At 59.3% G+C, this 41,126-nt stretch carries 44 protein-coding genes and 1 other annotated feature (1 of these 45 only partly in view); of the genes, 31 read left to right on the top strand and 13 right to left on the bottom strand.

Annotation, left to right across the window (positions count from 1 at the left end; all coding sequences use genetic code 11):
• From K5R89_RS19355 to K5R89_RS19390, 8 genes are all read left to right on the top strand, one after another.
• Nucleotides 1–444, top strand: partial view of a hypothetical protein gene (locus K5R89_RS19355; RefSeq protein ID WP_023291454.1) — the 3' end only. Its footprint begins 639 nt before the window's first position; 444 of the gene's 1,083 nt are visible here — the last part of the coding sequence; its start codon lies beyond the left edge, outside the window; it ends in the stop codon at nt 442–444.
• 20 nt (nt 445–464) lie between these two features.
• The gene (locus tag K5R89_RS19360; protein ID WP_162543142.1) at nt 465–1,580 is read left to right on the top strand and encodes a BamA/TamA family outer membrane protein; all 1,116 of its coding nucleotides are present in this window, start codon (nt 465–467) and stop codon (nt 1,578–1,580) included.
• Nucleotides 1,581–1,809: 229 nt separating this feature from the next.
• Nucleotides 1,810–2,499: a D-galactonate utilization transcriptional regulator DgoR gene (dgoR, locus tag K5R89_RS19365; RefSeq protein ID WP_032454431.1), complete on the top strand. Its 690-nt coding sequence runs from the start codon at nt 1,810–1,812 to the stop codon at nt 2,497–2,499.
• Nucleotides 2,496–3,374, top strand: a complete 879-nt coding sequence (locus tag K5R89_RS19370) for a 2-dehydro-3-deoxygalactonokinase (RefSeq protein ID WP_032454430.1) — start codon at nt 2,496–2,498, stop codon at nt 3,372–3,374. Before dgoR ends, K5R89_RS19370 begins: the two co-directional genes overlap by 4 nt.
• The gene (locus tag K5R89_RS19375; RefSeq protein WP_044525097.1) at nt 3,358–3,975 is read left to right on the top strand and encodes a 2-dehydro-3-deoxy-6-phosphogalactonate aldolase; all 618 of its coding nucleotides are present in this window, start codon (nt 3,358–3,360) and stop codon (nt 3,973–3,975) included. The genes K5R89_RS19370 and K5R89_RS19375 overlap by 17 nt, the downstream gene beginning before the upstream one ends.
• On the top strand, nt 3,972–5,120 hold the full coding sequence (gene dgoD / locus K5R89_RS19380; protein ID WP_032454428.1) for a galactonate dehydratase: 1,149 nt from the start codon (nt 3,972–3,974) through the stop codon (nt 5,118–5,120). The genes K5R89_RS19375 and dgoD overlap by 4 nt, the downstream gene beginning before the upstream one ends.
• A 177-nt stretch (nt 5,121–5,297) precedes the next feature.
• The gene (locus K5R89_RS19385) at nt 5,298–6,635 is read left to right on the top strand and encodes an MFS transporter (protein WP_217259541.1); all 1,338 of its coding nucleotides are present in this window, start codon (nt 5,298–5,300) and stop codon (nt 6,633–6,635) included.
• Between the two features lie 51 nt (nt 6,636–6,686).
• On the top strand, nt 6,687–7,913 hold the full coding sequence (locus tag K5R89_RS19390; protein ID WP_130941747.1) for a DUF3748 domain-containing protein: 1,227 nt from the start codon (nt 6,687–6,689) through the stop codon (nt 7,911–7,913).
• 1 nt (nt 7,914) lies between these two features.
• Here the strand turns inward: K5R89_RS19390 and K5R89_RS19395 are convergent, their stop codons facing one another.
• A complete protein-coding gene (locus K5R89_RS19395) occupies nt 7,915–8,247 on the bottom strand; it encodes a YceK/YidQ family lipoprotein (RefSeq protein ID WP_023291451.1) in 333 nt (110 codons plus the stop codon).
• A gap of 245 nt (nt 8,248–8,492) precedes the next feature.
• Nucleotides 8,493–8,568, top strand: a sequence feature (ROSE (Repression Of Heat Shock gene Expression) occurs in the 5'-region of heat shock genes and acts as an RNA thermometer to modulate expression.).
• Here K5R89_RS19395 and ibpA point away from each other — a divergent pair.
• The 3 genes from ibpA (at nt 8,562) to K5R89_RS19410 (ending at nt 11,327) form a co-directional block, all read left to right on the top strand.
• Nucleotides 8,562–8,975, top strand: coding sequence for a small heat shock chaperone IbpA (ibpA, locus tag K5R89_RS19400; RefSeq protein ID WP_004151523.1), 414 nt, complete (start codon nt 8,562–8,564; stop codon nt 8,973–8,975). It overlaps the preceding feature by 7 nt.
• A gap of 116 nt (nt 8,976–9,091) precedes the next feature.
• Nucleotides 9,092–9,520 (top strand): small heat shock chaperone IbpB, encoded by a 429-nt coding sequence (ibpB, locus tag K5R89_RS19405; protein WP_023291450.1) that lies wholly within the window; start codon nt 9,092–9,094, stop codon nt 9,518–9,520.
• 145 nt (nt 9,521–9,665) lie between these two features.
• Nucleotides 9,666–11,327: a putative transporter gene (locus K5R89_RS19410; RefSeq protein WP_072414106.1), complete on the top strand. Its 1,662-nt coding sequence runs from the start codon at nt 9,666–9,668 to the stop codon at nt 11,325–11,327.
• Here the strand turns inward: K5R89_RS19410 and K5R89_RS19415 are convergent.
• On the bottom strand, nt 11,295–12,041 hold the full coding sequence (locus K5R89_RS19415) for a GntR family transcriptional regulator (RefSeq protein WP_032454424.1): 747 nt from the start codon (nt 12,039–12,041) through the stop codon (nt 11,295–11,297). The two genes, K5R89_RS19410 and K5R89_RS19415, sit on opposite strands and share 33 nt — an antisense overlap.
• A gap of 298 nt (nt 12,042–12,339) precedes the next feature.
• On the opposite strand from K5R89_RS19415, the gene K5R89_RS19420 reads away from it, so the two are divergent.
• From K5R89_RS19420 to K5R89_RS19440, 5 genes are all read left to right on the top strand, one after another.
• Nucleotides 12,340–13,962 carry an alpha-glucoside-specific PTS transporter subunit IIBC gene (locus K5R89_RS19420; protein WP_130941746.1) on the top strand — a complete coding sequence of 541 codons (1,623 nt, stop codon included), beginning with the start codon at nt 12,340–12,342 and terminating at the stop codon, nt 13,960–13,962.
• Nucleotides 13,959–15,281 carry a 6-phospho-alpha-glucosidase gene (locus tag K5R89_RS19425; protein WP_017899668.1) on the top strand — a complete coding sequence of 441 codons (1,323 nt, stop codon included), beginning with the start codon at nt 13,959–13,961 and terminating at the stop codon, nt 15,279–15,281. Before K5R89_RS19420 ends, K5R89_RS19425 begins: the two co-directional genes overlap by 4 nt.
• A 100-nt stretch (nt 15,282–15,381) precedes the next feature.
• Nucleotides 15,382–15,729, top strand: coding sequence for a YidH family protein (locus tag K5R89_RS19430; protein WP_004202264.1), 348 nt, complete (start codon nt 15,382–15,384; stop codon nt 15,727–15,729).
• Nucleotides 15,719–16,081 (top strand): DUF202 domain-containing protein, encoded by a 363-nt coding sequence (locus tag K5R89_RS19435; protein WP_023291446.1) that lies wholly within the window; start codon nt 15,719–15,721, stop codon nt 16,079–16,081. Before K5R89_RS19430 ends, K5R89_RS19435 begins: the two co-directional genes overlap by 11 nt.
• Complete coding sequence (locus K5R89_RS19440; RefSeq protein ID WP_023291445.1) at nt 16,078–16,578, top strand: hypothetical protein; 501 nt, start codon at nt 16,078–16,080, stop codon at nt 16,576–16,578. The genes K5R89_RS19435 and K5R89_RS19440 overlap by 4 nt, the downstream gene beginning before the upstream one ends.
• Nucleotides 16,579–16,581: 3 nt before the next feature.
• Here K5R89_RS19440 and dsdA read toward each other — a convergent pair whose 3' ends face one another.
• Nucleotides 16,582–17,910 carry a D-serine ammonia-lyase gene (gene dsdA / locus K5R89_RS19445; protein WP_023291444.1) on the bottom strand — a complete coding sequence of 443 codons (1,329 nt, stop codon included), beginning with the start codon at nt 17,908–17,910 and terminating at the stop codon, nt 16,582–16,584.
• Nucleotides 17,911–17,927: 17 nt separating this feature from the next.
• Complete coding sequence (dsdX, locus tag K5R89_RS19450; protein WP_048335644.1) at nt 17,928–19,265, bottom strand: D-serine transporter DsdX; 1,338 nt, start codon at nt 19,263–19,265, stop codon at nt 17,928–17,930.
• A gap of 226 nt (nt 19,266–19,491) precedes the next feature.
• Between dsdX and dsdC the strand changes: the two genes are divergently transcribed.
• On the top strand, nt 19,492–20,415 hold the full coding sequence (gene dsdC, locus K5R89_RS19455) for a DNA-binding transcriptional regulator DsdC (protein ID WP_044525088.1): 924 nt from the start codon (nt 19,492–19,494) through the stop codon (nt 20,413–20,415).
• A 184-nt stretch (nt 20,416–20,599) separates the two neighbouring features.
• Here the strand turns inward: dsdC and emrD are convergent, their stop codons facing one another.
• The 5 genes from emrD to K5R89_RS19480 all read right to left on the bottom strand — a co-directional run bounded on the left by emrD (nt 20,600) and on the right by K5R89_RS19480 (nt 24,134).
• Entirely contained in the window at nt 20,600–21,784 is a 1,185-nt protein-coding gene (gene emrD, locus K5R89_RS19460) for a multidrug efflux MFS transporter EmrD (RefSeq protein WP_032454418.1), read from the bottom strand.
• A 175-nt stretch (nt 21,785–21,959) separates the two neighbouring features.
• Nucleotides 21,960–22,793, bottom strand: coding sequence for a DMT family transporter (locus K5R89_RS19465; protein ID WP_086076002.1), 834 nt, complete (start codon nt 22,791–22,793; stop codon nt 21,960–21,962).
• A gap of 66 nt (nt 22,794–22,859) precedes the next feature.
• Nucleotides 22,860–23,306, bottom strand: a complete 447-nt coding sequence (locus tag K5R89_RS19470; protein ID WP_049013463.1) for a GNAT family N-acetyltransferase — start codon at nt 23,304–23,306, stop codon at nt 22,860–22,862.
• 90 nt (nt 23,307–23,396) lie between these two features.
• On the bottom strand, nt 23,397–23,516 hold the full coding sequence (gene tisB, locus K5R89_RS19475) for a type I toxin-antitoxin system toxin TisB (RefSeq protein WP_004145059.1): 120 nt from the start codon (nt 23,514–23,516) through the stop codon (nt 23,397–23,399).
• 450 nt (nt 23,517–23,966) lie between these two features.
• Nucleotides 23,967–24,134, bottom strand: a complete 168-nt coding sequence (locus K5R89_RS19480) for a hypothetical protein (RefSeq protein ID WP_014343455.1) — start codon at nt 24,132–24,134, stop codon at nt 23,967–23,969.
• Between the two features lie 12 nt (nt 24,135–24,146).
• Here K5R89_RS19480 and ivbL point away from each other — a divergent pair, with 12 nt between their 5' ends.
• The 8 genes from ivbL (at nt 24,147) to K5R89_RS19520 (ending at nt 32,035) form a co-directional block, all read left to right on the top strand.
• Entirely contained in the window at nt 24,147–24,242 is a 96-nt protein-coding gene (gene ivbL, locus K5R89_RS19485) for an ilvB operon leader peptide IvbL (RefSeq protein ID WP_002923286.1), read from the top strand.
• A gap of 104 nt (nt 24,243–24,346) precedes the next feature.
• A complete protein-coding gene (gene ilvB / locus K5R89_RS19490) occupies nt 24,347–26,035 on the top strand; it encodes an acetolactate synthase large subunit (RefSeq protein ID WP_087826927.1) in 1,689 nt (562 codons plus the stop codon).
• Nucleotides 26,036–26,038: 3 nt separating this feature from the next.
• Nucleotides 26,039–26,326 carry an acetolactate synthase small subunit gene (ilvN, locus tag K5R89_RS19495; RefSeq protein ID WP_017899675.1) on the top strand — a complete coding sequence of 96 codons (288 nt, stop codon included), beginning with the start codon at nt 26,039–26,041 and terminating at the stop codon, nt 26,324–26,326.
• Between the two features lie 150 nt (nt 26,327–26,476).
• Nucleotides 26,477–27,070, top strand: coding sequence for a transcriptional regulator UhpA (uhpA, locus tag K5R89_RS19500; RefSeq protein WP_049013464.1), 594 nt, complete (start codon nt 26,477–26,479; stop codon nt 27,068–27,070).
• 17 nt (nt 27,071–27,087) lie between these two features.
• Complete coding sequence (uhpB, locus tag K5R89_RS19505) at nt 27,088–28,569, top strand: signal transduction histidine-protein kinase/phosphatase UhpB (protein WP_179207792.1); 1,482 nt, start codon at nt 27,088–27,090, stop codon at nt 28,567–28,569.
• 11 nt (nt 28,570–28,580) lie between these two features.
• On the top strand, nt 28,581–29,909 hold the full coding sequence (locus K5R89_RS19510) for an MFS transporter (protein ID WP_087826925.1): 1,329 nt from the start codon (nt 28,581–28,583) through the stop codon (nt 29,907–29,909).
• A gap of 145 nt (nt 29,910–30,054) precedes the next feature.
• Nucleotides 30,055–31,446 carry a hexose-6-phosphate:phosphate antiporter gene (uhpT, locus tag K5R89_RS19515; RefSeq protein ID WP_004202242.1) on the top strand — a complete coding sequence of 464 codons (1,392 nt, stop codon included), beginning with the start codon at nt 30,055–30,057 and terminating at the stop codon, nt 31,444–31,446.
• Between the two features lie 136 nt (nt 31,447–31,582).
• Complete coding sequence (locus K5R89_RS19520) at nt 31,583–32,035, top strand: DUF1198 family protein (RefSeq protein ID WP_004901545.1); 453 nt, start codon at nt 31,583–31,585, stop codon at nt 32,033–32,035.
• Between the two features lie 90 nt (nt 32,036–32,125).
• Here K5R89_RS19520 and K5R89_RS19525 read toward each other — a convergent pair whose 3' ends face one another.
• Together K5R89_RS19525 and K5R89_RS19530 are read right to left on the bottom strand one after the other, a co-directional pair.
• Nucleotides 32,126–32,449, bottom strand: a complete 324-nt coding sequence (locus K5R89_RS19525; RefSeq protein ID WP_044525085.1) for a DNA-binding transcriptional regulator — start codon at nt 32,447–32,449, stop codon at nt 32,126–32,128.
• A complete protein-coding gene (locus K5R89_RS19530; protein ID WP_032454415.1) occupies nt 32,433–32,792 on the bottom strand; it encodes a type II toxin-antitoxin system RelE/ParE family toxin in 360 nt (119 codons plus the stop codon). Before K5R89_RS19530 ends, K5R89_RS19525 begins: the two co-directional genes overlap by 17 nt.
• 211 nt (nt 32,793–33,003) lie before the next feature.
• Here K5R89_RS19530 and nepI point away from each other — a divergent pair, with 211 nt between their 5' ends.
• A complete protein-coding gene (gene nepI / locus K5R89_RS19535; protein WP_217259542.1) occupies nt 33,004–34,197 on the top strand; it encodes a purine ribonucleoside efflux pump NepI in 1,194 nt (397 codons plus the stop codon).
• On the opposite strand, the gene phnX is transcribed toward nepI, so the two are convergent.
• Together phnX and phnW are read right to left on the bottom strand one after the other, a co-directional pair.
• The gene (phnX, locus tag K5R89_RS19540; RefSeq protein WP_044525083.1) at nt 34,194–35,003 is read right to left on the bottom strand and encodes a phosphonoacetaldehyde hydrolase; all 810 of its coding nucleotides are present in this window, start codon (nt 35,001–35,003) and stop codon (nt 34,194–34,196) included. The two genes, nepI and phnX, sit on opposite strands and share 4 nt — an antisense overlap.
• An 8-nt stretch (nt 35,004–35,011) precedes the next feature.
• Nucleotides 35,012–36,115 (bottom strand): 2-aminoethylphosphonate--pyruvate transaminase, encoded by a 1,104-nt coding sequence (phnW, locus tag K5R89_RS19545; RefSeq protein ID WP_217259543.1) that lies wholly within the window; start codon nt 36,113–36,115, stop codon nt 35,012–35,014.
• Between the two features lie 141 nt (nt 36,116–36,256).
• Between phnW and phnR the strand changes: the two genes are divergently transcribed.
• The 5 genes from phnR (at nt 36,257) to phnV (ending at nt 40,944) form a co-directional block, all read left to right on the top strand.
• Entirely contained in the window at nt 36,257–36,976 is a 720-nt protein-coding gene (gene phnR / locus K5R89_RS19550; RefSeq protein WP_023291430.1) for a phosphonate utilization transcriptional regulator PhnR, read from the top strand.
• 176 nt (nt 36,977–37,152) lie between these two features.
• On the top strand, nt 37,153–38,166 hold the full coding sequence (gene phnS, locus K5R89_RS19555; protein ID WP_023291429.1) for a 2-aminoethylphosphonate ABC transporter substrate-binding protein: 1,014 nt from the start codon (nt 37,153–37,155) through the stop codon (nt 38,164–38,166).
• Nucleotides 38,167–38,171: 5 nt separating this feature from the next.
• Nucleotides 38,172–39,284 carry a 2-aminoethylphosphonate ABC transport system ATP-binding subunit PhnT gene (phnT, locus tag K5R89_RS19560; RefSeq protein WP_032454410.1) on the top strand — a complete coding sequence of 371 codons (1,113 nt, stop codon included), beginning with the start codon at nt 38,172–38,174 and terminating at the stop codon, nt 39,282–39,284.
• A complete protein-coding gene (phnU, locus tag K5R89_RS19565; protein WP_044525080.1) occupies nt 39,284–40,144 on the top strand; it encodes a 2-aminoethylphosphonate ABC transporter permease subunit in 861 nt (286 codons plus the stop codon). The genes phnT and phnU overlap by 1 nt, the downstream gene beginning before the upstream one ends.
• A gap of 2 nt (nt 40,145–40,146) precedes the next feature.
• Complete coding sequence (gene phnV / locus K5R89_RS19570) at nt 40,147–40,944, top strand: 2-aminoethylphosphonate ABC transport system, membrane component PhnV (RefSeq protein ID WP_044525079.1); 798 nt, start codon at nt 40,147–40,149, stop codon at nt 40,942–40,944.
• The last annotated feature ends 182 nt before the right edge of the window (nt 40,945–41,126 follow it).

Below are 41,126 nucleotides of genomic sequence, written 5' to 3' on the forward strand. Positions count from 1 at the left end.
ACGCTGGTGGGCGGCATCGGCAACTGGTTTACCGTACTGGACGCTAACTACACCCAGACGCGCTTTGATATCCTCGACGGCAGCATCGATGCGTTTACCTTTTCGCCTCGCGTAGGCTATCGTTTCAATACGCCATCGGTCGATGCGCTACATCTCCCGGCCGGAAAGCTGAATCTATGGGTCGGCAGCATGTATCAGGACGTGCAGCAAGAGTTTAAGGGTAGCCTTAACGATCTCTCGATGCCGTCGCCGATGCTGCAAAACATGGTCAACCTGGCCAACCAGGACAATCATGGCCGCTTTGATGTGAAACAGCATCTGCAGTCGCCGTGGAACGTGCTGGTGGGAGCGCAGTATGAGCTGACGCAGAATTTTAATATCACCACGGAGTTTGGTTTTGCCGAGCGTAACAGCTTCTTTATCTCAGGCGAGTATCGCTTTTGAGCCGACCGCTTAACCCTGTTCTGTTGCTTCTGACATGGGCGCTATGCGCGCCGGTCCAGGCGCAGGCCATCAGCCGCGAGCAAATCGACGGCTGGCTGCAGCATCTCGGCGCCAGCGATGAATTCGACGCCAGCAAAGGCATTGACTGGGGCGTGATGCCCGGTCCGTTCTATACGCCGGAGCTGGGGCTGGGCATCGGCACTGCCGTCGTCGGTCTCTACCGTCCCGATCCGCAGGATACCACCAGCCAGAATTCCACGCTGACGCTCAGCGGCTACGCCAGCTCCACCGGCGCCTTCGGCCTTAGCGTGAAAAACTACGCTTTTTTTGACCACGACCGATGGCGAATTTTTGTTGATGGATCGATGGCCAACACCCCGACGTATTTCTGGGGACAAGGCTTTCATGCCGGTGATAAAGACAACGAAAAAGAGAAATATACCGCCCAGGTGCTGACCCTGCGCCCGACGGTCTACCGGCAGCTTATCGACAATGTTTATCTCGGCGCCGGATGGTCGCTGGCGGCGCAGAATGCCGATGAGATGGACCATAACGATCTGCCGAAAATTGAAAATACCCCGCAGGGGCCGTCGGTATTCAGCTCGGGCGCCAGCGTCGCGCTCAACTGGGACGATCGCGACTTCGTCCCCAATCCGCGCCGGGGTCAGTATGCCAACTTCCGTTACACCCACTATGCGCCCGGCTTAGGCAGCGATACCCGCTTTGACGAATTTCAGCTGCACTATAGCCATTATCATGCCCTCAGCGAGAAGAGCGTCCTCGCCTGGGAGGCCGATGGCGCTTTCACCCAGGGCGATGTGCCGTGGAGCATGATGCCCCTGCTGGGCAGCGATGAGCGGATGCGCGGCTACTATCAGGGGCGTTATCGCGATAAAAACGTCGTTAGCAGCCAACTGGAATACCGCCGGCAGCTCACCTGGCGACACGGGATTGTGGCCTGGGCCGGGGCGGGAACCATGGGGCCATCCATGGATTCCCTGAATGACGGACGCTGGCTGCCTTCGGCGGGCGTCGGCTACCGCTTTGAATTCAAACCTCGCGTTAACGTTCGCCTCGACTACGGTATCGGCAAAGGCAGCAGCGGCTTTTACTTCCAGGTCGGCGAAGCGTTTTAACGCGTCCTCCCCTTCTTTTTCTCTCTTATCGCCTCTTGCCAGAGCTGCTGCGTTTTAATTTTCATGGATTGTTCTTTTTGTGATCCAAATTGTAGTACAACACAATAATATTGTACTACAGTACACTCATGTTGATAACGTACAGCATCACGTTAGTAGTACAAACATGAGGCGAAATTCAGCAGCGACGGTAAAGTAGAGCAGTACACATAGAGCACAAGGACTCTCCATGACTCTCAATAAGACCGATCGCATTGTGATCTCGCTGGGCAGACAAATCGTCAGCGGTAAATACGTTCCCGGTTCGGCGCTTCCGGCCGAAGCGGAACTCTGTGAGGAGTTTGAAACCTCGCGCAACATCATCCGCGAAGTGTTTCGTTCCCTGATGGCGAAGCGGCTGATTGAAATGAAGCGCTATCGCGGCGCGTTTGTCGCCTCCAGAAACCAGTGGAACTACCTCGATACCGAGGTGCTGCAGTGGGTACTGGAAAATGACTATGACCCGCGTCTTATCAGCGCCATGAGTGAAGTGCGCAACCTGGTTGAACCCGCCATCGCACGTTGGGCGGCGGAACGCGCCACCTCAAGCGATCTGGCGGAAATCGAGTCGGCGCTGAATGACATGATTGCTAATAACCAAAACCGGGATGCCTTTAACGAAGCGGATATTCGCTACCACGAGGCGGTGCTGCAGTCAGTACATAATCCGGTTTTGCAGCAGCTTAGCGTGGCGATCAGTTCGCTGCAGCGGGCGGTATTTGAACGGACCTGGATGGGCGATGAAGGCAACATGCCGAAAACGCTCCAGGAACATAAAGCGCTATTTGACGCCATTCGGCATCAGGATAGCGACGCGGCAGAGCAGGCGGCGTTGACGATGATCGCCAGCTCGACACGAAGGCTCAAGGAAATCACATGACGGCTCGCTACATCGCAATAGATTGGGGATCGACGAATTTACGCGCCTGGCTGTACCAGGGCGAAGAATGCCTGGAAAGCAGGCAATCTGAAGCAGGCGTAACGCGCCTGAATGGTCGATCTCCCGCTGCGGTGTTAGCGGAAATCACACAATACTGGCGCGATGGCGCCACACCGGTGGTGATGGCAGGTATGGTCGGTAGCAACGTGGGCTGGAAAATTGCCCCTTATTTGCCGCTTCCTGCCGCTTTCTCGGATATTGGCCAGCAGTTAACTGCCGTTGGCGACAATATCTGGATAATTCCCGGCCTTTGCGTTTCCCGTGACGATAACCATAACGTCATGCGCGGGGAAGAAACGCAACTGCTGGGCGCACGCGCCTTAGCCCCTTCGTCTGTCTATGTGATGCCAGGAACCCACTGCAAATGGGTACTGGCCGATCGCCTGCAAATTCACGATTTTCGTACCGTTTTGACCGGTGAGTTGCATCATCTGTTGCTTCAGCACTCGCTGGTGGGCGCCGGCTTGCCGCCGCAGGAAACGTCCGCCGACGCATTCGCGGCCGGTCTGCAGCGCGGTATCAACAACCCCGCCGTCCTGCCGCAGCTGTTTGAAGTGCGCGCTTCGCACGTGCTGGGCGCGTTGCCTCGCGAGCAGGTTAGCGAATTTCTTTCCGGCCTGCTGATTGGCGCTGAAGTTGCCACCCTCAGCGCCACGTTCGCCGGAGAGCAGGCGATTACCCTCGTCGCCGGGTCATCGTTAACGTCCCGCTATCAGCAGGCATTCCGCGCCATTGGCCGCGAAGTCACTGCGGTTGCGGGCGATACGGCATTTCAGACAGGAATAAGGAGCATCGCTTATGCAGTGGCAAACTAACCTTCCGCTTATCGCTATTCTGCGCGGTATTACGCCAGACGAGGCGCTGGCTCACGTTGGCGCCGTTATCGACGCCGGTTTCGACGCGGTCGAAATCCCGCTGAACTCGCCGCAGTGGGAGAAAAGTATTCCGCAGGTCGTCGACGCTTACGGCGAGCAGGCGCTTATCGGCGCGGGCACCGTGCTACAACCGGAGCAGGTCGATCGGCTGGCGGCCATGGGCTGTCGGCTGATTGTGACGCCAAACATTCAACCGGAAGTGATCCGGCGAGCGGTGGGTTACGGCATGACCGTATGTCCAGGCTGCGCCACCGCCAGCGAAGCTTTCAGCGCGCTCGATGCCGGCGCGCAGGCGCTGAAAATTTTCCCGTCATCGGCTTTTGGCCCGGATTACATCAAAGCGTTGAAAGCCGTGCTGCCGCCCGAGGTTCCGGTCTTTGCCGTCGGCGGCGTGACGCCGGAAAACCTGGCGCAGTGGATTAAAGCCGGCTGTGTGGGGGCTGGGCTGGGGAGCGATCTCTATCGTGCCGGCCAGTCGGTTGAACGTACCGCGCAGCAGGCAGCCGCATTCGTAAAAGCGTATCGAGAGGCAGTGAAATGAAAATAACCAATATCACCACGTACCGTTTACCTCCGCGTTGGATGTTCCTGAAGATTGAAACCGATGAAGGCATCGTCGGCTGGGGCGAACCGGTGATTGAAGGGCGCGCCCGAACGGTGGAAGCCGCCGTTCATGAATTTGGCGATTATCTGATTGGTCAGGATCCGGCGCGGATTAATGACCTGTGGCAGGTGATGTACCGCGGCGGCTTTTATCGCGGCGGTCCGATTATGATGAGCGCCATCGCCGGTATTGACCAGGCGTTATGGGATATTAAAGGTAAGGTCCTGAATGCCCCGGTCTGGCAACTGATGGGCGGGCTGGTGCGCGACAAAATTAAAGCCTACAGCTGGGTGGGCGGCGACCGCCCCGCCGAAGTGATTGACGGGATTAAGAAGCTGCGCGGCATTGGTTTCGATACCTTTAAATTAAACGGCTGCGAAGAGATGGGCATCATTGATAATTCCCGCGCGGTTGATGCGGCGGTGAATACCGTGGCGCAAATCCGCGAAGCGTTTGGCAATGAAATTGAGTTTGGCCTCGATTTTCATGGTCGGGTAAGCGCGCCGATGGCCAAAGTATTAATTAAAGAGCTGGAACCGTATCGCCCATTATTTATTGAGGAGCCGGTATTAGCCGAGCAGGCGGAATATTATCCGCGGCTGGCGGCGCAAACCCATATTCCTATTGCCGCCGGCGAACGTATGTTTTCGCGTTTTGAATTTAAACGGGTCCTTGAAGCGGGCGGGGTGGCTATTTTACAACCCGATCTGTCGCACGCAGGCGGTATTACCGAATGCTATAAAATTGCCGGCATGGCGGAAGCCTATGACGTTGGGCTGGCGCCACACTGTCCGCTGGGGCCGATCGCACTGGCAGCCTGTCTGCACGTTGATTTCGTTTCGCATAACGCGGTCTTCCAGGAGCAGAGCATGGGGATCCACTACAACAAAGGCGCCGAACTGCTTGATTTTGTGAAAAACAAAGAAGATTTCAATATGGAAGGCGGCTTCTTTAAACCATTGACGAAGCCGGGGCTGGGCGTGGAAATTGATGAGGCCCGCGTGATTGAGTTAAGTAAAAACGCGCCGGACTGGCGAAACCCGTTGTGGCGGTATGAGGATGGCTCTGTCGCCGAATGGTAAATGCGCGTCATACTGCGCGCTGGTGATGCGTTGGCTGCATTTTCTTACCCTGGTCACATACGATTGTATGCTCCCAGGGATGCGAAAATTTGCCGCCTTTCCCTAGCACAAATTATTTAGCGCATCGCAACATAGTTATTAATACAAAACAAAAACACCCTCTGTAAATTACCGGGCATGGTGAGCGGCTTCGCTATGCCCAAAATCTGGAGACAGATTGCGATGGATATTTCAGTTACCGCTGTAAAAACCGGGCGTCGCCGTTATCTGACGCTCATCATGATCTTTATTACCGTGGTTATTTGTTATGTTGACCGCGCCAACCTCGCCGTCGCCTCGGCGCATATTCAGGAGGAGTTTGGTATTAGCAAAGCGGAAATGGGCTACGTATTTTCCGCCTTTGCCTGGCTGTATACCCTCTGCCAGATCCCGGGCGGTTGGTTCCTTGACCGCGTGGGGTCCCGGCTTACCTACTTTATCGCCATCTTTGGCTGGTCTGTAGCCACGTTGCTACAAGGCTTCGCCACCGGCTTAATGTCGCTCATAGGCCTGCGCGCTATCACCGGGATCTTCGAAGCACCAGCCTTTCCAACCAATAACCGCATGGTGACCAGCTGGTTCCCGGAGCATGAACGCGCCTCCGCCGTCGGGTTTTATACCTCGGGGCAATTTGTTGGCCTGGCTTTCTTAACGCCGCTGCTGATTTGGATCCAGGAGCTATTGAGCTGGCACTGGGTGTTTATTGTTACCGGCGGTATCGGCATTATCTGGTCGCTGATCTGGTTCAAGGTTTATCAACCGCCGCGGCTGACCAAAAGCATCAGCAAAGCCGAACTCGACTATATTCGCGACGGCGGCGGCCTGGTGGATGGCGATGCGCCGGTGAAGAAAGAGGCGCGTCAACCGTTATCGAAAGCGGACTGGAAGCTGGTCTTTCATCGCAAGCTGGTCGGTGTTTACCTTGGGCAGTTTGCGGTAACCTCGACGCTGTGGTTCTTCCTGACCTGGTTCCCGAACTACTTAACCCAGGAAAAAGGCATTACCGCGCTGAAGGCCGGTTTTATGACCACGGTGCCCTTCCTCGCTGCGTTTTTTGGCGTCCTGCTCTCTGGTTGGCTGGCGGATATACTGGTGAAAAAAGGCTATTCGCTGGGCGTGGCGCGTAAAACGCCGATCATCTGCGGACTGCTGATCTCCACTTGCATCATGGGGGCGAACTACACCAACGACCCGGTATGGATTATGGCGCTGATGGCGCTGGCATTCTTCGGTAACGGTTTTGCCTCCATTACCTGGTCGCTGGTCTCATCCCTGGCGCCGATGCGCCTGATCGGTCTAACCGGAGGCGTGTTTAACTTTGTTGGCGGCCTGGGGGGCATCACCGTACCGCTAGTGATTGGCTATCTGGCGCAGGATTACGGCTTTGGCCCGGCGTTGGTCTATATCTCCGTGGTGGCGCTGATAGGCGCGCTGTCTTATATCCTGCTGGTCGGCGATGTGAAACGTGTAGGCTAAATTTTTGCGATACGCTACCCTGATGCGTAAGTCTCGCATCAGGGTATCGTTATGAAACAAGTCACTTTTGCTCCCCGTCATCATCAGCTTACCAATGTTAATACCTGGACCCCCGACAGTCAGTGGCTGGTGTTCGACGTCCGCCCGTCCGGTGCGTCGTTCACCGGCGAGACCATTGAGCGAGTGAACGTAAACAGCGGCGCGGTGGAGACCATTTATCGTGCCACGCAAGGCGCGCACGTGGGCGTGGTGACCGTGCATCCAACCCAGGAGCGCTACGTGTTCATTCACGGCCCCGAGCGGCCGGATGCGCAATGGCAGTATGATTTTCATCACCGCCGCGGGGTGGTGGCCTTTCAGGATACCGTCGAGAATCTGGACGCCATGGACATCACTGCCCCTTACACCCCCGGGGCGCTGCGCGGCGGCAGCCACGTCCATGTCTATAGCCCCAACGGCCAGCTGGTCAGTTTTACCTACAACGATCATGTGCTGCACGAGCGCGACCCGGCGCTGGATCTGCGCAACGTCGGCGTGGCCGCGCCGTATGGACCCGTGACGCCGCCGGGCCACCATCCGCGCGAATACGGCGGCAGCCACTGGTGCGTGCTGGTGAGCCGCACGACGCCGACTCCCGCGCCGGGCAGCGATGAGATTAATCGCGCCTATGAAGAGGGCTGGGTGGGGAACCATGCGCTGGCGTTTATTGGCGATACGCTGGCGGAAAACGGCGACAAAGTCCCGGAGCTGTTTATTGTCGATCTGCCGCAGGATGAAGCCAGCTGGAAGCAGCCCGGCGGGGAGCCGCTGGCCGGTACCGCAACCACGATGCCCGCGCCGCCGGCGGGCGTCAGTCAGCGTCGTTTGACCTTCACCCACCATCGCCGTTATCCGGGGCTGGTGAACATTCCACGTCACTGGGTGCGCGCCAATCCACAGGCTACGAGCATCGCCTTCCTGATGCGCGACGACGCCGGTGTGGTGCAGCTGTGGCTGATTTCCCCACAGGGGGGCGAGCCGTGGCAGTTGACGCATCACACGTCGGGTATCCAGTCGGCGTTTAACTGGCATCCGTCGGGAGAGTGGCTGGGCTTTGTACTGGAGGGGCGGATTGCCTGCTGTCATGCCGGCACAGGCGATATCACCTTTTTAACCGAGGCGCATGCTCATGCGCCCTCGGCGGACGCGATCGTCTTTTCGCCAGACGGTAAACAGATTGCCTGGATGGAGGAGGTGGACGGTTATCGCCAGCTGTGGGTCACGCAGACCGGGCGATAACTTACTGGGCAGGCATCGGCGCTGGCGGGATCACCGAGTTGGTCGCCAGCGTGGCCTTCTCGCTCTTTTCGACCCGAGATTTGATTGAGCTGTCGGTGCGGAACATATCCCACGGCAGCAGCAGGGTATCCATGACGGCGGTGAACGGCATGTCCAGCGCCACCAGCGATTTCACACCCCAGTTGGTATTGTTGTCCCCCAGCGTTTGCGCACTGGATCGCGTGCCCGGATAGGTTCCCTCTTTGCCACCGGTATGTGACATTACGCTGGAGCAACCGCTCAGGCTTATTATCCCGCTGAACAGGACCAGCTTTAACAGTCGTCTGCTTTTCATTGTTCTTCCATCGTCGTTTCGGGCGTTGAGATAACCTTTTAGCGGTTATATCGGGCCATCCCGTGAATGCATAGCGTTATTGCGCCGCACTGTGGCGGGCATCGCACTTTGCTTTTTGTGCTCCTCCCCCCAGTCTAAGCAATCATCGGCAAACTGCAAAAAAAAACGCCCTCAATCCCTTGAAAAGCACGGGGAGAAACCCATTTTATAGGTGTAACCCACTGAGAATACGCCTGAGGGGTATTCCGGATTACCGCGGCCTGTCCACGATGGAAGGTCATTTGATTCTCGCTGATTTTCAGGAGCTATTTATTATGCGTAACTTCGATCTCTCCCCGCTTTATCGTTCAGCCATTGGTTTCGACCGCCTGTTTAACCTGCTGGAAAACAATCAAAGCCAGAGCAATGGCGGCTACCCTCCGTATAACGTCGAGCTGGTAGACGAAAACCACTATCGCATCGCTATCGCGGTGGCTGGCTTTGCTGAAAGCGAGCTGGAGATCACCGCCCAGGACAATCTGCTGATCGTCAAAGGCGCCCACGCTGCCGAGCAGAAAGAGCGGACCTACCTGTATCAGGGGATCGCCGAGCGTAACTTCGAGCGCAAATTCCAGCTGGCGGAAAACATTCATGTCCGCGGCGCCAACCTGGTAAACGGTCTGCTGTATATCGATCTGGAACGGGTGATCCCGGAAGCGAACAAGCCGCGCCGTATCGAAATCAACTAATTGTCCCTCTCAGGCCGCATGGCGGCCTGATGTAACAACCTGCTCGCCGTCAGGGAGCATATGCGAATTCGCGCAATTCGCAGATATTCACTCGCTTCACAGAAGGAGAAAACAGTATGCGTAACTACGATTTATCCCCCCTGCTGCGTCAATGGATCGGTTTTGACAAACTGGCCAGCGCCCTGCAAACCGCCGGTGAAAGCCAGAGCTTCCCGCCCTATAACATCGAAAAAAGCGACGATAACCACTACCGCATCACCCTTGCGCTGGCCGGTTTCCGTCAGGAAGATCTGGATATTCAGCTGGAAGGCACCCGCCTGGTGGTAAAAGGCACGCCGCAGCAGCCGGAAAAAGAGACCACCTGGCTGCACCAGGGGCTGGTGAGCCAGGCCTTCAGCCTGAGCTTCACCCTCGCCGACAACATGGAGGTCTCTGGCGCGACCTTCACCAACGGTCTGCTGCATATCGATCTGACCCGCCATGAGCCTGAGCAGATCGCCCCGCAGCGCATCGCCATCAGCGAACGACCGGCGTTAAATAGCTAATAAAGCAACCTATTGATAAAGCCCCGATTTTCGGGGCTTTTTTGTGCCGGTCTGTTTGCTGGTATTGTGCGCCAGGCTGCATACAACCCGTCTGGCAGCGGTCATAATCCCTGTTAATAATAATGTTATTCACAGGGACGATACCATGAGTGAGATAGCATTGACGGTCAGCGTACTGGCGCTGGTGGCGGTGATTGGGCTGTGGATCGGCAATGTCAAAATCCGCGGCGTCGGCTTTGGTATTGGCGGCGTGTTGTTTGGCGGCATTATCGTCGGCCACTTTGTCGATCAGGCGGGAGTCGCCCTCAGCAGCCCGATGCTGCATTTTATTCAGGAATTCGGCTTGATCCTGTTTGTCTACACCATCGGTATCCAGGTGGGGCCGGGCTTTTTCGCCTCGCTGCGGGTCTCAGGCCTGCGGCTCAATCTTTTCGCTATCCTGATCGTGATTCTTGGCGGCCTGGTCACGGCGGTGCTGCATAAACTGTTCAATATTCCTCTCCCGGTGGTGCTTGGCATCTTCTCCGGCGCGGTGACCAACACGCCGGCGCTGGGGGCCGGGCAGCAAATCCTGCGCGATCTCGGGGTGCCGTTCGAGGTGGTCGATCAGATGGGGATGAGCTATGCGATGGCGTATCCGTTCGGCATCTGCGGCATTCTGCTGACCATGTGGCTGGTGCGCCTGTTCTTTCGCATCAATGTCGAGAAAGAGGCCCAGCAATTTGAGGAGAGTAGCGGCAACGGCCATGCCCATTTGCACACCATCAATGTGCGGGTGGAGAACCCTAACCTCAACCAGATGGCGATTCAGGATGTGCCGATGCTCAACAGCGACAATATCGTCTGTTCGCGACTGAAGCGCGGTGAGCTGCTAATGGTGCCTGCGCCGGGCACCCTTATCCAGGCCGGCGATCTGCTGCACCTGGTGGGGCGGCCGGAGGATCTGCATAATGCGCAACTGGTGATCGGCCAGGAGGTGGCCACCTCGCTGTCGACGCGCGGCACCGACCTGAAGGTAGAGCGTGTGGTGGTGACTAACGAGAAAGTGCTGGGGAAGAAAATACGCGATCTGCACGTCAAACAGCGCTATGACGTCGTGATCTCCCGGCTTAATCGCGCTGGCGTCGAGCTGGTGGCCAGCAGCAGCGCCAGCCTGCAGTTTGGCGATATTCTCAACCTGGTCGGCCGTCCGGAGGCGATTGACGCCGTGGCCGCCGAGCTGGGTAACGCCCAGCAGAAGCTGCAGCAGGTTCAGATGCTGCCGGTATTTATCGGCATCGGCCTCGGGGTACTGCTGGGATCTATCCCGTTGTTTATTCCCGGCTTCCCCGCCGCCCTGAAGCTCGGGCTGGCCGGGGGGCCGCTGATTATGGCGCTGATTCTCGGGCGCATCGGGAGCATCGGCAAGCTGTACTGGTTTATGCCGCCGAGCGCCAACCTGGCGCTGCGCGAGCTGGGGATCGTGCTGTTTCTGGCGGTGGTCGGGCTGAAATCGGGGGGCGACTTTGTGGCGACCCTGACCCAGGGCGATGGCCTGAGCTGGATCGGTTACGGCATTTTCATCACCGCCATCCCGCTGCTGACGGTAGGCATTCTCGCGCGCATGCTGGCGAAAATGAACTATCTGACGCTGTGCGGCATGCTGGCCGGCTCGATGACCGACCCGCCGGCGCTGGCCTTCGCCAACAATCTGCACGCCACCAGCGGCGCGGCGGCGCTCTCTTACGCTACCGTCTATCCGCTGGTGATGTTCCTGCGGATTATCACCCCGCAGCTACTCGCCGTGCTGTTCTGGGGGCTGAGCTAGCGGGCTGTGCGCCTGGACGCGGCGCAGATGGTAGTCCACCTGATACTCGCTGGCGTTGCGGAACATGACCGAATAGTTAAGAAACTCGCCGCTGTCGCTGTAGGAAAGGGAGGTAATCCGCAGCAGCGGCGTCTGCTCCGGAACGTTCATTGAGCGCGCCAGCTGCCTGTCCGCCAGCACCGGCGTCAGGGTCTCATAGTTCCCGCTGATGATGATCCCGCACTCCTTCTCAATATAATCAAATTTCGATCCCTCCAGATGGCTCAGCGACAGGTTACGGAACAGCTTCACCGGCATATAGCTATCCTCCAGCATCAGCGGCTTGCCGTCGACGAAGCGCACCCGCCGCGAGAAGTAGATCCGTTCATCAATTTTAATTCGCAGCAGGCTGGCGATGGCCGGCGGGGCAGGCATCACTTCGAAGGCCAGCACCTGGCTTACCACCTCTTTACCCTGCTTGCGCAGCACTTCCGCCAGGCCGGTGAGATTGCTGGTTTCATGATGGACGTCTTTACGCGCCACGTAGGTCCCCGAGCCGTGGCGACGGACCACCAACCCCCAGTCCACCAGCAGGTCGATGGCTTTGCGGATGGTCATGCGCGCCACCCCGAACTCCTCGGCCAGTTTTTTCTCTCCCGGCAGCGGGCTGCCGATGGAGAAGTCGGCAGAATTCAGCCGCAGCCGCAGGCGGTCAGCAATGGATTTGTAGATCACCAGTAGTCCTCTTGTACAGGAAAGAGCGAGGTTATTTTCTTCACCTGTTATTAAAAAATAAGTTTTAAGACAGCAGGTTATTATCCATTCATTAGATCGATTTCATCCTTTGGCTTATCGATATCTAACTTTTGTTAACGAAGTAGACAACTTTGGCCAAATTAAAACCATGAAAGCGATCACGAATCGCAACGGCGCGGCATGTTGTTGGACGGGCAAATTCCTATTCTCGAGTGAGGCCGGTAATCAAGAAAAAGAAGGCCATTCACCCTACGAGTTGTTACATGAGGATTTCCCAATGCTCAGTCAAATACAACGCTTTGGCGGCGCCATGTTTACCCCGGTTTTATTGTTTCCTTTCGCCGGGATCGTGGTCGGTATCGCCATTATGTTGCGCAACCCGATGTTCGTCGGCGAAGCGCTGACCGCACCCGACAGCCTGTTTGCACAGATCGTTCGCATCATCGAAGAGGGCGGCTGGACCGTCTTTCGTAATATGCCGCTGATTTTCGCCGTCGGCTTGCCGATTGGCCTGGCGAAGCAGGCCCAGGGCCGGGCCTGTCTGGCGGTACTGGTGAGCTTTCTCACCTGGAACTACTTTATTAACGCCATGGGGATGACCTGGGGCCACTTCTTCGGCGTCGACTTTTCCGTTGAACCCACGGCCGGCAGCGGCCTGACGATGATTGCCGGGATTAAAACCCTCGACACCAGCATTATCGGGGCGATCGTCATCTCCGGCCTGGTGACGGCCCTGCATAATCGCTATTTCGATAAACCCCTGCCGGTGTTCCTCGGCATCTTCCAGGGCTCATCGTTTGTGGTCATTGTCGCCTTCCTCGCGATGATCCCCTGCGCCTGGCTGACGCTGCTCGGCTGGCCAAAAGTCCAGCTGGGTATTGAATCGCTACAGGCCTTCCTGCGCTCTGCCGGCGCGCTCGGGGTGTGGGTCTACATCTTCCTTGAGCGCATTCTGATCCCCACCGGTCTGCATCACTTCGTCTATGGCCCGTTCATCTTTGGCCCGGCGGTAGTGGAGGGCGGACTGCAGGTCTACTGGGCAGAGCATCTGCAGGCGTTCAGCCAGAGTACGGAACCGCTGAAGACGCTGTTCCCGGAGGGCGGCTTTGCCCTGCACGGTAACTCGAAAGTGTTTGGTTCGGTGGGCATTGCGCTGGCGCTTTACTTCACCGCCGCGCCGGAAAATCGCGTCAAGGTCGCCGGCCTGCTGATCCCCGCCACGTTGACCGCGATGCTGGTCGGGATCACCGAGCCGCTGGAGTTCACCTTCCTGTTCATCTCGCCGCTGCTGTTCGCCGTCCACGCGGTGCTGGCGGCGTCCATGGCGACGGTGATGTACATCTGCGGGGTGGTGGGCAATTTCGGCGGCGGCCTGCTCGACCAGTTCTTGCCGCAAAACTGGATCCCGATGTTCCATCACCACGCCTCGATGATGTTCATTCAGATAGGTATTGGTCTCTGTTTCACCGCCCTCTACTTCGTGGTCTTCCGCACCCTGATCCTGCGTCTGAACCTGAAGACGCCGGGCCGGGAAGAGAGCGAAATCAAGCTCTACAGCAAGGCTGATTATCAGGCGGCGCGGGGTAAAACCACGGCGGCAGCCGCGCCAGAGACCCGGCTGGGCCAGGCCGCTGGCTTTCTGCAGGCCCTCGGCGGCGCCAGCAACATTGAAAGTATCAATAACTGCGCCACCCGACTGCGCATCGCGCTGGTCGATATGGCGAAAACGCAAAGTGACGACGTCTTTAAAGCGCTGGGAGCCCACGGGGTAGTACGCCGCGGCAACGGGATTCAGGTCATCGTCGGCCTGCACGTTCCCCAGGTACGCGACCAGCTGGAAAACCTGATGAAAGATTCTCTTTCGACCGAACATACCACCATGACGGAGGCAGTATCATGAAAAAATTCTCAGTTGTTATCGCAGGCGGCGGCAGCACCTTCACCCCGGGCATTGTCCTGATGCTGCTGGCAAACCAGGATCGTTTTCCGCTGCGGTCGCTGAAATTTTACGACAACGACGGGGCGCGGCAGGAGACCATCGCCGAGGCGTGCAAAGTGATCCTCAAAGAGCAGGCGCCGGAGATTGAATTCAGCTATACCACCGATCCGCAGGCGGCGTTTACCGATGTTGATTTCGTCATGGCGCATATCCGCGTCGGGAAATATCCGATGCGTGAACAGGATGAGAAAATCCCGCTGCGCCACGGCGTGCTGGGCCAGGAGACCTGCGGACCGGGCGGGATCGCCTACGGTATGCGCTCTATCGGCGGCGTGCTGGAGCTGGTGGATTATATGGAAAAATATTCGCCGAACGCCTGGATGCTTAACTACTCCAACCCGGCGGCGATTGTGGCGGAAGCCACCCGTCGTCTGCGGCCGAACGCCAAAATTCTCAACATCTGCGATATGCCGATCGGCATTGAAGGGCGGATGGCGCAGATTGTCGGCCTCAAAGACCGTAAACAGATGCGCGTGCGCTACTACGGCCTCAACCACTTCGGCTGGTGGACTTCGATTGAGGATCTCGACGGCAACGATTTGATGCCGAAACTGCGCGAATATGTGGCGAAATACGGCTATGTGCCGCCTTCTAACGACCCGCACACCGAGGCAAGCTGGAACGACACCTTTGCCAAAGCGAAAGATGTGCAGGCGCTGGATCCGCAGACCATGCCGAATACCTACCTGAAATATTACCTGTTCCCGGACTACGTGGTGGCCCACTCCAACCCGGAACGCACCCGCGCCAATGAGGTGATGGATCATCGTGAGAAAAACGTCTTCAGCGCCTGCCGGGCGATTATTGCCGCCGGGAAATCCTCCGCAGGCGATCTGGAGATTGACGAGCACGCGTCGTATATCGTCGATCTGGCGACGGCCATCGCCTTTAACACGCAGGAAAGGATGCTGCTGATTGTGCCGAACAATGGCGCGATCCATAACTTTGACGCCGACGCGATGGTGGAAATTCCTTGCCTGGTGGGCCACAACGGGCCGGAGCCGCTGACGGTCGGCGACATCCCGCACTTCCAGAAAGGGATGATGAGCCAGCAGGTGGCGGTGGAAAAACTGGTGGTCGATGCCTGGGAACAACGCTCTTACCACAAGCTGTGGCAGGCGATTACCCTGTCGAAAACCGTGCCGAGCGCCTCGGTGGCGAAAGCGATCCTCGACGACCTGATTGCCGCCAATAAGGATTACTGGCCGGAGCTGCATTAATCCCCGCCGTTGACCGGCGCCCTGCGGGGCGCCGATGCTTCTCCCCGGTTCCTGATTTACGCTATGCTGAAGCCTGCTGCGCGATGAACAAGGAACCGTCATGAAAATCTCCCGCCTCGGCGAAGCGCCTGATTACCGCTTTTCGCTGGCTAACGAACGCACCTTTCTGGCGTGGATCCGCACGGCGCTCGGTTTTCTTGCCGCTGGCGTCGGTCTTGACCAGCTGGCGCCAGACTTTGCCACGCCGCTGATCCGTGAAATTCTCGCCCTGCTGCTATGCCTGTTTGCCGGCGGCATGGCCATCTATGGCTATCTGCGCTGGCTGAACAACGAGAAGGCGATGCGCCTGAAGCAGGATCTCCCCTATACCCGGACGCTGCTGGTGATTAGCATCCTGCTGCTGGCGGTGGTGGTCGCGGTGATGTTGCTGGTGCTGTATGGCGGATAAACGCCGGGCGCGGCGGGAAAGCGACCCGGGGCTACAGCCAGAGCGCACCTCCCTGGCCTGGTTTCGCACCCTGCTGGGCTATGGCGCGCTGATGGCGCTGGCGATTAAGCACAGCTGGCACCGCGCCGGACTGCCGTTCTGGCTGTCGATCGGCGTGCTGGCGATAGTGGCGGGGATCCTTTGGGGCTATACCCGCCGTCGTCATCTGATGGACGTCGACGACAGCGATTTTTTACAGCCGCGGGCGGTTCGTGACAAATTTTTGATCGCACTCGCAGTACTTTCTCTGGCATTCCTGTTTGCTGTTACTCACCTTCAACAGATAGTTTCATTCATTAGGGATATGTCATGACAGGATGTCCGGCGAATTTGCCTCTCACTCATGCCCCCGGCCAGCAACATGACACTCCCTTTCAGGCGGTAGTGGTCGAGGCGGAGCATTGCCGCCAGCCGCAGGCGTTCTATGCGCAGCTGCGTCAACAGGGGCTTACGGCTATCCATTTTATTCCGCAGCTGGCGGCTGGCGACGCCGCGCTGTGGGGAGAGTTTCTCTGCGCGGTCTTTCACCGCTGGGTGCGGGAAGATATTGGCCGTATCAATATTTTGCTGTTCAGCGAGACGCTGAGCGCCTGGTGCGGCGAGTTGATAACGCAGGCGGGCGCGCCGGCGGCCAACAGCGCCTGCTACGGCTGTCCGTGGCTACGCCTGTGCCGCTGCGGCGAACAGGAAGACCCGCTGTGCGCGGGTTATCGGCAGTTCTACGATCTCAGCGGGCCCTATATGCGAGTGATGCGGGACCTGCGCCGACAGCAGCGGCCGCCAGAGGCGTTGATGCCGCTGCTGCGCTGAAGATTAGCGCCCCTTCGCCAGATACTGCGCCATCTCCTCTTCCGGCACCATTCCGCCGCCGGTGGCCCACACCAGGTGGGTCGCCTGCTGCAGCTGTTGCTCACTCAGCCCCTGCAGCTGATGGTACGCTTTGCTGGCGCAGACGCGCTGCGGCCCGGCCATCCCGGCCAGCGCAGAGGGCTCAAGGCGGATATTTTCCGCTGTCGCCAGCCAGCCCAACATGTCATACATCGTCTGGTCATCAAGGGTATAGAACCCGTCGAGCAGGCGCTCCATTGCCCGGCCAACGAAGCCGGACGCCCGGCCGACCGCCAGACCGTCGGCGGCGGTCAGGTTATCAATGCCTAAATCCTGCACCGCTATCTGGTCATGAAGCCCGGTGTAGACGCCGAGCAGCATGCAGGGAGAGTGGGTCGGTTCGGCGAACAGGCAGTGAACGTGGTCGCCAAAGGCCAGCTTGAGGCCAAACGCCACGCCGCCGGGGCCGCCGCCGACGCCGCACGGCAGGTAGACGAACAGCGGATGGTCGGCATCGACCACCCGTCCGGCTTTGGCGAACTGCGCCTTCAGGCGCTCGCCGGCCACGGCATAGCCGAGGAACAGCGTGCGCGAATTTTCATCGTCGATGAAAAAGCAGTTCGGGTCGGATTCCGCCGCCTTGCGTCCCTGTTCGACCGCCACGCCGTAGTCCTCTTCATACTCCACCACCGTCACGCCGTGGCTGCGCAGTTTGGCCTTTTTCCACGCCCGGGCGTCCGCGGACATATGCACGGTAACCTTAAAGCCGATGCGGGCGCTCATGATGCCGATCGACATCCCGAGGTTGCCGGTTGAGCCGACGGCGATGCTGTACTGGCGGAAGAACTGTTTAAACTCCGGCGTCAGCAATTTGCGATAATCATCTGCGGTAGTCAGCAGCCCGGCCTCGAGCGCCAGCTTTTCCGCATGGGTCAGCACTTCATAAATGCCGCCGCGCGCTTTGATCGAGCCGGAGATCGGCAGATGGCTGTCTTTTTTCAGCAGCAGTTCGCCGCCAATCGGCTGGCCGAATTTTTGCTCGAGGCGGTGCTTCATTGCCGGAATGGCGACCACTTCCGATTCGATGATCCCACCGCTGATGGCCGTTTCCGGGAAGGCTTCCGCCAGATAGGGCGCGAAGCGCTGAAGGCGGGCATGGGCGTCCTGCACGTCGTCGGCGGTCAGGCCGACGTAAGGTAATCCCTCCGCCAGAGGGGTGGTGGCGGGGTTAAACCAGGTGGTTTCTTTCAGGGCGATCAGATCCTGCACAAGCGGGAAGGTCGCGGTCAAGGTAGTCAATTCAGCGTGTTTCATCATACGTCTCTTTGCGCTCAGATAATGAAAGAAAGCAGGAAGGTGGCGGCCAGTGCAAGTAGCGACGCGATAAAAGTCGCCGTCGTGTAGTACTTGAACGTTTCACTGAGGCTTGCGCCGCAGTACTGTTTGACCAGCCAGAAGAGGGAATCGGTGACGATCGTGCAGCCAATGGCGCCGGAACCGATAGCAATAGCGATGATCTCCGGGCTGACGCCGGGATAGAGCGGCAGCATCGGCGCGACGATGGCGGTGGCGCCCATCATCGCCACGGTGGCAGAGCCGACGGCGGCGTGCAGGATAAGCGCCACCAGCCAGGCCAGCAGAATCGGGTGCATATCGAGGTTCGACAGGATCACCGCCAGGCTATCGGCCAGGCCGCTGGATTTTAAGATCGCGTTGAACGCGCCGCCTGCGCCGATAATCAGCAGGATGTTGGCGATCGACCCAAAGCCATTTTCAGTATGGGTTAGCAGGACGCCCATCCCCATTTGCCGACGAATGCCGAGCATGTAATACGCGACAAAGACGGCGATAAACATCGCGGTGATGGGGTTGCCGATAAATTCCAGCACCGTATACAGCGTGCCGCCTTTCGCCATGTTCAGTTCGGCGACGGTTTTCACCAGCATCAGGCCAATCGGCAGCAGTACGGTAAACAGCGTGGCGCCGAGCGACGGCAGCGTCGACGCCTCGCGGACCTCAAGATTGGCAAATTCGGCCGGGACCGGTTTGTACGGCAGGCGGTTGCCTAACGCTCGGAGAAACAGCGGGCCGCCAACCAGCGAGGCGATCAGACCGACCAGCAGGCCATAGACAATCACTGTGCCAATATCGGCGCCCAGTTTGTTAGCGACAAACAGGGCCGCCGGATGCGGAGGGACCACGCAGTGCACCGCCATCAGCGCGGTACACAGCGGAATAGCCAGCTTCAGCAGCGAGGTGTTGGTTTTTTTGGCGATGGAGAAGGCCAGCGGGATCAGCAGGACCACGCCGACTTCGACAAACAGCGTGATGCCGCAGATCAGGCCGACCAGCACCATAATCACGTCCGCCGACAGCCAGCGGCAGCGCTGCAGCGTCAGGCCGATGCGCTCCGCCGCGCCGGAGACCTCCATCATCTTGCCGAGAATGGTGCCGAGGCCGATCACCGCCGCCAGGAAGCCCAGCGTGCCGCCGATCCCGCTCTCAATGGCGTTGACCATCTCCAGCGGGCCCATTCCCATCATCGCGCCGACGAAAAAGCTCGCCAGCAGCAGCGCCAGAAAAGGATGAAACTTCAGTTTGACGATCGTTAAGACGATTAACACGATGCTGATCAGCAGCGTGCTCACAACCCAGACTTGCGAACCCATATTCCACCTCGCCTGTGAATAATCTGGCCTTATTGAAGCGAGAAACCTCATGGGCTGACAAACGATATAAATGGGCTTTAAGGTGAGGAGAATTGAATCAAGTCGGTGATTTGGCTCAAAAACAGACCATTAAACATGCTGTGGGTCAAATTAATTCACCCTTTAGCGGCAAAACCGGCGTGATTTTTTTATCATCAACAGCCACTGTATTAGCCAGGAGCGCGTGATGGATGTGCTAAAAAACATAGGTACCCGGCTGCTGAACGGCTGGCAGCTCTCCAGGCTGTCGACCTTTGAAGTAGCGGCGCGGCACGAGTCGTTTGCCCTGGCCGCCGACGAGCTGGCGCTCACGCCTGGCGCCGTCAGCCACCGGATTAATCAGCTGGAAGCGGAGCTGGGGATCCTGCTCTTTGTCCGCTCGCATCGCAAAGTTGAGCTGACGCGTGAAGGTAAGCGGGTCTACTGGGCGCTGAAGTCGTCGCTGGATGGCCTCAATCAGGAGATCCTCGACATCAAAAACCAGGAGCTCTCCGGCAGTCTGACGGTCTACTCGCGGCCCTCTATCGCCCAGTGCTGGCTGGTGCCGGCTCTGGGAGACTTTACCCGTCGTTACCCGGCCATCTCCCTCACCGTGCTGACCGGCAACGAGAACGTTAACCTGCAGCGGACGGGCATCGATCTGGCGATCTATTTTGATGATGCGCCGTCGTCGCAGCTGAGCCACCATTTTCTGATGGATGAGGCGATCGTGCCGGTATGTACGCCGAATTACGCGCACCAGCGGCAGTTAATGTCGAATCCGGGCAATCTGCGCCACTGTACCTTGCTCCACGACCGCCAGGCATGGAGCAACGATTCCGGCACCGATGAGTGGTATAGCTGGGCGCAGCAGTTTGCGGTGGACCTGCCGCCATCGTCGGGTATTGGCTTCGATCGTTCCGATTTAGCGGCGATCGCGGCGATGAACCACCTCGGGGTGGCAATGGGGCGTAAGCGGCTGGTGCAGAAGCGGCTGGAGAGCGGGGAGTTGATCGCCCCGTTTGGCGATATGACGCTGAAATGCCACCAGCACTACTATGTGACCACCCTGCCGGGTCGCCAGTGGCCGAAAATCGACGCCTTTATCGAGTGGCTGCATAGTCTGACCTGAAAATGAGCCGGGCTACCCCTCTGTGATGTTGGACAGGCCGGGTAAGGCGTGAGCCGCCACCCGGCAACATTACGGTACGGCGCCTGATAACCGCCCGGCGGCGCTGCGCTTGCGCGGGCCTACAGAGGACAGAACGGTAGGCCGGGTAAGGCGTCAGACGCTATCCGGGGAACGGCCGCCGCGCTTATACCGGCTGCTGATGATGGGTAAAGCGCGAGGCCAGCGGCAGCCAGCACAGCAGAATCAACAGGCCCATCAGCATCATCAGCAGCCCGAGACTGCTCTGACCGGTTTGCGGCATCATTGCTGACAGCCATGCCAGCACGCCGGAACCGATATTCTGCAAGCCGCCAACCAGCGCCCCGGCGGTACCGGCGAGGAACGGGAATGGCTCCATCGCGCCGCTGGTGGCCAGCGGGAACAGCATGCCGGCGCCAAAGAAGAACAGCGCCGCCGGCACCAGCAGGGTCCAGACGGTCATAACGCCCAGCAGCCCCGGGATCCACATCATCAGACCCGCCAGCAGGCAGCAGATAACCGATTGCCACATCAGGGTCGGGAAACGCTTGTTCGGCCGGCCGGCAAACCAGGCGCCGAAGAAGGCGGCCGGGATCGGCAGAATAAACAGAATACTCACCGCCATGCTGCTCAGGCCGAGCACCGCGCCCATCAGTACGCCGGAACAGGCTTCGAATACCGCAATCCCCGCCAGGCCGCCGATCAGCATGAGCAGGTAACAGTTAAAGGCGCCGGTGCCGAACAGCGTTTTGTAGCTGGCCAGAAGTTTGGTGCGCGGCGCGCCCTCCGGGCGCGTTTCCGGCATCCATTTCGCCATGCTAAAGGTCACCCCCGCGCACAGCACCAGCAGGAAGGCGTAACAGGCGCGCCAGTTCCACAGGGTGTCGAGGATGCCGCCGAGCAGCGGGGCAATCAGCGGGCTTACCAGAATGCCCATATTTAACAGGCTATTGGCATGACGCAGCTGGGCGCCTTCGTACAGATCGCGGGGCAGGGTGCGCGCCATCACGCCGCCGACGCCGGTGCCCATCCCCTGCATGGCGCTGGCGGCGATCAGCACCGGCAGGCTATGGGTGGTAATGGCTACCAGCGTCGCCAGCATAAAAATCGACATCCCGACGAGGATCACCGGGCGGCGACCCACGCGGTCGGAGAGCGGGCCGTAAAACAGCTGTGAAATACCGTAGGTCAGCAGGTAGGCCGCCATTACGCTTTGTACCGCCCCTTCGCGGACGTTCAGCGCGACCGCCATGTCGGCGATGGCCGGAATATAGATGGTCTGCGCCATCTGGCCGACGGCCACCAGCAGTACCAGCATCAACAACAAATTGAAGTTTTTATGCCGTTTCATGTCGATGAATACTTTGTGAGTAAATAAAAATGAAGAATATGTGACTGGCACACCCCGTAAACGATGGAGGAATCTACCATATAAAAATGACATAACAACTGCAAAGTGCCGATTGTTGAGGGAATTCGAGGCAGATTATGTAAACAGGAACGGCAACTAATGTTGCCATTTCAGGTTACGCGAGGCGCAGGAGGATCGCCCCGGCGGCAATCCCGCAGGCGGCGACGATGCGCAGCGGCATCAGTTGCTCTTTCAGTACGATAAACGCGATCAGCGCGCCGAACAAAATGGAGGTTTCACGCAGCGCGGCGACCACCGCCAGCGGCGCCTGGGTCATCGCCCACAGCGCCAGGCCGTAGGAGCCCATGGTGCCGATCCCGCCGAGGATACCTTTTCGCCAGTGCAGGCGCAGATAGCGGCTGGCTTCAGCGCGGCGGGTCATCATTGCCCAGCTTAGCAGGCAGAAGCCGTTCATAAAAAAGGTCCACAGGGTGTAGCCCAGCGCCGAGCCCGCCAGCCGGACGCCGGTGCCATCCACCAGCGTATAGCCGGCGATAAAGCAGGCGTTGATCAGCGCCAGTACGATGCCTTTGCGGGAGCTGGCGCGGCCGTTAAAGGCCATCGCCAGAATGGCCAGGCAGATGACGCCGATGCCCAGCCAGGCCAGCGGCGATAAACGATCGCCGAGAAACAGCACGCTTATCGCCGCCACCAGCAACGGGGCAGTCCCCCGCATCAGCGGATAGGTCTGGCTCATATCCGACACCTGATAGGTCTTCGCCACCAGCACCGTATACACCACCTGTAACGCGCACGACGCCAGCAGATAGGGGGCGCTGGCCAGCGTGGGCTGCGGGGCAAAGGGCAGCATCACCAGGGCGAGCAGCGCGGCCGAGCCGCTGACGCCGATCGCCGCGTACATTTTATCGCCGCTGGCTTTGACAATAGCGTTCCAGCTGGCGTGCAGCAGGGCGGCGAACAGCAAAATGCAGAATACGGTGAGGGTCATCGCAGACAGGTTCAACAGTGAAGGTCACCGGACTGTAACACGCGCCCGCGCTGCCAGCCAGCGGGGCTACAGCGAACAAAACAGGCGATGCGTCACCCGCGGTTCATCGTACACCGGGCGAAAGCCAAGTCTTTCATAAAAGGGCCAGGCCTGCGCCGGAGCGTGGGTGTTGAGAAAATCGAACCAGGCGCTGGAGTGGGTGATAACCGAGACCAGCAGCTGCTGGCCGATCCCCCGGCGGCGGTAGCGCTCGCTGATGTAGAGGTGGCGAATACGCCCGGCCCGCGGCTGGGGGCTGAAGGGATCGCTATTGATGCCGCATACCCCAACCAGCTGGTGATTCACGAAGGCGCCCAGCAGCGTTTCGCCCGGCGCGTTAAAGCGGTTTTTGCCGCTCTGCCAGTTTTCCGCCAGGCGGCGCAGCATATTGAAATGCTGTTCAAGGCTTTCGGTGCGCAGCGCCGCGAACCCCGGGGCATCCGGCGTCGTGGCGGCAATTAACAGGGGTGGCATAGCTTCCTCCATCAAGTCATCCCGGGACGCCCGGCGGGCGCCTGCAGGGGGGCGGTTTCCCGCCCCCCTCAGGTGCGACTTGAACCTGAATCAGCGGAACTGTTTCAGGACTGCATCAAGTAGTTGCAACACAGCAACCATGAGTTTCAGGATTAAAATAATAATATCCATTCCGCCCATACGCGCGTCTCCTGTGGTTAAGGAGCACAATAAGCTGACGTACCTTTCCGCTGCCCGTTGTCAGCTTATCCCTGCCTGTCGCCGGCGGCGTCGCCCTGGCCTGTGGTGGTTCCTTCCGTGGACGGCTTCCCGGCCCGCCGCCTGCAACGACAGGGGTGCGCAGCGCTGAACCACGCGTTGCCGCGCGGGCCAGTGACTGCACGTTGTTGACGTAACACAGTGTGCTCTCTCGGGGTTAAGGCACTGACGGCACCACCCGTTTCAGCCAGGACTTCGTTGCGCCGGTCAAACTTGCGGCCCCCGAATGGCACACCGTGAACACACCCAGTATAGATAAATACTGTATGGATGAACAGTATTTTTTGGACAAATCCGCCGCGCTATCCCATACTCTATGACAGAGAAAAACCGACCTTAAATTGCGCGAACTGCAGCGATCGCGTATACTTTTGGCGTTGACGTAATACAGTGTGCTTGCGGCTACCACCTGTAACCATGCTGATAAAAACCTCGCTCCGGCGGGGTTTTTTGTTTTCTGCCCTTTTGCGCCGAACTGTGATCTTTCGCGCAAATTTTCGTGGATGAAAATAAATCCATTGTGAAAACGTAAAACCTGTGTTTGTATAAATTCAGCTTATTTTTCGACACAACAGGTCCCTAATGAACGCAACCCTGATCGCTTCGACCCTACTAAAAACCGCGCCAGCCGCGGTGGTCGTCGTGTCTGTGGTGGTCGTCGTCGGCAATGCGCCGTAGGGTCCGGAACAACACGAATTCCAAACCCCGCCGGCGCAAACCGAGCGGGGTTTTTTGTTGGCGAGCCCCCCGGTAAAGTCGGCCCAGAAGAAAAGGACTGGAGCATGGCAAGTTCGGGCACCACATCAAACACAATGCGCTTTACCGGCGCGCAGCTGGTTGTTCATTTACTGGAACGCCAGGGTATCACTATGGTTAGCGGCATTCCGGGCGGCTCCATCCTGCCTATCTACGATGCCTTAAGCCAGAGCACGCAGATCCGCCACATCCTGGCGCGCCACGAGCAGGGCGCGGGCTTTATCGCCCAGGGGATGGCGCGTACCGAAGGCAAACCGGCGGTCTGTATGGCCTGCAGCGGCCCGGGGGCGACGAACCTGGTGACGGCGATCGCCGATGCCCGCCTGGATTCGATTCCGCTGGTCTGCATCACCGGCCAGGTGCCGGCATCGATGATCGGCACCGACGCCTTCCAGGAAGTGGACACCTACGGCATCTCTATCCCCATCACCAAACATAACTATCTGGTGCGCGACATCGCCGAGCTGCCGCAGGTGATCAGCGACGCCTTCCGTATTGCTCAGTCCGGGCGTCCCGGGCCGGTGTGGATAGACATTCCTAAGGACGTACAGTCGGCGACCATTGAGCTGGAAACGCTGCCGGAGCCGGGCGAGTGCGCCGCAGCGCCGGCATTCGCCCCCGAAAGCGTGCGCGAAGCGGCGGCGATGATCAACGCGGCGAAGCGTCCGGTGCTCTATCTGGGCGGCGGGGTGATTAACGCGCCGCAGGAGATCCGTGAGCTGGCGGAAAAAGCCAACCTGCCGACCACCATGACCCTGATGGCGCTGGGCATGCTGCCGAAGGCGCACCCGCTGTCGCTGGGGATGCTGGGCATGCATGGTGCGCGCAGCACCAACTTCATTCTGCAGGAAGCGGATTTACTGATTGTTTTAGGCGCGCGTTTTGATGACCGGGCGATTGGCAAGACCGAGCAGTTCTGCCCGAACGCGAAGATTATTCACGTCGATATCGACCGCGCCGAGCTGGGCAAAATTAAGCAACCGCACGTGGCGATTCAGGGCGATGTGGCGGAAGTCTTAGCCCAGCTGAACCCGCAGGTTGAGGCACAGCCGCGCGAGGAGTGGCGCCAGCTGGTGGCCGACTTGCAGCGCGAATTCCCCTGCGCCATCCCGCAGGAAAGCGACCCGCTCTCCCATTATGGCCTGATTAACGCCGTGGCCGCCTGCGTGGATGATGAAGCGATCATCACCACCGACGTAGGCCAGCACCAGATGTGGACGGCGCAGGCCTACCCGCTCAACCGTCCGCGCCAGTGGCTGACCTCCGGCGGTCTTGGCACCATGGGCTTCGGCCTGCCGGCGGCGATCGGCGCGGCGCTGGCGAATCCGCAGCGCAAGGTTATCTGCTTCTCCGGCGACGGCAGCCTGATGATGAATATTCAGGAGATGGCCACCGCCGCTGAAAATCAGCTGGATGTAAAAATTATCCTGCTGAACAACGAAGCGCTGGGGCTGGTGCATCAGCAGCAGAGCCTGTTCTATCAGCAGGGGGTTTTTGCCGCCACCTATCCGGGGATGATTAACTTTATGCAGATTGCCGCCGGTTTTGGCCTGCAAACCTGTGATTTAAATAACGAAGCCGATCCGCAGGCGGCGCTGCAGGCGATCATCGACCGTCCGGGGCCGGCGCTGATCCACGTGCGCATCGACGCGCAGCAGAAAGTGTATCCGATGGTACCGCCGGGTGCGGCTAATACTGAAATGGTGGGGGAATAAGCCATGCAAAAACACTGTGATAACGTCATCCTGGAACTCACCGTCCGCAACCACCCCGGCGTCATGACCCACGTCTGCGGGCTTTTTGCCCGCCGCGCGTTTAACGTCGAAGGTATTCTCTGTCTACCGATTCAGGGCAGCGAACACAGCCGCATCTGGCTGCTGGTGAACGACGATCAGCGTCTCGGGCAGATGATTAGCCAGATTGAAAAGCTGGAAGATGTCACCAAAGTGGCGCGTAACCAGTCCGATCCCACCATGTTTAACAAAATTGCGGTGTTCTTCGAGTAACGCTCAAGGCTTGAACAGCTAGGCGCTTACCGCTAAGGTAAGCGCCTTTGCCGGATGGCGCTGCGCTAATCCGGCCTACAGGGAGTGAATCCGTAGGCCGGATAAGGCGTTTACGCCGCCATCCGGCGCTTTCAGGCACCAGGAAACACCATGACCACCATCGCCCTTATTGACGATCATTTGATTGTCCGCTCCGGCTTTGCTCAGCTGCTGGGGCTGGAAACTGATTTTCAGGTTGTCGCCGAATTTGGCAGCGGCCGCGAGGCGCTGGCGGGGTTGCCGGGGCGCGGCGTTCAGATCTGTATCTGCGATATCTCGATGCCGGATATTTCCGGGCTGGAGCTGCTCAGCCAGCTGCCGAAGGGGATGGCGACCATTATGCTGTCGGTGCACGACAGCCCGGCGCTGGTCGAGCAGGCGCTCAACGCCGGCGCGCGCGGCTTTCTGTCGAAACGCTGCAGCCCGGACGAACTTATCGCCGCGGTGCGCACGGTGGCGGCGGGCGGCTGCTATCTCACGCCGGATATCGCCATGAAGCTGGCCGCCGGGCGTCAGGATCCGCTCACCAAACGCGAACGTCAGGTGGCGGAAAAGCTGGCGCAGGGCATGGCGGTAAAAGAGATCGCCGCTGAGCTCGGGCTGTCGCCGAAAACCGTCCACGTTCACCGCGCCAACCTGCTGGAAAAGCTGGGCGTCAGCAATGACGTCGAGCTGGCGCGCCGCATGTTTGACAGCTGGCAATGAAGACCTTACTCCCGCGCCTGCTGTCGGTGATCGGCTGCGCCTTTATCTTCGCCGCCGCCTGGTTTTGTCTGTGGAGCATCAGCCTGCATCTGGTGGAGCGCGCCGATCTGGCGGTGCTGCTGTTCCCCTTCGGCCTGCGGCTGGGGCTGATGCTCCAGTGCCCGCGCGGCTACTGGCCGGTGCTGCTGGGAAGCGAGTGGCTGCTGATCTTCTGGCTGACGCAGGAAGTGGCGCTGGCGCATCCGATAATATTGATGACCGGAAGCCTGCTGACCCTCCTGCCGGTGGCGCTGATCTCGCGATATCGCCAGCAGCGCGACTGGCTGACGCTTCTGCGTCAGGGCGGGGCGTTAATGGCCGCCGCGCTGCTGCAATCGCTGCCCTGGCTGGCGGAGGGGGACGAGGGGCTTAACGCCCTGCTGTTGACGCTCACCGGCGGCCTGACCCTGGCGCCGACCTGTCTGGTGTTCTGGCACTACCTCACCAGCACCGTCTGGCGGCCGCTGGGGCCGTCGCTGGTGGCGCAGCCGGTAAACTGGCGCGGGCGGCATCTGATCTGGTATCTGCTGTTATTCACCATAAGCCTGTGGCTGCAGCTTGGGCTGCCCGCCGAGCTCTCCCGCTTTACCCCGTTTTGCCTCGCGCTGCCGATTATCGCTCTGGCCTGGCACTACGGCTGGCAGGGAGCGCTGATCGCTACGCTGATGAACGCGATCGCCCTGATTGCCAGCCAGACCTGGCACGATCACCCCGTCGATCTCCTGCTTTCGCTGCTGGCGCAGAGCCTCACCGGGCTACTGCTGGGGGCGGGGATCCAGCGATTGCGCGAGCTGAACCAGTCGCTACAGAGCGAGCTGGCGCGCAATCGGCGGCTGGCGGATCGTCTGCTGGAGACTGAAGAGAGCGTGCGCCGCGACGTTGCCCGCGAGCTCCACGATGATATCGGGCAGACCATCACGGCAATACGCACCCAGGCGGGGATCGTCCAGCGGCTGGCGCCGGACAACGCCAGCGTTCGCCAGAGCGGCCAATTGATTGAACACCTGTCGCTAGGGGTGTATGACTCGGTGCGTCGCCTGCTGGGTCGTCTTCGTCCGCGCCAGCTTGACGACCTGCCGCTGGAGCAGGCGGTACGTTCTCTGATGCGCGAAATGGAGCTGGAGGACCGCGGCATCGTCAGCCATCTCGACTGGCGGATTAACGAGGCGGAGCTGAGTGAAAACCAGCGCGTGACCCTGTTCCGCGTCTGCCAGGAGGGACTGAACAATATCGTCAAGCATGCCAGCGCCAGCGCCGTGACCCTGCAGGGCTGGCAGCAGGAGGAGCGACTGATGCTGGTGCTGGAGGATGACGGCTGCGGCCTGCCGCCGGGCTCCAGCGCGCAGGGGTTCGGTCTGACCGGCATGCGCGAGCGCGTGACCGCCCTGGGGGGCACGCTGACGATCTCCTGCACCCACGGTACCCGGGTGTGCGTCAATCTACCGCTGCGTTACGCCTGAGAGGATCGCCGATGTTCGCCTTTTTAAAAGCCCCGCCTGACGCTGCGCCGATTAGCGATAAACGCGAGCTTGATGCGCGTTATCGCTACTGGCGTCGCCATATCCTGTTGACCATCTGGCTGGGCTACGCGCTGTTCTATTTCACCCGCAAAAGCTTTAACGCCGCGGTTCCTGATATTCTCGCCAGCAACGTGCTGACCCGCAGCGATATCGGTCTGCTGGCCACGCTGTTCTACATCACCTACGGACTGTCGAAATTTTTCTCCGGTATCGTCAGCGACCGCTCCGACGCCCGCTATTTTATGGGGCTGGGGCTTATCGCCACCGGGGTGGTGAATATTCTGTTCGGTTTTTCTTCCTCACTGTGGGCCTTTGCCCTGCTGTGGGCGCTGAACGCCTTCTTCCAGGGGTGGGGCTCGCCGGTCTGCGCCCGGCTGCTGACGGCCTGGTATTCACGCACCGAACGCGGCGGCTGGTGGGCGCTGTGGAATACGGCGCATAACGTGGGCGGCGCGCTGATCCCGATGGTGGTGGGAGCGGCGGCGCTACATTACGGCTGGCGCGCGGGGATGACCATCGCCGGGGGCCTGGCGATCCTCGCCGGAGTATACCTGTGCTGGCGGCTGCGGGATCGTCCGCAGGCGGTGGGGCTGCCCGCCGTCGGCGACTGGCGTCACGATGCGCTGGAGATTGCCCAGCAGCAGGAGGGCGCCGGACTGACGCGTAAAGAAATCCTCACCCGCTACGTGCTGGCCAACCCCTATATCTGGCTGCTGTCGCTGTGCTATGTGCTGGTGTACGTGGTGCGGGCGGCGATTAACGACTGGGGCAATCTGTATATGTCGGAGACGCTTGGCGTCGATCTGGTGACCGCTAACTCGGCGGTGACCATGTTCGAGCTGGGCGGATTTATCGGCGCGCTGGTGGCGGGGTGGGGCTCGGATAAGCTGTTTAACGGCAATCGCGGGCCGATGAACCTGATCTTCGCCGCCGGAATTTTGCTGTCGGTTGGCGGCCTGTGGCTGATGCCGTTCGCCAGCTACGTGATGCAGGCGGCCTGCTTCTTCACCACCGGTTTCTTCGTCTTCGGCCCGCAGATGCTGATCGGCATGGCGGCGGCGGAGTGTTCGCATAAAGAGGCCGCCGGGGCGGCCACCGGGTTTGTCGGCCTGTTCGCGTATCTTGGCGCGTCGCTTTCCGGCTGGCCGCTGGCGCAGGTAATGGATATCTGGCACTGGACCGGATTCTTCGTGGCGATCGCGATTGCCGCCGGCATTTCCGCGCTGCTGCTGCTGCCTTTCTTAAACGCCCAGGCGCCGCGCGCGGCCAGTGAAGCGTGATGCATCTCACTCTTTCGCCGCGAATGGGGCAAAACTAGGAAATTTTCCCGGTTTCACCTGGACGCCGTCTCAGGCCAGACGGCGCGCTGATTTTTACAATGCCTGGCTATGACGCAGGCATAAAAAATCAGCTCAGGAGATACCCATGCTGGCCTTTCTGAATCAGGTTCGTAAGCCGACCCTGGATCTGCCGCTCGACGTGCGGCGCAAAATGTGGTTCAAACCTTTCATGCAGTCCTATCTGGTGGTCTTCATCGGCTACCTGACCATGTATCTGATCCGCAAGAACTTTAATATTGCGCAGAACGACATGATCTCCACTTACGGGTTGAGCATGACGCAGCTGGGGATGATTGGCCTGGGCTTCTCCATTACCTACGGCGTAGGGAAAACCCTGGTTTCCTACTATGCCGATGGCAAAAACACCAAGCAGTTCCTGCCGTTTATGCTGATCCTCTCCGCCATCTGCATGCTGGGCTTTAGCGCCAGCATGGGCGCGGGTTCCACCAGTCTGTTCCTGATGATCGCCTTCTATGCGCTGAGCGGTTTTTTCCAGAGCACCGGCGGCTCGTGCAGTTATTCCACCATCACCAAGTGGACGCCTCGCCGTAAGCGCGGCACCTTCCTCGGCTTCTGGAATATCTCTCACAACCTCGGCGGCGCCGGCGCGGCGGGCGTGGCGCTGTTTGGCGCCAACTACCTGTTCGACGGCCACGTTATCGGCATGTTTATCTTCCCGTCGATTATTGCGTTAATCGTCGGCTTTATTGGCCTGCGCTATGGTAGCGACTCCCCGGAATCCTATGGCCTCGGCACGGCGGAAGAGCTGTTTGGCGAAGCGATCAGCGAAGAGGATAAAGAGACCGAAGAAAACGCGATGACCAAGTGGCAGATCTTTGTTGAGTACGTGCTGAAAAACAAAGTGATCTGGCTGCTGTGCTTCTCCAATATCTTCCTCTACGTGGTGCGTATTGGTATCGATCAGTGGTCCACCGTGTATGCCTTCCAGGAGCTGAAGCTGTCTAAAGAGGTGGCGATTCAGGGCTTTACCCTGTTTGAAGTCGGCGCCCTGGTTGGCACGCTGCTGTGGGGCTGGTTGTCGGACCTGGCCAACGGCCGCCGCGCGCTGGTGGCCTGCATCGCGCTGGCGCTGATTATCGCCACCCTCGGCGTTTATCAACATGCCAGCAACCAGTACGTCTATCTGGCCTCGCTGTTTGCGCTGGGCTTCCTGGTGTTTGGTCCACAGCTGCTGATCGGCGTCGCCGCCGTCGGTTTCGTACCGAAAAAAGCGATCGGCGCCGCCGATGGGATCAAGGGCACTTTCGCCTATCTGATCGGCGATAGCTTCGCCAAGCTGGGCCTCGGGATGATCGCCGACGGCACGCCGGTCTTCGGTCTCACCGGCTGGGCCGGCACCTTTGCGGCGCTGGACGCCGCCGCCATCGGCTGTATCTGCCTGATGGCCATCGTGGCTATCTTCGAAGAGCGTAAAATTCGCCGCGAGAAAAAGAATCGCATTTTGCAGACCGCCTGATTCACCAGGTATTGGGTAACCTTGCCCGGCCTTCGCGCCGGGCTTTTTTATTTCTTGCGCATTATGCCAGGTCCGGCAGTCGACAGCAGGCAAATTCCCATTATGATAGTCAGGCTGCGATTGGATGAGAGGATGCATGATCTGGATAGGACTGGCCACCCTGGTAGTGGTGTTTGTTGTGGGATTTCGGGTGCTTACCTCTGATTCACGCCGCGCGATCCGCCGCCTGAGCGAACGCCTTGGCATTACGCCCGTCCCGCTGGAATCGATGATCGATCAGCTGGGTAAAACCGCCGGCAATGAGTATTTGCGTTACCTGGAACGGCCGAATGAAGCGCATCTGCAGAATGCCGCGCAGGTGCTGCTGATCTGGCAGGTTGCGATTGTCGACGCCAGCGAAAAAAACCTGCATTACTGGTATCGCCTGATGCAAAAAGCGCGTTTAGCGGCGCCGATCACCGACGCGCAAATCCGCCTTGCGCAAGGGTTTCTGCGCGAGCTGGATCCGGATGTGAGCGATTTGCATAACCTTCAGCAGCGCTATAACGACCTGTTTCTCCCGGAAGACGGCGTGCACTGGTTGCACTGATATCATTGTTATCCGGCCTGTGGTTCAAAACCATATCTCCCTTACGTTCCTTGTAGGCCGGATAAGCGTAAGCGCCATCCGGCAGAATAACTACAGTAGGATTTTCAGGCCGTGTTTTTGTACGACGCTAAGCAATTTTAATGACGTTCCGCTCGGTCGTTTAGCGCCAGTCTCCCATTTTTGCACGGTAGACACACTGGTATTCAGATAACGAGCGAACACGGGTTGGCTAACATTGAGTTGTTCACGTAGCGCTTTAATTTCAATGGGTTGAAGTGCGGCTACGCTACCGAGACATGATTCATCAAAATGGCGCATTGTTTCCTGTGGGATTGCGCCAACGCTGAATAGCCCCGACGCAGCGCTATGGATCGCTTCGAAAGCCGGGCTTTTGTATTTATTTTTTGCTGTCATCGCAAATCTCCACCAATTCTTTACTTTTAACTAAGGCCGTCGTTTTCTCTTCAGAGAGATTGGCATAGTGTTTTGCTAACTCACGAAACCCCATTAATTCGCGATGGTTGATATTGGCCATATCCTGTTTGGCATATAGAAAGGTATAAAACCAATACCCTGCGCTTTTGGTAAGGATGATTGCGCGATCGCGATTCTTGTTGAGTCGCTTTTTATAAACCCCTCCTCCTAAATCAACCACTTTGCCCTGAAGCGCAGATTGAATTGCCTGATAGAGCTCGTCGTCGGAAATGCCATGAGAGCTAGCCTCTCTGGCGAACCATTTGGTTTTAAAGATACGCATTGCTGACATCCTGTCGTTAAAAGTATAGCACATAGTGCTACATTAAATTCTCCTGAGATTTGTTAAAGCGATAGCAAGCATCGTTTTTTTAAACATGCGAGCAGCTACGCATCCTCTTATGAAAAGCGAGAAGAGTTGCGAAAACGTTAAATGCGTCACAAACAAAATGTTACACTGCGCAGCTTTCCGCCACTTTCTTCGCAGGTCACTCATGAGTCATTCAAATGAAGCCAAAACCCACGCACGCGAGCTCGCGCGACCAAACTGGTCGGCAGTTTTCGCGGTTGCTTTCTGCGTCGCCTGCCTGATTACCGTCGAATTTCTACCGGTCAGTCTGCTGACGCCGATGGCGCTGGATTTAGGCATCTCCGAAGGGATGGCCGGGCAGTCGGTGACGACGACGGCGTTCGTCGCGATGTTTTCCAGCCTGTTTATCACCTCCGTCATTGGCAAAACCGATCGCCGCTACGTGGTGATCCTCTTTTCGCTGCTGCTGACCCTTTCCTGCCTGTTGGTGTCCTTTGCCGATAGCTTCACCCTGCTGCTGCTGGGACGCGCCTGTCTGGGGCTGGCGCTCGGCGGTTTCTGGGCGATGTCAGCCTCGCTGACCATGCGTCTGGTGCCGATGCGCGTGGTGCCGAAAGCGCTGTCGATTATCTTCGGCGCGGTATCCATCGCGCTGGTGATCGCCGCCCCGTTGGGCAGTTTTCTTGGCGGGCTTATTGGCTGGCGCAACGTGTTTAACGGCGCGGCGGTGATGGGCGTGCTGTGTACGATCTGGGTGCTGAAAGCGCTGCCGTCGCTGCCGGGTGAATCGGCAGCTCAGCAGCAAAAAATGTTTGGCCTGCTGAAGCGGCCGGGGGTGATGGCCGGCATGTGCGCCATTTTCATGGCTTTTGCCGGACAGTTCGCCTTCTTTACCTATATTCGCCCGGTGTACATGACCCTCGCCGGGTTTGATGTCGATGGCCTGACGCTGGTGCTGCTGAGCTTTGGTATCGCCAGCTTCATCGGCACGTCGCTCTCCTCGGTGCTGCTCAAGCGCTCGGTGAAAGCGGCGCTGGCGATTGCGCCGCTGGTGCTGACCGCCTGCGCGGCGGCGCTGGTGCTGTGGGGGGAAAGCAAAATCGTCGCCTCGACGGTGGCGATCATCTGGGGCTTCGCGTTCGCCTTGATCCCGGTGGGGTGGTCAACGTGGATCACCCGTTCCCTCTCCGATCAGGCGGAAAAAGCCGGGTCGATTCAGGTGGCGGTGATCCAGCTGGCCAACACCTGCGGCGCCGCGGTCGGTGGCATTGCGCTTGACCATTTAGGCCTGCTGTCGCCGCTGGTGTTGTCAGGGGTATTGATGCTGTTTACCGGCCTGCTGGTGGCGGCCAAAGTGAAGGTGAATTCACCCTCTTAAGGCCGCTCGCCTTTTGCCAGCCGGGCGTTGATATCCGCAATCACCCCCGGCAGGTCCGCCAGGGTATCAACCACATAATGCGCCCCGGCGGCATACAGCTTGCCTGCCGCCCGCTCGCGACGGGTGGCGATTTCCTCTTTCGACATCGCCTGATACGCCTCCCAGGTGGCGCCAAATTCATTTCCCGACACCGCCAGGCCGACGCTCCACATCCCGGCATGTAACCCTTCGCTGATGCCCGGCGCGGCGTCGTCGACCTTCACGCAGTGGGCCACATCGTCTATGCCCAGGGCAATCACGTTCTGCAGCGCCATCCACGGCCCGGGACGCCCGCCGGCGGCAAGGTCATCGGTGGCGACCCAGTGGTCCGGGGCATAGCCCTGGGCGGCGGCGGCTGGAACCAGTTTTTCCATCACCGGGCGCGGATAGCCCGAGCAGGAGCCGATCTTCAGTCCGTCGGCGCGCAGCGCGGCGAGGGTGTCGACCACGCCGGCGATCGGAGCGGAAAAATCGACAACCTTAGCGATTTGCAGCGGCATAAACGCGGCGTAGATCGCATCGATATCAGCGGCCGTCATCGCCCGGCCAAATTTCGCCTGCCAGCGGCTGTCGACCGACGGCAGTTTGCCCAGCGCCTCAATGTGCTGCCATTTGCCAAGCCCCATCGGCACGCGGGCCTCTTCAAGGGTGATCTCAATATCGAAGGCCTGGCGGAAGGCCTCGACGAAAATTTGCGTCGGCGCGAAGGAGCCGAAGTCCACGGTGGTGCCGGCCCAGTCGAGAATGAGTGCGGTGATACGGTTCATGGCGGTTCCTATTGTTTCCAGTACATGGCGTTGTCGATGGCCGCCAGCAGGGCGGTGATGTCGGCGTCGTAGACTTCGCCGATGTTGCCGATGCGGAAGCAATCGCTTTGCGACACTTTGCCCGGATAGATCACGAAGCCCTGATCTTTCAGCTTCTGGTAGAAGGTGTGAAAGCGATACTGCGGCGCATCCGGTGAATAAAAGGCGGTAATGATCGGCGAGTGCAGGCTGTCGTCGAGCAGCGGCCGGAAGCCGAGCGCGCGCATTCCGGCTACCAGTCGGCGCTGATTGCGGGTATAGCGCTGATGGCGGGCGCTGACGCCGCCCTCCTGGGCCAGCTCTTTCAGCGCCTGGGCGAAGGCCAGCACGGTATGGGTCGGCGAGGTGAAGCGCCACTTGCCGTGGTTATCCTCCATACAGCGCCACTGGGCGTAAAGATCCAGCGACAGCGAGCGCGAGCGGCCTTTGCAGGCGGCCAGCTCCGATTCGCGGGCGATGACGAAGGCGAAGCCCGGCACGCCCTGAATGCACTTGTTGGCAGAGCTTATCAGGTAGTCAATATTCAGCGCGGCGATATCCAGCGGAATGCCGCCGAAACTGCTCATCGCATCGACGATATAGCGTTTGCCATACTCTTTCGCCAGCGCGGCCACCTCTTCAATCGGGTTGAGCATCCCGGTGGTGGTTTCGCTATGCACCATCGCGATATGGGTGATCGCCGGGTCATCCCGCAGGATCCGCGCGATCGCCGCGGCGTCCGGGCGGGCGACTTCGCCGCAGTCGTAAGGGTGGAAGGCGATACCCATCCGCTGCGCCATCTCAATCATGCGCGTGCCATAGGCGCCATTGCTGACGATCAGCACTTTGCCCTGTTCGCCGATGACGCTGCCGAGCACCGCTTCGACCGCGTAGCTGCCGCTGCCCTGCAGCAGCACCGCCGTATACCCGGCGGCCGGGGTGGCCAGCTGCACCAGCTGCTGACGAATGGTCTGTACCACCCCGAGATTGTAGTCATCATCCCAGGTGCAGCTATCGAATAACATCGCCTCTTTCACCGTGCGGGAGGTGGTTAGCGGGCCGGGGGTCAGCAGCAGGTAGTTCCGTGAAGTCATTTGTCTCACCATTTGGTCTATACCAGATTGGTATTTATCATGGAGACAAAGCCGGGGCAGGGTCAAAGGAAATGTGGCGCTGCAACAAAAAATTCATCTGGCTATGTATAATGAGCGCACCAAAAGTGGCAGCGAGTAAACATGAAATCACCCTCTGGCGAGATGCCGCAATACCTGATGATTAAGGCGCAGCTGCAGGCGCGTATTCAAAACGGCGCCCTCAAAAGCGGCGATAAATTGCCTTCCGAGCGCGAGCTGTGCGCGTTGTTCAACACGACCCGTATCACCGTGCGCGAGAGCCTGGCGCAGCTGGAGGCCAGCGGCGTGATCTACCGCGCCGACCGCCGCGGCTGGTTTGTGACGCCGGAGCGGCTGTGGCTGGATCCGACGCAGAACACCAACTTCCACAAGCTGTGTCTCGAGCAGGGACGTGAGCCGAAAACGGTGCTGCTTGATGGCCGGTTATCCGCCGTGCCGCTGGATGTGATGGCGCCGCTGGCGCTGCAGCCCTTCGATCAGGTCTACCTGCTGACCCGCCTGCGCTATGCCGACGGGCGTCCGGTGTGCTATTGCGAAAACCACTGCCTGCCGGCCCGGGTGCCGGAGCTGCTGCGCCACGATCTCAACGGCAGTCTGACCGAGATTTATCAGAGCCAGTACGACCTGATCTATACCAGTATGCATTTGTCGTTTTATCCCACCTCCATGCCGCCGCAGGCCGCAGCGGCGTTGGGGGTGATGGAGGGGCGCCCGGCGCTGCTGCTGCGCAGGCTGAATTACGATCAGCACGGGCGTATTCTTGATTACGATATCGAATACTGGCGGCATGACAGCCTACGGATCGAAGTCGATACACATTGATTTTATTGCATTAATCCTTCCCGTGTCCCCGGTGGCGTCAGCGTTAACCGGGGCTATGCCTCCCCTCGTTTTAACTCTTTCGACACACTTCTTTCATCGTTTTGTCATAAACCCCCGGTAGCGTGAAGGCAAATCTGGTCTACACCAGAATAACCTACTGCGATGAGGCTAACACGATGAAACTCTCCCGACTTGCCCTGCTGTCCCTGTTCGCGCTGACCAGCTCCCCGGTTTGGGCGGACGGCGTCGTCACGGTTTACTCCGCCGACGGCCTGCATGACGGCGATAACAGCTGGTATCAGAGCCAGTTCGACGCCTTCACCAAAGCGACGGGCATCAAAGTGCAGTATGTGGAAGGCGGCTCCGGCGCGATTGTCGAGCGTCTGGCGAAGGAGCGCACCAATCCGCAGGCCGACGTACTGGTCACGGTGCCGCCGTTTATCCAGCGCGCCGCGAAAGAGCAGCTGCTGGCCACCTTTACTCCACAGGGCAGCGCGCAGATCCCTGGCGCCAACGACCGCTATTCGCCGCTGGTGAACAACTATCTGACCTTCATCTATAACGGTCAGTTGCTGAAAACCGCGCCGGCCAGCTGGCAGGATCTGCTGGATAGCCGCTTTAAGAATAAGCTCCAGTATTCCACGCCGGGCCAGGCGGGGGACGGCACCGCGGTGATGCTGCAGGCCTTCCACAGCCTTGGCGGTAAAGACGCTGGCTTTGCCTATCTTGGCAAGCTCCAGGCCAATAACGTCGGCCCATCGGCCTCCACCGGCAAGCTGACGGCGCTGGTCAACAAAGGCGAGCTGTACGTCGCCAACGGCGATCTGCAGATGAACCTGTCGCAGATGGCGCGTAACCCGAACGTTAAAATTTTCTGGCCGGCGGATGATAACGGCGAGCGCAGCGCGCTGGCGCTGCCCTACACCATCGGGCTGGTGCAGAACGGGCCGAACAGCGAAAACGGCAAAAAGCTGATTAATTTCCTGCTGGATAAACCGGCGCAATCCAGCGTCAGCGCACGCTCCTGGGGCTTACCGGTACGCAACGACGTGGCGCCGGATGACGCTAACTTTAAGGCGGCGCAGGCGGCGCTCGACGGCGTGAAGCGCTGGGAACCCAACTGGGACGACGTTGCGCTTTCTCTCTCGGCGGATATCGCCCGCTGGCATAAAGTGACCGATAGCGAGTAAGCCTGATGTTAATGAAAACGACCGTCACGCCTTCCCCGTCGCTGGCGGGGACTTCCGGGATCACCCTGGACTCGCTGCGCGTTTCCTACCACGGCAACGTGGTCTTAAAACCGCTGTCATTGACCATTGAACCCGGTGAGGTGCTGGCGCTGATTGGCCCTTCCGGTTCCGGGAAGACCACCGTGCTGCGGGCGATTGCCGGATTTGTGCAACCGGCTGGCGGGCGGATCCTGATCGGCGACACGGACGTCACCCACCTGCCGCCTTACCAGCGCGGGCTGGCGATGGTGGTGCAGAACTACGCGCTGTTTCCCCATATGAAGGTGGAAGACAACGTCGCCTTCGGCCTGCGGGCGCAAAAGCAGCCCAGGGCGCTGATCGCCGGGCGGGTGACTGAAGCCTTAAAAATCGTTGGTATGGCGGACTACGCCACCCGCTATCCGCATCAGCTTTCCGGCGGCCAGCAGCAGCGCGTCGCGATAGCCCGCGCCATTGCCGTGCGTCCTCGGGTGTTGTTGCTTGATGAACCGCTGTCGGCGCTGGATGCGCAAATTCGTCATAACATGGTGGAAGAGATTGCCCGTCTGCACCGCGAACTGCCGGAGCTGACCATCCTCTACGTCACCCACGATCAGACCGAAGCGCTCACTCTGGCGGATAAAATCGGCATTATGAAAGACGGGTCGCTGATCGCCCATGGCGAAACGCACGAGCTGTACCACTATCCGCCGAACCGCTTTAGCGCCGAATTCCTCGGCCGCGCCAATATCCTGCAGGCGACGGCGCTGACCGATAGTCTTCAGCCGGGTCTGGTTAACGTGAGCTGCGGCGGCGGCCTGGTTAACGCCTTCAGCCGGGGCGGGCTGCATGGCAACAACAAGCTGTTATGCATTCGCCCGCAGCATATGAGCCTGGCGCCGCGATCGGCAACCAGTAATCGCCTCAACGCCACCCTGACTTCGGTACACTGGCAGGGCGATCTGACGCATCTGCTGTGCGACGTCGCGGGCGAAGCGGTGCGGATCGTCATGACTCACGTCAACCCCCTGCCGCGCGCGGGCGACAAGCTGGCGCTCTACTTCGAACCTGGCGATGCGGTTCTGATCGAGGAGCAATGATGGCGCAAACCTTAATCCTTACGCGCCCGGCGCGAAACCTGCGCCCTTACCTGTGGCTGGCGTTGCCGCTATTGGTGCTGGCGACGCTGTTTTTCTATCCGCTGTTGCTGATCGCCGAACAGGCGCTGCGCGACGCCAGCGGCAAACTGAGCCTCGAAACCTTCTGGCAGGTGATTGACTCAAAACGCTTTATTGGCGCGCTGCTCAATACCTTACAGATTGCGGTGTTCGCTACCCTTGGCTGCCTGGTGCTCGGCAGCGTTTTGGCGCTGATTCTGGTTTTTATTCCGTTCCCCGGCAGCCAGCTGATTTGCCGGGTGATCGATACTTTTATTGCGCTGCCGACCTTCCTTATCACTCTCGCGTTCACCTTTATTTACGGATCGGCGGGGCTGCTCAACGGCGCCCTGATGGCGCTGTTCGCCTTTGAACTGCCGCCGGTGGACTTCCTTTATTCGATTAACGGCGTGATCCTGGCGGAGATCACCGTCTTTACGCCGCTGGTGATGCGCCCGTTGATGGCCGGACTGCGGCAGATCGATAAGAGTCAGCTGGAAGCGGCGAGTATTCTTGGCGCTCACCCGCTGCGGGTGATGACCCAGGTTATCTTCCCGGCGGCGCTGCCGGCGCTGATGGCGGGGGGCAGCCTGTGCCTGCTGTTGACCACTAACGAGTTCGGTATCGTGCTGTTTATCGGCGCCAAAGGGGTCAATACCCTGCCGATGATGGTCTACAGCAAGGCGATTCTGGAGTCGGATTACAGCGTGGCCTGCATGATCGCGCTGATGAATATTCTGCTGTCGCTGGGGCTGTTTATGCTCTATCGGCTGGCGGCGGCGCGCACTGGCGTAAGGAGTTAACGATGTTGATTTGGTCGCGTAAAGGCCGCGCGGCGGCGGGCGCGCTGGCGGTGACGCTCTTTGCCGGCATCTTCCTGCTGCCGCTGGCGGTGATTTTGCTCTCCAGCCTGAGCCAGCAGTGGAACGGCCTGCTGCCCACCGGCTTTACCTTTGCCCACTTTGTTAACGCTTTTCGCGGCGCGGCGTGGGATTCGCTGTTTTCCAGCCTGATGGTGGGCTTCTGCGCCAGCCTGCTGGCGCTGCTGTGCGGGATGTGGGCGGCGCTGGCGCTGCGCCAGACGGGCGCGAAGCTGCAGAAATATCTTGGGGTGATGTTTTATCTGCCCAGCGCCATCCCCTCGGTTTCCGTGGGACTGGGCATTCTGGTGGCCTTCAGCCAGGGGCCGCTGCAGATGAATGGCACCTTCTTTATCGTCCTGGCGGCGCATTTCGTGCTGATCTCGGCCTTTACCTTCAGCAACGTGACCACCGGGCTGGCGCGAATTTCCGCTGATATTGAAAACGTCGCCTCCAGCCTGGGCGCTTCCCCGTGGTACCGCCTGCGCCATGTGACGCTGCCGCTGATGACGCCATGGATGATCTCGGCGCTGGCGCTGAGTTTATCGCTGTCGATGGGGGAGTTGGGAGCGACGGTGATGATCTATCCGCCGGGCTGGACCACCCTGCCGGTGACCATTTTCAGCCTGACCGATCGCGGTAATATCGCCGATGGCTCGGCGCTGACCATCGTGCTGGTGGGCGTCACGCTGCTGTTGATGATGAAGCTGGAGCGCATCGCCCGTCGTTTGTGTCAGAGATAAAGAGTGGATGTCGTCATGTGGGGCTGGCGCCTGACCGCCCGGCGGCGCTGCGCTTGCGCGGGCCTACGAGAGGAAGGTGGTTTTCTGTAGGCCGGATAAGGCATGTATGCCGCCATCCGGCATAAATGGAGCGCACCAGTCGTAGCCCGGCTAAGCGTAGCGCCAGCCGGGAACGCTCCTTC

It is taken from the genome of Klebsiella sp. TF21-TM (genome assembly GCF_019753495.1).
Classification (GTDB): domain Bacteria; phylum Pseudomonadota; class Gammaproteobacteria; order Enterobacterales; family Enterobacteriaceae; genus Klebsiella; species Klebsiella quasipneumoniae.

Coding starts and splice junctions, on each gene's coding strand:
- K5R89_RS19375 (WP_044525097.1), top strand. CDS start 3,358: ATGCAGTGGCAAACTAACCTTCCGCTTATCGCTATTCTGCGCGGTATT.
- phnX (WP_044525083.1), bottom strand. CDS start 35,003: ATGAACCGTATCACCGCACTCATTCTCGACTGGGCCGGCACCACCGTG.
- nepI (WP_217259542.1), top strand. CDS start 33,004: ATGAGTCATTCAAATGAAGCCAAAACCCACGCACGCGAGCTCGCGCGA.
- K5R89_RS19410 (WP_072414106.1), top strand. CDS start 9,666: ATGAGTGAGATAGCATTGACGGTCAGCGTACTGGCGCTGGTGGCGGTG.
- ibpB (WP_023291450.1), top strand. CDS start 9,092: ATGCGTAACTACGATTTATCCCCCCTGCTGCGTCAATGGATCGGTTTT.
- phnV (WP_044525079.1), top strand. CDS start 40,147: ATGTTGATTTGGTCGCGTAAAGGCCGCGCGGCGGCGGGCGCGCTGGCG.
- ibpA (WP_004151523.1), top strand. CDS start 8,562: ATGCGTAACTTCGATCTCTCCCCGCTTTATCGTTCAGCCATTGGTTTC.
- K5R89_RS19385 (WP_217259541.1), top strand. CDS start 5,298: ATGGTGAGCGGCTTCGCTATGCCCAAAATCTGGAGACAGATTGCGATG.
- K5R89_RS19425 (WP_017899668.1), top strand. CDS start 13,959: ATGAAAAAATTCTCAGTTGTTATCGCAGGCGGCGGCAGCACCTTCACC.
- dsdA (WP_023291444.1), bottom strand. CDS start 17,910: ATGAAACACGCTGAATTGACTACCTTGACCGCGACCTTCCCGCTTGTG.
- K5R89_RS19420 (WP_130941746.1), top strand. CDS start 12,340: ATGCTCAGTCAAATACAACGCTTTGGCGGCGCCATGTTTACCCCGGTT.
- dsdC (WP_044525088.1), top strand. CDS start 19,492: ATGGATGTGCTAAAAAACATAGGTACCCGGCTGCTGAACGGCTGGCAG.
- phnR (WP_023291430.1), top strand. CDS start 36,257: ATGAAATCACCCTCTGGCGAGATGCCGCAATACCTGATGATTAAGGCG.
- K5R89_RS19530 (WP_032454415.1), bottom strand. CDS start 32,792: ATGCGTATCTTTAAAACCAAATGGTTCGCCAGAGAGGCTAGCTCTCAT.
- K5R89_RS19370 (WP_032454430.1), top strand. CDS start 2,496: ATGACGGCTCGCTACATCGCAATAGATTGGGGATCGACGAATTTACGC.
- K5R89_RS19525 (WP_044525085.1), bottom strand. CDS start 32,449: ATGACAGCAAAAAATAAATACAAAAGCCCGGCTTTCGAAGCGATCCAT.
- K5R89_RS19465 (WP_086076002.1), bottom strand. CDS start 22,793: ATGACCCTCACCGTATTCTGCATTTTGCTGTTCGCCGCCCTGCTGCAC.
- phnS (WP_023291429.1), top strand. CDS start 37,153: ATGAAACTCTCCCGACTTGCCCTGCTGTCCCTGTTCGCGCTGACCAGC.
- emrD (WP_032454418.1), bottom strand. CDS start 21,784: ATGAAACGGCATAAAAACTTCAATTTGTTGTTGATGCTGGTACTGCTG.
- ilvN (WP_017899675.1), top strand. CDS start 26,039: ATGCAAAAACACTGTGATAACGTCATCCTGGAACTCACCGTCCGCAAC.
- K5R89_RS19435 (WP_023291446.1), top strand. CDS start 15,719: ATGGCGGATAAACGCCGGGCGCGGCGGGAAAGCGACCCGGGGCTACAG.
- ilvB (WP_087826927.1), top strand. CDS start 24,347: ATGGCAAGTTCGGGCACCACATCAAACACAATGCGCTTTACCGGCGCG.
- ivbL (WP_002923286.1), top strand. CDS start 24,147: ATGAACGCAACCCTGATCGCTTCGACCCTACTAAAAACCGCGCCAGCC.
- dsdX (WP_048335644.1), bottom strand. CDS start 19,265: ATGGGTTCGCAAGTCTGGGTTGTGAGCACGCTGCTGATCAGCATCGTG.
- K5R89_RS19440 (WP_023291445.1), top strand. CDS start 16,078: ATGACAGGATGTCCGGCGAATTTGCCTCTCACTCATGCCCCCGGCCAG.
- K5R89_RS19470 (WP_049013463.1), bottom strand. CDS start 23,306: ATGCCACCCCTGTTAATTGCCGCCACGACGCCGGATGCCCCGGGGTTC.
- phnU (WP_044525080.1), top strand. CDS start 39,284: ATGGCGCAAACCTTAATCCTTACGCGCCCGGCGCGAAACCTGCGCCCT.
- K5R89_RS19510 (WP_087826925.1), top strand. CDS start 28,581: ATGTTCGCCTTTTTAAAAGCCCCGCCTGACGCTGCGCCGATTAGCGAT.
- K5R89_RS19395 (WP_023291451.1), bottom strand. CDS start 8,247: ATGAAAAGCAGACGACTGTTAAAGCTGGTCCTGTTCAGCGGGATAATA.
- dgoD (WP_032454428.1), top strand. CDS start 3,972: ATGAAAATAACCAATATCACCACGTACCGTTTACCTCCGCGTTGGATG.
- uhpA (WP_049013464.1), top strand. CDS start 26,477: ATGACCACCATCGCCCTTATTGACGATCATTTGATTGTCCGCTCCGGC.
- phnT (WP_032454410.1), top strand. CDS start 38,172: ATGTTAATGAAAACGACCGTCACGCCTTCCCCGTCGCTGGCGGGGACT.
- phnW (WP_217259543.1), bottom strand. CDS start 36,115: ATGACTTCACGGAACTACCTGCTGCTGACCCCCGGCCCGCTAACCACC.
- uhpT (WP_004202242.1), top strand. CDS start 30,055: ATGCTGGCCTTTCTGAATCAGGTTCGTAAGCCGACCCTGGATCTGCCG.
- K5R89_RS19390 (WP_130941747.1), top strand. CDS start 6,687: ATGAAACAAGTCACTTTTGCTCCCCGTCATCATCAGCTTACCAATGTT.
- dgoR (WP_032454431.1), top strand. CDS start 1,810: ATGACTCTCAATAAGACCGATCGCATTGTGATCTCGCTGGGCAGACAA.
- K5R89_RS19520 (WP_004901545.1), top strand. CDS start 31,583: ATGATCTGGATAGGACTGGCCACCCTGGTAGTGGTGTTTGTTGTGGGA.
- K5R89_RS19430 (WP_004202264.1), top strand. CDS start 15,382: ATGAAAATCTCCCGCCTCGGCGAAGCGCCTGATTACCGCTTTTCGCTG.